The organism is Haloarcula amylolytica (assembly GCF_049705545.1).
Classification (GTDB): Archaea; Halobacteriota; Halobacteria; order Halobacteriales; family Haloarculaceae; genus Haloarcula; species Haloarcula amylolytica_B.
This window is the reverse complement of the sequence record NZ_JBNAMU010000001.1, coordinates 2,870,248-2,923,928: the sequence shown is the minus strand read 5'-3', so window position 1 is coordinate 2,923,928 and position 53,681 is coordinate 2,870,248. Positions and strand designations below refer to the sequence as shown.

The following is a 53,681-nucleotide window of genomic DNA, read 5'->3' as shown; positions in this document are numbered from 1 at the left end:
CGAGGAAGGTCCGGAAGTCGCTGTAGGTCCCGCTCTCGCCGTATTCGCGCTCGAACCGCGGGAGCAGTGTGTTCACCAGCGCGCCGTACTGGTTGTCGTTCAGGCTGGAGCCGGCGATGAGCCAGGGGTTGTCGTGGACCAGCGAGAACGGGATGGTGAACTCCACCTGCTCGGCGCGGTGGTGGCTGGCGTTGTAGTCGGCCCCGGCCACTTTCGGGACGAAGGCGATGGTGTCGTCGTGGCCGCCGTGGGCGACGCCCTCACGCTCGCAGCGGCGCTCGAACTCGTCGGTCATCGCGGGGTTGTCGTCGTGCATCTGGGCGTACTCGTCCTGGGGGTCGAACTGGACGACGGCGAGTTCGGGCGTGCGGCCGTCGCCCATCTCGTAGGTCCGGCCGAGATACTGCCGCAGGACGTTCTTCGAACTGTGGGTCTTCCCGGAGCCGGTCCCGCCGGCGACGAGGGTGTGCCGGAATACGAGCGGGTCGCCGGCGTCGTAGTCGTCTTTCAGCCGGTAGTCGATGGTCGGCGGCTCGGCGGCCGTCCGGACCTTTTCGCCGCCGACGGCGAGATGGCCCAGGAAGACGCCGTCCTCGGGAATCTTCAGGCCGGTCTTGATCTCGGATTTGTCGGTGGCCTCCCGGACGACGGTTTCGGGCTTAGGCACCCGGTCGGTCATCCGCCGCTTGAGTTCGCCGTCGTCTGAGTATAGCACGGCCACAGGTTCCAGTTCTGCGATAAACTTGAAATCCCGCTCGTCGATGCCCCGCTCGCGCATCGCCCGCCGGGCGTGGATTTCGGTCGCGTCGTCGGCGTGGAACTCCTGTGCGTACTCCAGGGCCTTGATGCGACAGAACAGGCGCTCACCTCCAGGATATGGGACGAGCAGATAGGTCCCGATGCGCAGGCGCGAGCGGTTCCGCGCGGTGACGTACGCCCGGAGGGCCGTTTCGTCCGCTTCCTCGCTGATTCGGAGGCCGTTCGCCGCCGAGAGGACACCGAGGCCGGTGTCTGTGCCGGCCGGTGTCACGTCCATATCTTCGAAGTCGTCGTCTGTCGGGTCGGTGCTCCCCGACGCGTCGACAGACCGGTCGCTGTCGTCGGTCGTCTCGGCCGACTGCGCGGCCTCGTCGTCGGCCGCCGCGTCGTCGCCGTCGAAATCAGTGAAATCCCCGAGGTCGGACATACCCCAGTCCAGGGTAGCCGGGGATTAACACCTTTCCCCAGCAGCCTGAATGTGAAACCTTACCCGGGTGGCTGTCAACGAACGCGTATGAAGCCGACGCGGCTAATGTCTTTTAATGTGCGGTACGACACCGCCGGGGATGGGGTAGACGGATGGCCCCACAGGCGGCGACTGGTGGCGGGGATAATCCAGTATCACAACCCCGATATTATCGGGGTCCAGGAAGCGATGGCCCACCAGCTCCGGGAGCTAGAGGTGTTGCTGGACGGCTACGAGTGGGTCGGTGATCCCCGCGACTCAGTCGACGCCGGCGGGGAACACACGGCCATCGGCTACCGGGCCGAGCGCTTCGACTGCGCGGCCACCAACACGTTCTGGCTCTCCGAACAGCCCGCCGAGCCGAGCAGCGTCGGCTGGGACGCCGCCTACCCCCGCGTGGCGACCTGGGCTCGCCTCCGTGACCGCGACACCGACGACGACCTGTTGTGTCTGAACACGCATCTGGACCACCAGGGGGCCGATGCGCGGGTCGAGGGCATCGAACTGGTGCTTGACCACCTCGATTCTATCGCCCGGGATGCTCCTGCAGTACTGATGGGTGACTTCAACTGTGTGGTCGGCGAGCCGGCCTACGAGCGGGCCGAGGGTCACGAACTCCCGGACGGCCGCAGGCTCGTCGACGCCCGCGACATAGCGACAGTCTCCCACGGTCCGACGACGAGCCGGACCGACTTCCACGACCTGCTCCCCGGGATGGGCATCGACCACGTGTTCGTCACCGAGGACGTGGCCGTCGACACCAGGGCCGTCATCGCCGACCGCGACGACGCCCACTACGGCTCCGACCACCTGCCCGTCGTGGTCGACTGTGAGTCCTGACCCGGGGGAGAATCTTTTGCCCTTGTGGCCCCTACGTCAAGCTATGTTGCTTATTCGGGGGACGGCAGGCGGGACGACGCTGACCGGGACGCTGTACGAACCAGGCGAGGAGCCGCCCGAGTTCAACGGCGCGCCGGACGAGGGGACGCCCTACGTCTGGGTCTGTGACGCCTTCTACGAGGTCGAGAGCGGTGGCCAGGTCCAGTCTATTGGCGACCGCGAGATCCGCATCGCCTTCGAGTCCCCGATGCCCCGCGGCTTCGAGACGCGCGACGCGGCAATCGATGCGGCCAAGGAACACGTCAGAACGCAGTTCGCCCGGCTCGGCGTGGCCGGCGAGACGGTCGACGTGACGGTTCAGCAGGCCGAGACGGCGTAGCCGCCACCGCCGCGGCTCGTCGGCGTCAGAACGATTCCTCGACGGCGCCCCACCGGATGTCGTTGTACTCCCGCTCCCGGTCGGTCTCGAACGTCCGCTCGATGCGGCGAGTGAGTTCCTCGCTGCCCTGCCGGTCGATTTTGGCGAGCTCGTCGGCCTTCCCGATAGCCAGCGGCGGCCCCTGTTCTCGGGCCACGTCGTGGAGTATCTGCCGGGTGAGCTTGGCCCGGCACTCCGGGTCCTTGGTGAAGGCATAGGGGGCCTCGACGCGGAACACGAGGTCCGAGCGCGGGTCGTAGAGAACGAAAAACGTCACCTCGTAGGCCTCGGGGTCGAGCGACCGCTCGATGCCCAGCGCGTCACCGTCGGCGGCCATGATGCCGTCGGTGCCGCCCCGCGAGCGGAACCAGTTCGTCGCGGTGAGACAGTCGGTCTGCCGCTCACCATCGTCGTCGCGACGCTCCAGGATTCGGCGGAAGAAGGCGGTGTCGTTCACCCACGGCGCGTTGGTCTTGCGCCGGAGCGCCCGCGTGAGCGCCTTCGTCGAGGAGTTCTTGATGAACCCGACCAGCGGCACGTCCCGCTCGACGAACCGTTCGACGAGGTCGACGTAGTTGTTCACCACCGTCTTGGGCCGGTCGTCCTCCGCGAGCAGGTCGGCCAGTTCGGTGTCGCGGTCGGCCCAGCGGAGCACGCCGGTCGGGTAGATCGGCCCGTCGAGGATGAACAGGTCCTCGACCACGTCGGCGTTGGTCAGCGCGTGCTGGCTCTCGGCGAGGTACAGCGCCAGCGCGTGGACGACCCGCTGCTCGTAGCGGTCGACCTGTGGCACGTCGAGGACGCGTCGCTTGGCGTAGCCGCGGTCCCCGCCCTGCCACTCGCCGTCGAACCCAAGCGTCGCGTCGTTCGAGTGGACGGCCATGATAATCGTTCGGCCGCGGTGGAGTTCGACGTCCGAGGGGACGCTGCCCATCGCTGCTTGGGCCACGTCCAGAACCAGTCCGTTCTTGAACGTCGTCGGATTGATCGTGCCCGAATCCAGGCCGTGCTGGGTCGGAAACGGCGGGTCCGCCAGCGCGATGTCCTCGATGGGGACCTTCCGGCGGCGCTGCTCGCCCAGCGGCTCCAGAATCTCCGTCCCGTCCTGCCACAGCGGGTCGAGGAAACTCTCCCACACCTCCTCGGCGGCCGCCTCCTGGTCGCTCGTCTCGACGGTCTCGCGCACCTGCCCGGCGAGCTTGGCGATCCCGTCGACGTGGACCGGGTCCAGCGTCATGCCCGTGCGTTCGCGGGCACGGGCATAACCCTTTGGTCACCCGCCGATTCGACGCTCACTCCTTACCGGACTCCTCGCGGAGGAGGCGCTCGATAGCCTCGGCGATTTCCTCGTAGGACTGCATCGTCAGGCCGTCCGTGGTGATGAGCACGCCCTGGCGTTCGGTCGTCGCCCGGAGGAGGTAGCCGTTTGAGAACGCGCGGACGGTGAAACGGTAGTCCCCCAGTTCGGACTCCTGGTAGGCGTTTTTCGTCTGTTTGTACCCCTGCCACTCGTGGCCGACGAAGTCGTTGAGGTCGGCGTCCTGTTCGAGATCCTCCCGCAGGTAGAGTTGCTCGAAGTTCGCACGTGTGAAATACGTCACTGACCGGAGCGAGTCGCCCGTCGCCGTCCGGGCTGTCGTGACGATTGCGTCGGCCAGATCGTCCGAGAGAATGTTCCGAGTCATGCCCGACCGAAGGCGGGCCACCCTCTTAATTTCGGGGTTCTCAGTATCGGCACCGATAGCGGGGTAGCGACATGGAGTACCAACACCAGAACCGCCGGATTCCGCATTATCGACCGTGGCGTTCGGGTCTGACCGACAGTGTATTAGGCCGGTCGCGTGACTCTCCGGACATGAACGTCGGACTCATCATTTTGGACGGGTGGGGCCTGAACCCGGACGACGATGTCCGGGATGCCGTCGCCGCCGCCGACACGCCGAACTTCGACCGGTACTGGGACGCGGGCGCGACGTCGACGCTTGCCACCCACGGCCGCCGGGTCGGCCTCCCGGAGGGCCAGATGGGCAACTCCGAGGTCGGCCACCTCAACATCGGGGCCGGCCGCGTCGTCAAGCAGGACTCCGCCCGCGTCAGCGACAGTATCGCGCGCTCCCGGGGCGAGTCGCCGCCCGACGACGCCGCACAGGACCCGCCCTTCTTCGAGAACGAGACGGTTCTGTCGGCCTTCGAGCACGCCGAGGAACACGGCGGCCGGGTCCACTTCATGGGTCTCGTTTCGGACGGCGGCGTCCACTCCTATCAGGACCACCTCCACGCGCTCATCGAACTCGCCGGCGAGCGCGGGACCGACGCCGTCTCGCACGCTTTCACCGACGGCCGAGACACCTCGCCGACCGGCGGCGAGGACTACCTCGCGGACCTACAAGCCCACGCCGAGGAACACGGAACCGGGCACGTCGCCACTGTCTGCGGTCGGTACTACGCGATGGACCGCGACCAGAACTGGGAGCGGACCCGCCGGGCCTACGACGCCATTGTGCACCGCGAGGGCGACCACCACGCGGATGACGCTGTCACGGCGGCCACCGAGTCCTACGCCCGCGACACCACGGACGAGTTCATTGAGCCGACGACCGTCGGCGACCACGCCGGTCTCGAAGACGGCGACGCGGTCATCTTCTTCAACTTCCGCTCGGACCGCGCCCGGCAACTCACCCGGATGCTCGGCGATATCCGCCCGGACGACTGGGCGGCCGACACCGAACCGCCGGACATCCGACTGGTGACGATGACGCAGTACGACGAGACGTTCGACCTGCCGGTCGCCTTCCCGCCGAACCAGCCCGAGGACGTGCTCGGCGAGGTGCTTTCTGAAGCCGGGAAGACCCAGATCCGGCTGGCCGAGACGGAGAAGTACCCCCACGTGACGTACTTCCTGAACGGCGGCCGCGAGGTGGCCTTCGAGGGCGAGAGCCGCGAGATCGTCGACAGCCCCGACGTGGCGACCTACGACCTGCAACCGGAGATGAGCGCGCCGGAACTGGCCGACACCGCTATCGAGTTCGTCGAGACCGAGGACCCCGACGCGCTGGTCCTGAACTTCGCCAATCCCGATATGGTCGGCCACACCGGCGACTTTGAGGCGGCGGTGACCGCCGTCGAAGCCGTCGACGAACAGCTCGGCCGGCTGGTCGCGGCGATTGGGGCCGCCGGCGGCCACGCGCTCATCTGTGCCGACCACGGCAACGCCGACGACATGGGCACCGAAGACGATCCGCACACGGCCCACACGACCAACCCCGTCCCGTTCATCTACCTCTCAGCCGACGGGACCGCCAGTGGCCGGACCGCCCGCGACGGCGGGACGCTGGCCGACCTCGCGCCGACGATGCTCATGCTCATGGGCATCGACCAGCCGGAGGCGATGACCGGCACGCCGTTGGTCGAATAGCGGGCGACGCGATCACGTTATTCTTCCAGTAACGAGAGATACGCCGGCGGCACGCGGTCAGTCGTGTACGTCTCGCTCCCGCGTTTGACGATTCGGTGGTCGTCGGCCTGCATCGCCGTGGCGTCGACGACGAACACGACGGGCTCGGTGGCGTGTCGACGCCCCACCTCGCGGGCCGCCGCGACAGATTCTGAAAGGTGGACCATCTGGCGGCCCATTGGTTTCAGTCCCGTTTCGCGTATCGACGCGACGTTTCGCGGTGCAGTTCCGTGATACAGCGTCGCCGGGACGGGGTCGTCGGTCGCATCCATGGTTACGTCGACAGAGTGCCCGTAGGCCGCCCGAACGCGGCCGCCAGCGGCTACCGTGCTTGACTCGTCGCCGACTCCAGTCCGCTCGAACCGCCCCTTCGGGTCCGTGGCGATGACGCCCGCCAGCGCCTCGCCGTCGGCCCAGTCGTACTTCCGCTCGACTGTGGAGCGGAGGGAATCGAACGCCGTCCACCCCGCTTCGTCTAATTCGATGCCTGCGTCTTCGGGGAAGTGCCTGAGCGCCCCGGAGACGAACTTCGAGAGCTGTTGCCGCCGTGCCCCGTCGAGAACATGGGCCCCCTCTCGGTCACAGATCGGACACGTGTCGCCCTCGAAAAAGCCGTCCTCGGGACAGCGACGGACCGCGTCTGGCATGGTCGGGGATGCGCCGCGACCATACAAAAACGTCACGTGGACGTGACGACGGCCCGCGTATTGACACGTATCCCAGACGCTCTCAACGGCGGCCACGGCATTGCTACCGGCGAAGACGGCCTGAACTCTCCGGCCCGCTGCCAGGATATCTTCAAGTAGATACAGTCATCAGTGAGCCATAGCGAAATGCCGTCCCCAACAGACCTCGAACTCGGCGGTGACCGGGCCGACGTGTATCGGTACGTGGAGCGGAACGGCCCCGTCGCGCCCGCCGAGGTGGCAGAGACCATCGGCGTCGACCCCGAGCGGTTCCAGCACCACGTCTCCATCCTCAAACGCGACGACCTCATCGAGACCACCGAGGACGGGAAGCTGACCGTGGCGCTCCACCACGGTGAGACGGCCGAACACTACGAGGCCGGCGTCAGCTACGAGATACGGCCTTCCCGGCCGTCGGACCTCTCCGGCGTCGTCGGCACGATACGCGACGTGACCAGCGAGGCACCGTACATCATCGCGGCCGGTGTCGCCGAGCAACTGGCCTACGAGGACACGCTCGTCCGCTGGGGCCCAAACCGCTGTCGCGTCGTGTTCGTCGCCACCGTCGACGACGATGTCGTCGGCTGGGTTCACGTCGCTATGTCCGAGGTGGACGAACTCGCGTCCACAGCTGAACTCACACTTGGAGTGATGCAGACGTACCGCCGCCACGGTATCGGGAGCCACTTGCTCCACCGCGGGGTCGAATGGGCCGCGAGCCGTGGCTGCCGGAAAGTGTACAACAGCCTGCCGGCCACGAACGAGCGGGCCATCGACTTCCTGAAGGAGACCGGCTGGACGGTCGAGGCTGTCCGCGATGGACACTACGAGATCGACGGCGAACTGGTCGACGAGGTGATGATGGCGCGCCGGCTGGACTGAGACGGACTGACGGCAAGGGCCACCCTTGTGAGCGGAGAACCCGGAGATAGCGCCCTATGGATTTATGATTATCTACCGACAAGTGACGACATGACAGTTACCGAACTGGAAGACTACGGAATGCTCCAGATGGACGTCGAGGACATCGAAAAGACCCTCGAACGGAAGAGCATTGGCGTGCTTGGCGTCCCGACCGATTCCGCGCCGCTACTTCGCCCGCTTGGTTTCTGGTACGACGGCGAGTCCGCGCTCTACTTCGTCTACGTTCTCGGTGCCGACAGCCGGAAAGTGACGGTGAGCGACCACGCGGACGTTGCCCGGTTTCTCATCTACGACGTCGAAACGACGTTCAACTGGCGCAGCGTCCTGCTGACGGGGACCATCGAACGAGTCCCTGACGACGAACGCAGGGCAATCGAAGAACAGATAGACACCTCCTGGACGCCCGACGTGTTCGAACGGGCGGCCGAGACGGAAGCCACAGCGCTGTATCGGTTCCGGATCGACGACCGGGTTGGTATCAAGCAACTCGAACTCCCGCCGGAACTCAGAACCGAATCCTCGACGAGCGGGCCGGATTGACCGGTACCTAGCCCGTTCGGAAAGAGAAATCCAGCGTCGGCGCGGAGTGGGTCAGCGACCCCATCGAGATGATGTCCACGCCTGTTTCGGCATAAGCTGGCACGTCCTCGACCGTGATACCGCCGCTGGCCTCGGTGAGCGCGTCGGAAGTGGACGCTGCCACCCTGTCGACGGCCCGCTCAGTTTCCGCGGGGGACATGTTGTCGAGCAGGACGATGTCCGCGCCGGCCTCGGCGGCCCGCGGGGCGTCCTCCGGAGCTTCGACCTCGACGTCGAGTTTCGTCGCGAAGGAGGCCCGCTCGCGGAAGTGGTCGATGGCGTCGAGGAGCCCCATCTCGGCGATGTGGTTGTCCTTGACCATCACCATGTGCGAGAGGTCCAGTCGGTGGGTGTCACCGCCGCCGGCGGCCACCGCCCGTTTCTCGATGCCGCGCAGACCAGGGGTGGTCTTGCGCGTGCCGGCAATGCGGGGCGTGGAATCCGTCGCAGCCGATCCCGCCGCATCGACGGCGGCCCGGGTCTTCGTCGCGACGCCCGAGGTGTGGCCGGTGATGTTCACGGCGACGCGCTCGCCGCGGAGCACCGACTGCGCGGGGCCGTCGACGCGAAGCACCACGTCGCCGGCATCGATGGAGGCCCCGGACTCGACCGGTGTCTCAACAGCACAGTCCAGATACTCGAACACCGCGGTGGCGGCGTCGAGGCCGGCGACGACGCCGGATTCTTTGGCCACCAGTCGGCCCTCGGTCGTTCCGGGCACGTCGTTGGTCACGTCGCGGTGGCCCACGTCCTCGCGGAGCCACCGCTCGATGTCGCTGTCGGCGAGCATCAGTCAGCCGTGGACTCCGGCGGTTCCTCGCTCGCGTCCACGAGGTTGTGCGTGCCGACGCTCTCCTCGTTCTCGGCGGCGTGGCGAGCGATCAACAGGGCGGTGACGCTGGCGTGGCGGAGTTCGTACAGCGAGCGGCTGGTCCGCGTGCGGACGTAGGCGTCGACTTCGCCCTTGAGCCGGCGGAGGACGGCCATCGCGCGCTGGAGGTCCGCGGGGTCGCGCTCGACGCCGACGTTCTCGGCCATCACGCGAGTTAGCCGCTGGAACTTGTCGCGGGCGAACCGCTCGGGCAGGTCCGGGTCGCGTTCGAGCAGTTCCGGCGCTTCGATTGGTTCGGGTTCGGCCCCGGCGGCGTCTTCGCCGGCGCGCAGACCCCAGACCAGCCCTTCGAGCAGGGAGGTGCTGGCGAGGCGGTTCGCGCCGTGGACGCCGGTCCGGGAGCACTCGCCGACGGCGTACAGTCGGTCCAGCGTCGTCCGGCCGCGGTCGTCGACGCTGACGCCGCCACAGAGGAAGTGCTCGGCGGGCGCGACCGGGATGCCCTCGGTCCAGTCGACGCCGTGCTCTTTACAGCGGTCTGCGAGGTTCGGGAACTCGTCGGCGAAATCCAGCGGTGACACGTCCAGCGTCACCTCACCGGTCGCCTCTCGCTCTGCTTTGACTGCCCGGGCCACCACGTCGCGAGGCGCGAGTTCGGCGTCCGCGTGGTAGTCGGGCATGAACCGCTCGCCCTTGCCGTTGCGCAGCAGGCCGCCCTCGCCGCGGACGGCTTCGCTGACGAGGAAGGCCACATCACCATCGAGAGTACAGGCAGTCGGGTGGAACTGCACGTACTCCATATCTTCCACTTCGGCCCCGGCGAGTGCGGCCATCCCGATGCCGTCCCCGGTCGTGTTGTCGGGGTTCGTCGTCCGCGGGTAGAGGTCGCCGATGCCGCCGGTCGCCAGCACGACGCTGCCGGCGAAGTATGGAGTTACCTCGCCGTCGGATTCGAGCATCGCGCCGTGGACACGGCCCTCGTGACGGATGAGTTCGAGCGCGGCGGTGTCGTCCAGAATCTCCACGCCGTCGTGGTCGTCGATGTAGTTCAGGAACGGGACGTGGATGTGCCTGCCCGTCGAGGCGTCCACGTGGAGGATGCGGTCCTCGCTGTGGGCGGCCTCGCGGGTGAAGTCGTGGCCGGACCCGTTCTGGTCGAAGTCAATGTCGAGCGTGTCGAGCAACACGTCCTCGACGGTCTCGTTGGCGTTCTCGACCAGCACGTCGACAGCCTCGGGGTCGGCGGTACCGTCCGAAGCGGCCATGATGTCCTCTTTGAACTCTTCGGGGGTGTCCCGGGAGACGGCGATACCGCCCTGGGCCCACCAGGACGAGGAGCCTTCCGGACGGGTCGCCTTCGTGGCGAGCGTCACGTCGTCGCCTTCGCGGGCCGCGGCGAGCGCCGCCGCCAGCCCGGCGATACCGGAGCCGATGACCAGCACGTCCGTCGTAATCGGGTCGTCCGTCATGGTTAGATCTCCAGCATCCGGTCCATCGCGACCTGGGCCAGTTCCTTCTCCTCGGGCGCGACCTCGATGACGTTGCGCTCGCGGCCCTCGACCAGTTCCTCCAGCACCCACGCGAGGTAGTTCGGGTCGATCTGGCGCATCGCGTTGCAGTCCATGCAGGCGTCGCCACACAGCGGCACGACGTTCACCTCGGGGTGCCACCGCTGGAGGTGGTGCGTGAGGTGAATCTCGGTGCCGATAGCCCACGTTTCGCCGGGATCAGCCTCGGCGACGGACTCACAGATGGTCGACGTAGAGCCGGCCACGTCGGCGGCTTCGACGACCTCGCGGCGACACTCGGGGTGAACGATGACGTTCGCGTCGGGGTACTCCTCGCGGACGGATTCGATGTGGTGCTCGCGGAACCGCTCGTGAACCTGGCAGTACCCCTCCCAGAGGATGATGTCGTTTTTCACGGCGTCGGCGGCGTCGGTCCCTTCGGCGTCCCAGGGGTCCCACTCCACCGTTTCGTCGGCCATGCCGAGCCGGTGGGCCGTGTTCTCGCCGAGGTGCTTGTCGGGCAGGAACAGCACCTTGTCGCCCTTCTCGAAGGCGTACTCGAAGGCCTTGTGAGCGTTCGAGGAGGTACAGACCAGGCCGCCCTGCTCGGCGCAGAAGGCTTTGAGGTCGGCGTAGCTGTTCATGTACGTGATCGGGATGATCTCCTCGTCGTCGTCGAGCGCCGCGGTCAGCTCCGCCCACGCGGCGTCGACCTGCAGCGCCTCGGCCATGCCGGCCATCGGGCAGGAGGCCTCCATCGACGGGAGAATCACGGACTGGTCGTCGTCCGTGATGATGTCCGCGGACTCGGCCATGAACGTCACGCCGCCGAAAATCACGTAGTCGGCGTCGGACTCGGCGGCTTCCTTCGAGAGCTGGTAGGAGTCGCCGATGAAGTCGGCGTGCTCGACGATCTCCCGGCGCTGGTAGTTATGGCCGAGGATGACCACGTCGTCGCCGAGCGTATCGAGCGCACTCTCGATGCGCTCGGTCCGTTCGTCCGCCCCGAGATCCCGGTACGCCGGCGGGAGCTGCTCGAGGTTGTCGTACTTGAAGAGGCTGAGGTCCGTCTCGAACGCGGCGGTTTCCATTTCGGGCACGATGTATCCACCTGTGGATGTTCACGCTTCGGAACTCCTCCGTGAAAAGATTTTATCTTCAAAGGTGTGGGTTGGTGGTGTGGAAAATTGTATACCTGATATCGGTGGCTTATCTGGTTCTGTTTTCGGGTTTGGTGGCATAACAGATTTTATACCCGGTTTTGGCGGCCTCTCTAATTCTGTATCCCGCATTGTTGAATACTGATATATGTTACCGATTAGCAGAAGACGGAATGCTTCGATACGGCCGTCCGTCAGCCTCAGTCTCCGGAATCGAACACTACCTCGCCGTCACTGACGGTCAGCGAGACAGTTATGTCCGAGATGTCGCCATCCGGTACGTCCCACGGAGAGGCCGATAGCACAGCGAAATCCGCGACCGACCCCGGCGTAACTGTACCCATCCGGTCCTCGTCGAAGCCCGCGTACGCGCCGCCGTGGGTGTACGCCCTGAGCGCCTCGTCGACTGTCAGGCGCTGGCTCGGTTCCGGCGCAGTCACGGCCTGCTGGACGCCGTACAGCGGGGAAAGCGGCATGCAGTCACTTCCAAAGGCCAACTGTGCGCCGGCATCCGCGAGGTCGCGGAACCGGTTCGTCAGCGCGCGGCGCTCGCCGAGTCGTTCGTCGTACAGGCCGCCCGGCGCTGCCCAGCGGTGGAAGTTCGGCTGCGCTGAGACGACCAGTGGCGACGCCGCCAGTCGCTCCACCAGGTCGCCGGTGAGGATTTCGGCGTGCTCGACACGGTGGCGCTCGTCCGCGGCGTCGACGGACTCGATAGTCGAAAGCAGTGCGTCGATGGCCGCGTCGCCGATGGCGTGGGCGGCGAACTGGAGTCCCGCGTCGTCGACCGCTGCTACTAGCTCTTGAAGGGCATCGGGATCCGTCCGCCACTCGCCGACGCTGTCGCTGTCGGCGTAGGGGTCCCGGAGCCGCGCGGTTCCGGCCCCGAGCGACCCGTCGATGTACGTCTTAATAGCACCCGTCTGGACCCGGTCGCTCCCGTGGTTCGTCACCAGCCCGAGCTCCCGGACTGCATCGAGGTGGTCCGCCCAGTAGTTGAGCCGTACCCGCAAAGAGAGAGCGTCCTTGCTGTCCAAATCGCGGTACACCCGCGGGGCGTGAGACTGCCGCACCATGTCGTGCACGGCGGTAATTCCTTCCGAGAGCGCCACCTCCTGTGCAGCCAGCAGGTACTCCCGGGTTTGCGTGTAGTCGGGCGCGATAGCGTCGAAGACGGCCTCGGCGGCTTCCTCGACGAGTACGCCGGTCGGCGCTCCGTCCTCAGTCCGGACGCCGTTGTCGGGCAGGTCCAGCACGTCCAGCGCGGCGTGGTTCACCGACACCGTGTGCAAGTCCTCGCGCGCAGCCGCGACCGGTCGCTCGGTGCTCGCCCGGTCCAGCGTCGCCGCTTGGAGTCGGTCGCCGTCCCAGTCGCTCTCGTCGTAGCCAAAGCCCAGTAGCCAACCCTCGCCGTCGTCGGCCGCCAGCAGTCGGTCGATACAGTCGTCCGGGCCGTCTGCCCCCGCGAGGTCCGCTTCGACTGCACGGCGGCCGACGATTTCCAGATGCGTGTGTGCGTCGATAAAACCGGGTAACAGGACGCCGTCACGGCAATCGACGGTCTCGGCACCCGCGGTCGAGAGTTCGTCCGGGTCGCCGACCGCCGTAATTGTTCCGTCCGTTACCGCGACAGCCGACGCGGGGTCCTCGTCCGAGAGCGGCCGTACCTCGCAGTTTGTGAAGACGCGGTCGACCATACGGAGATCGGGAGCGGCGGCCGCAAAACGGTTCGCCCACCAAGAGCAACTGTTAGGGGTCCCGAACTCACACCGGTCAGTATGACCGACTCCGACGCCGCCGCGCTCGCTGAGCGCGTCCGCGAGGGCGAGTTGCGGCTCTACGAACTGGAAGACCACGCCGACGCCGACACCGCGGCGGCGGCCCGCAGACACCTGCTGGCCGAGGAGACCGGCACGGACCTCTCGGCTGTCGGCGACTACACCTTCGACGCTGCCGACGCCGAGAGCAACATCGAGAACATGATCGGCGCGGCACAGGTTCCGATGGGTGTGGTCGGCCCCCTCCCGGTCGACGGCGGGGCCGCCGAGGGCGACCACCACCTCCCGCTGGCGACGAGCGAGGGCGCGCTGCTGGCTTCCGTCAACCGCGGCGTCTCGACGATCCGCAACGCCGGCGGCGCGACCGCTCGTGTGCTCAAGTCCGGGATGACCCGCGCGCCGGTGTTCCGCGTCGAGGACGTGGCCGAGGCGGGCGAGGTATCGGCCTGGGTTCGCGAACACGCCGACACCCTCGCCGACGCCGCGGAGTCGACGACGAGCCACGGGGAACTCCAGGGCGTAACCCCCTACGTCGTCGGCGACAGCGTCTTCCTCCGGTTCTCCTACGACACCAAGGACGCGATGGGAATGAACATGGCGACCATCGCCACGGAGGCGGCCTGCGAGGTCGTCGAATCCGAGACGCCGGCGGACCTCGTCGCGCTGTCGGGCAACCTCTGCTCCGATAAGAAGCCCGCCGCTATCAACGCTGTCGAGGGACGCGGCCGGACCGTCGCCGCGGACGTGCTCATCCCCCACGAGCAGGTCGAGGAACGGCTGGACACCACTTCCGACGCTATCGTCGAGGCAAACACCCGCAAGAACCTCGTCGGGTCGGCGAAGGCCGGCGCGCTGGGGTTCAACGCCCACGCCGCCAACGTCGTCGCCGCCGCCTTCCTCGCGCTCGGCCAGGACATGGCCCAGGTGGTCGAAGGGAGCAACGCTATCACGACGGTCGACGCCCGCGAGGACGGCCTGTACGCCTCTGTCACCATCGCATCGCTGGAGGTCGGCACCGTCGGCGGCGGGACGGGCCTGCCGACTCAGTCCGAGGCGCTGGACGTGCTGGGCTACGGTGGCGGCGGCGACCCCGCCGGGACCAACGCCGACGCGCTCGCGGAAGTCATCGCTGCCGGCGCGCTGGCCGGCGAACTCTCTTTGCTTGCGGCACTGTCCTCGCGCCACCTCTCTTCGGCGCACGCCGATCTCGGGCGGTAGACAGCCGCGGCGTGTGACTACCGCTGCCGGCTCTGGCTTACCAGAAACCCCGCTCCGGCCACCAGCACGACGACGCCGGCGAGTAGGAGCGCTTCCTCCCCGAGCAACGGGCCGAGCACCAGCAGTGCCCACGCGACCGCGAAGACGCCGTGGGCGATGGCGAACAGCCGCCGGCCGCGACGGGCGAACACGACTGTACCCAGCGTGAACCCGAGCGTGAGGACGACCGCCGAGAGGGCGACCGTGCTCACCCGCAACGAACCCATGGCGACCGGCTCGACGACCGGCGTGAGCAGAAACAGCAGCCCCGCAAGGCCGACAAGAATCCCGACCGCGACCGGTCCGGGCTCGAAATCCAGCGTCGTGGTCATAGAAGCCGGTACTGCCCGCGGTTTTCTGATGCCTTGCCAGCACGGACCAGTTTCTCCAGCGCCTTCTTCGTGTACGACGCTGGGACGCCGCGTTCCTCGGCGTAGGCCACGATATCGCCCTCGGTCGGCTGGTCAAGGTTCCGCAACGCACTCAGGACGGTCTCCTTGCGGCTCGCCCCGCCCGTCGCACCCTGTTCGGCCCGGTCGGCAGCCGCCGATACGGCCTCGGTGTCCACCCCCGACTCGTCGAGATATGTTTCCTCGTCCACGCCCGCGTCGTCGACCTGGCGCTCCATCTCGGCGTAAGAATCCAGTTCCGCGAAGGCGTCGCCCTCCCCCTGTCGGTTCGCCAGCATCGACGCCCGGATCTCGCGGGCGTGGGTCTCGTCGTCCGTCTCGACGAACTTCCGGCGCTTGGCGTGCTTGCGACGCGTGCCACACCGCGGGCACTGGGTTGTCTCCGGTCGCCCCTCGGTGACCCACAGCGCGCTGCACTCGCTACACCCCACTACCGCGTACATGCCTCTCAGTCAGGGCCGGACGGTACTGAATCCACCGACAGGGAACTCTGGAATGAGTGTAGTACCGGGCAGTAGCGAGAATCAGAAAGCTCCACTCGTGACAGCTAGCCAACCAGTTACCGGGTGGGGCTCTCTGGCCGTCAGGAATGATACCCAAGGCATCAACAACTGCTCTTAGTGGACGAACGCTTAGGTGGGCCGGGCGCGACACCACGGCGCATGGAGGAAGTACCACAGGCGGCCTGTGAGACGGTCGAAGCAGTCGACGGCGTCCACCTGACACAGATGGCTGTCGGTGAACGGATGAGTGTCCAGCAGTTCCATATCGAACCCGGCGCGGCCGTCCCGGAGCACAGCCACCACCACGAGCAGGTCGGTTACGTCGCGAAGGGGACGTTTACTTTCCATGTCAACGGCGAGGAGTACGTCATCGGCCCCGGCGACTCGTATGTCATCCCGGGCGGCGAACCACACGAAGCGCGCAACGACGCCGAGGAGCCGGTCAGCGGCATCGACGTATTCAGCCCGCCCAGACCGGACCCGGACTGGCAGGACGGCGGTGTTTAGTTAAGGATGAAAAGTGAGGCGAGTGTGATTTCTGCTGTCCATGGCCGAAATCACACGCCTCAACGGTAGTAGCGAGTGGATTGATTTGGATTTTGTGGAGCGTGAGCGGACACCCGAGCGAGCGATGAAGCTCGGTATTCAGATGCACGTTGCGGGACTATCACTTTCGAATACAATATCTGTTCTTGATAAGTTGGGTGTCCAGCGCTCTCGAAAGGCCGTCCACGATTGGGTACAGAAAGCTGATTTACAGCCAGATAGCGGTGAAGCTCCGAATCAGGTTGCGCTTGACGAGAGCGTGATTCGCATCAACGATCAGCAGTACTGGCTGTACGCCGCCGTCGATCCTGACACGAACAGATTTCTCCATATCCGGCTCTTTACCACGTACACTACAGCGCTGACCGAAATCTTTCTCGGAGAACTCCGCGAGAAACACAGCGTCGACGACGCCGTGTTTCTCGTCGATGATGCGGACTGGCTCAAAACAGCACTGCAACGACACGGCCTCGATTTCAGATACGAACTCCACGGAAATCGGAATAGTATCGAACGTGTGTTTCGAGAGGTAAAACGACGAACGTCTTCTTTTTCAAACTGTTTTAGCCACGTCGAACCAGAAACAGCTGAAACATGGTTACGAACCTTTGCCGTCTGGCACAATGCTGCTAACTAAACACGACCGGCAGGACTAACCACAACTGTTTGGAGCCTGCGACCGTATGGCAACCAATGACGCGGGCAGTGGCTGCCGTCGTGACGCTCGCGCTGGTACTCGCCGGATGTTCGGGATTCGTCCAGCAGGACAGCCCCGAGACAGTCACGCCGGCAGCGGTGCCGACTGACGGGGCCGGCTATCCCCCGGGCGTGAGCGACGGCGCAGTGGTTCCGTCAACGCTGGCCAGTACCCACGCGCGGACGCTCGCGACGACGAACTATACGCTGGTCACCCGCCAGCGAGTCACCGACCGCAACGGCACGGTACTCCGGCGGTCAAACCACACCCGCTACGTCGCGGCAAACAACGGGACGTACGCCGGGCACTTCCGACAGAACGGCACCGAACTGAACGTCTTCACCACCCGAATTGACTACTGGACCAACGGCTCCATCGTCGCGGCCCAGTACGACGAACGGGCGGGCCGGCCCCACCGGGTCAAGTGGACCGTCCGCAACGACGGCCCCGTCTCGGATCTCTCGGAGCGCCGGACAATTCTTGGCATCGGGGAAGCCGTCGATCTCTCCGTTGCCGACCGGGTCGACGGCGGCGTCGTCCTCGTCGGGACTCGCTTCACGAATCCTGACAGACTCGTTACCCCGCTGTTCGTCAGTGACCCTCGCAACGTCTCCGTCCGGCTCCGTGTCAGCCACGATGGGACTGTCGAGGCGCTTCGGCTGGCCTTCGACGCAGAACGGAGTGACCAGCGGGTCCGTGTCAGGCAAGACATCAGGGTAACAGACGTCGGGTCTACGACAGTGGTAAAGCCGGAGTGGGTCGCAAACACGACCCAGCGGTCGCTTCGTCAGTAAATGGCCGGCCGCGAAACACCGCTAGAGACGAGTTTCAGGCGCTACCGAGCGCGGGCAGGACCCGCCGAGTGCCGAGCGTGTAACCGGCATACAGGAGGACAAGTCCAATGTAAACCTCCCAGATAGCGAGCGCTGAGATGCCGCCGGACAGGTCGGCCAGGGCGGCCTGTTCGGTGAGTGCTCCCCCGACGGTTAGTCCGGCGGCGAGAAGCGTCGAGAGGAGGAGTTCGAGTAGCTCCGGGATCGATTCTGAGACCATGTGTGCGCAGATATCAGTGTGAACGCGCTTGTAGCTTTTTCGATCCGAGAGAGCTTAGTAGGCCCACGAGAACGGACCTGTATGAGCCAAAGCTGGAACGCGGATTACGCGACACTCGCTAAGCGCGGGTTCATGCTCGGGGCCGGGCTGTTCCTGCTCGGTATCGCGGGAGAAATCGCTGGAAGCGCCGTTCTCGGGACGCTCCCCGCCTGGGGCAACACGCTGCTGGTCGATATGGAACTGCTCGGGATTCTCGTCGGCCTCCTCTCGCCGCTCGTGTTCGGCGTCGTCCTCCCGCTGACGGAGTAGCGGCTCTCGGGCGGGTACTCAGTAGAAAGACTCCCGAGCGACGGGTCCGTTTTCCCGACGGCATGACCGCTCGTCTCGCCAGTCTCGGGCTGTGACGCGCAAAAAATAGACTTCCGGTAGGCGACTCGACTCTCTATGAGAGCTTCTCTATATTCTCGACGACCTTGTCGGCGAACTCGCTGGTGGCGAGCTTGTTGCCGCCCTCGATCTGGCGCTCCAGGTCGTAGGTGACGTCGCCCGAGGAGATGGTCTCCTCGACGGCGTCGCGGACGAGCTGGCCGGCGTCCTTCCAGCCCATGTATTCGAGCATGAGGCGGCCGGAGAGAATCATCGCGGTCGGGTTGACCTTGTCCTCGCCGGCGTACTTCGGCGCGGAGCCGTGGACCGGTTCGGCGAGACAGCGGGCCGAGCCGAAGTTCGCACCGGGGGCGATGCCGAGCCCGCCGATCTGTGCGCCGGCGGCGTCGGACATGTAGTCCCCGTTGAGGTTCATCGTCGCGATGACGTCGTACTCGTCGGTACGGGTCAGGAGCTGCTGGAGCATGTTGTCGGCGATGCGGTCGTTGACGACCAGCGCGTCCTCGGGCGCTTCGCCGTCGTACTCGTCCCACAGCTCGTCCTCGGTGATGACGTTCTCGCCGTACTCCTCTTCGGCGACCTCGTAGCCCCAGTCGCGGAAGGCACCCTCGGTGAACTTCATTATGTTGCCCTTGTGGACCAGCGTGACGGAGTCGCGGTCCTCTTCGAGGGCGTAGTCGATGGCCTCGCGGACGAGGCGCTTGGTCCCGAACTCGGTGATCGGCTTGACGCCGATGCCGACCGGGCCGTCGTGGATGGTCTCGTCGAAGTCCATCTCGTCCTCGACGAACTCCTTGACTTCCTCGACTTCGTCGGTGCCGGCCTCCCACTCGATGCCGGCGTAGACGTCCTCGGTGTTCTCCCGGAAGGTGACCATGTCCATCTCCTCGGGGTCCTTGACCGGTGACGGGACGCCCTCGATATGGTAGGTCGGGCGGACGTTCGCGTAGAGGTCGAGCGTCTTCCGGAGCGCGACGTTCAGCGAGCGGAAGCCGGCGCCGACCGGCGTCGTCAGCGGCCCCTTGATAGCGACGTTGAACTCCTTGATCGCCTCGACGGTGTCGTCGGGGAGGTTCTCGTCGTACTTGTCCCGGGCGGACTGACCGGCGTAGACGCGCATCCAGGAGATGTCACGACCGGTGGCGTTCGCGGCGGCTTCGAGCACCTTCTGTGCGGCCGGACCGACGTCCGTTCCGATACCGTCCCCGTGGATGATGGGGATGATCGGGTTCTCCGGAACGTCGAGTTCGTCGTCCTCCGTGACCTGAATCTGCTGTCCCTCGTCGGGAACTTCCACCTTGTCGTAATCGTAGCCCATATTCCGCCAATTGACAGTCGCCCCTAAAGGCGTGCCGCTTTGCCTCAGACGTGGTAACACAGTGCGTAAAGAAAGGTCACAACCGCATGCCGGCACGTCACTATCGCTATAGCCGGAGGTGATATGCCTTTCGTGTGTCAACAGGTCTGCATGCACGTCATCGTCCACGGCGGCGCGGGCAGTCCCTCGGAGTCACCTACCGACCGGCAGGAAACGCTCACCGACGCCGCTGAACAGGCAACTGAGTCGGAGCGCCCGATGGACGCAGTGCTGGCCGCGCTTCGGCCGCTCGAATCCGACCCGGCGTTCAATGCCGGCGTCGGTGGGGCCGTCCAGAGCGACGGCGGGGTTCGAACCGATGCCGGACTGATGACTGATGACGGGCAGGTCGGTGCGGTGTGTGCAATGTCTGGCGTTGTACACGCTGCGGACGTGGCCCATGCTGTGGGAACCGAGACGCCACACGTCCTCCTCGCCGGCGACGAGGCCGTCGATTTCGCGGCAGGCATGGGTGTCGAAACCGGTCGCGACCTCACGACTGCGGAGACACGACAGCGATACGAGGCCGCTGACCCTCCCGATGGCGGACCCGCAGACCATCTTGAATGGGTCCGTGAGCATTTCAGCGGCACTGACACCGTCGGCGCGGTCGCGACCGACGGGGACCGGCTCGCGGCGGCGACATCGACCGCCGGGCGCTGGTTCGCGCTGGCCGGTCGGGTCGGCGACGTACCGCAGATCGGCGCTGGCTTCTACGCGGACGAACGGGGCGGTGCGAGCGCGACCGGTGAGGGGGAGGCCATCGCCCGGTTCGGGCTGGCCCGCCGCGCCGTCGAACGCCTGGACACGTACGGCCCGCGACAGGCCGCCGAGGAAGCAATCGCGGCGTTCGAGGACGCTACTGGCGGGCGCGCCGGCGTAATCGTCCTCGACCACGCCGGCCACACCGGAGCCGAACGCAACACCGCCGCGATGCAGACCGCGACGAGATAGCCAGAGGGAAACCCCTTTGGCCGCCACCGACTAACCGGCGTGCATGACTGACGTGGACTTCGATTCCGAGCAGTACGAGAAATGCCGCGAAGCGGGCGAGATTTTAGCACAAGTGCGCGACGAGGCGGCCGAGCGCGTCGAGGTGGGCGTCTCCCATCTCGAAATCGCCCAGTGGGCTGAGGACAAGATCCGAGAGTTGGGCGGCAAGCCGGCGTTTCCGGTGAACATCTCTATCGACGAGGAGGCGGCCCACGCCACCCCCGAGCGCGGCGACGACGCGACGTTCGGCGAGGAGATGATCAACCTCGACATCGGCGTCCACGTCGACGGATGGCTCGCCGACACCGCCGTAACGGTCGACCTCTCCGGGCAGGACGAGCTCGCCGAAGCGCCCGCCGAAGCCTTGGACGCTGCGCTGGACGTTGCCGGCCCCGGTGTCGATGTAGGCCAGATCGGCGCGGCCGTCGAGGAGGTCATCGAGGGGTACGGCTACAACCCCGTCGTGAACCTCACCGGCCACGGACTCGGTCACTGGGAGCAGCACACGTCGCCGAACATCCCGAACCGCGAAGTCGCACAGGGCGCGACGCTCGACGTGGGCGACGTAGTCGCTATCGAGCCATTCGCCACCGACGGCCGCGGCAAGGTGCAGGAAGGGGCCGACGAGGAGATCTTCGCCCTCGAACGGGAGGGGTCGGTCCGGAACCGGCAGGCCCGGCAGGTCCTCGAACAGATCACCGAGGAGTACCGCACGCTCCCATTCGCCGCCCGCTGGCTCGATTCGCCCCGCGCGGAGATGGCCCTCCGCCGGCTGAAACAGCAGGACATCGTCCACGGTTATCCGGTTCTTAAGGAGCAGGACGGGGCCTACGTCAGTCAGAAGGAACACACCGTCATCATCACCGAGGACGGCTGTGAAGTGACGACCCGTTCGCGGTAACGCCCCTCGTTTTCGAACGCGGTGAGTACCGGCCGACAGCTATGGCGCTTCCACTGACGGCTGTGAGCGGCACCGCTTTCTGGCTCGTCTGAAAGGCGTGATGGAATAGGGGTGTGTGGCCACGCAGTCAGAGACCGCGTGGCGTATGGAAACGGTGGGGTGGGGGGTGTGTGGCCACGCAGTCAGAGACCGCGTGGCGCATGGAAACGGTGGGGTGGGGGGTGTGTGGCCACGCAGTCAGAGACCGCGTGGCGTATGGAAACGGTGGGGTGGGGGTGGGGATGGTCAGGCGTTGTTCATCCGCGTGGACGTGGTTGTGCCACAGATCTGACACTCGCTGACCCGGTACGGCTCACGGGAAAACGCCGCGTTTTCGCGTTTATCGGACTCTGTCTGTATCTGGACACGTACGGCGTGGGGGGTCTCACGGTCACACGTCGAACAGTGTTCAGCCATGTCAACGCCGTCGTTTATCGCTGCCATCCCGTCTGAAACAAGCCGGGTAGACAGTATAAAAACAGCCCTCCGTTCTGGTCCGTTCAGCACTGTTTATCGCCAGACGGTGGTCGGTTTTTGCTGAATACGGCCTCAGGTCAGTCGAGAATGTTTAAAATCGACCCTAAGGCTATAGAATCCGGTTTGTGGCCGTGAACGGCCAACAGTATTATATACCACTTCTTCAGCATCAGTCCTGTCGTTTTTGCTGGTGGGTCGACAACCGGCGGTATGGACAAGGTGTTCGCGCCGTGGCGCATCGAATGGGTCGAACGCGAGGAGACGAACCCGGACGTCGACTGCGTGTTCTGTGCGTTTCAGGCGCAGGACGACGACCGGGCGAACAACCTCGTGGCGCGAAGCGACCACGCCTTCGTCCTCCTGAACAACTACCCGTACAATCCCGGACACGTGATGGTCATTCCCCACACGCACACCGGCGAGTACGGCGACCTCGACGACGAGACCCTGCTCGATCACGCCCGACTGAAACAGCGGACGTTCGACGCCCTCGAAACCGCGCTGTCCCCGGACGCGTTCAACGCCGGGCTGAACCTCGGCGGCTCCGCGGCCGGCGGCTCGATTGACGACCATCTCCATACCCACGTCGTTCCGCGGTGGAACGGCGACACGAACTTCATGCCGGTCATCAGCGACACGAAGGTCATCGTCGAGGCTGTGGAAGACACGTACGACCGACTCTACGCCGCATTCGCATCGCAGGACGGGACGACCGTTCCCGACGACGGGGCTATTCGCATTAGCTGAGGCGGTCGGTTCCGTTGGTGGTGGGGAGATCCCGTGGCGAGCTGCGCCAGTGTCGAAGCGGCTTTGACGGCGGCCCGACAACGAGGGAGCAATGTCACGCCGCGCGGCGCTCAGGCGGGTCGGCCTGCTCGTTCTCGGCGTCAATCTCCTCCTGGTTCTGCTGAAAGCCGGCGTCTGGCTCACCACCGGGAGCTTCGCCGTCCAGTCCGAAGCGGTCAACAGCGCCGCCGACACCGCCTACTCGCTGGTTATCGTCGCCGGGCTGTACCTGACGACGCGCCCGCCTGACTTCGAACACCCCCACGGCCACGAGCGCATCGAGCCGTTCGTCTCGCTTTTCGTCGCCGCCGGTATCTTCGCTGCCGGCGGGTTCGTCCTCTGGAACGCTGGCACTGCCCTGTTGACCGGGAACATCTCGGTGACACAGGGGCCAGCCGCCGTGCTCGTGCTCGCGTTCTCGGCTAGCGCGAAGTACGGCCTCTACCGCTACTGTCTCAGCGCGGGCACGGACCGCAACTCTCCGGCGCTCGTCGCGACGGCGAAGGACAACCGGAACGACATCCTCACCGCGGGGGCGGCGCTGGTCGGCGTCGCCGGCGCGATGGCCGGCTATCCAATTGCCGACCCGCTGGCCGCACTCGTCGTCGCCATCGGTATCATATACACCGGTATCGAGGTCGTACAGGACAACGTCACCTATCTCGTCGGTGGCGCACCACCGGAGGACCTCCGGCGCGAAATCCTCCAGCGCGCGCTCGACCACCCGCAGGTCCGGGGCGCACACGACGTCATTGCCCACTACGTCGGCCCCGAAATCGACGTGAGCCTCCACATCGAGGTGGAGGGCGACCTGACGCTGTTCGAGGCCCACGACATCGAGACGGCGGTCATCAAGTCCATTGAGGAACTCCCCGAGGTCGACGACGCGTTCATCCACGTCGACCCGAAGGAACTCGGCGAGTGGAAAGACGACGAAGAAGTGGAACGGCTTGCTGACCTGGAGTGACGTTTTATTAGCTGCCGTGCCATGTAATAGCATATGAGTGACGACTCATCACGGTTCACGCTCGGACGGCTGCTGTTCGGCCTCGGTGTGGCCCTCCAGGCCGCTGAGGATTTCCGTGATATGGAGGATGCTATCGAGTACGCTGATTCTGCGGGTGTCCCCGCGCCGGACCTGCTGGCCCCGCTGGCCTCGGGGATGATGCTGGTCGGCGGGCTGGGGACGGCATTCTGGCGGTTCCCCCGGGTTTCGACCGGTGCCGTCGCCACGTTCCTTGCCGTCGTGACCCCGACGATGCACGACTTCTGGAACGCCGACCCAGACGACCAGAGCGGCGAGCGCCTGGCCTTCTTCGGCAACCTCGCGATGTTCGGCGCGGCGGTAGCGTTCCTCCGCGAGGCCTACAGCGGCGACTGACGGCTCGGTCGATCCCGACTGAAAATTCGGGCTGACGGCCCGCTTAGTCCGCGATCTGCGCCCGCTCGATCGGCTCGCCGAAGGCGTAGACGGTGTTGTGGCTCGTGATCTCCACCTCGACCGTGTCGCCGATTTCGAGACCGCGCTCCTGTGCGTCGGCGATGACGACCTGCCGGTAGGCCTCGTCGTAGCCCACCAGCGACTCGTCGGTGCCGTCCTCGACGAGGAGGACTGAGGACGTGTGACCGACCATCTCCTCGTAGGCCTCGGCCATGAGCTCCATCTTCGCCTCGCTCATCTCCTTCGAGCGGTCCTTCTTGATCTGGCCGCCGAGCCCCTTCATATCGGCGGCGTCGGTCCCGGGCCGCTTCGAGAAGCGCGTGACGTTGATCTTTTCGGGCCGGGTCTCGCGAAGCAGCGCCATCGACTCCTCGTGGTCGGCCGGCTCCTCGGTCGGGAAGCCGACGATGAAGTCCGTCGACAGCGTCCAGTAGTCCAGGTGGTCGTCCAGCGTCTCGACGACCTCCAGATACTCCGAGACGGCGTGCTGGCGGCGCATATCGGCCAGCACGTCGTCACTGCCGGACTGGACCGGCGCGTGGATGAAGTTGTACAGTTCGTCGTGCCTGGCGAACACCCGGGCCAGTTCCTCGCGGACGCCGTGGAGGCCCTTCGGGTTCGCCATGCCGACGCGTACCCGGAAGTCACCGTCGATGTCGGAGCAGATGCGGTCGAGTAGCTCCGGCAGCAGGCTCGTCCCCTTGTTCGTGTCCCAGCCGTAGACGCCGGTGTCCTGGCCCGTGATGCGGATTTCCTTCGCGCCGGCGTGAACGAGTGCGCGGGCCTTCTCGACGTTCTCCTCGACCGACGGCGACTCGATTCGCCCGGTCGCCTGCTTGGTGATGCAGTACGAGCAGTCGGACATACAGCCCCGGGCGATGGGGAGGATGCCGACGACGCCGTTGAGCACCGTTTCAGTGTCCGGCGTGATTGTCGGACACTCGCCGTTGAGGACGTACTGGGGGACGTCGTCCCAGTGAAGCACCTCGGCGTCGATGTCGGCGCTCTGGAACTCCTCGCCCTGCGCGAGCGCCATACAGCCCGTGATGACGAGGTCTGCCGGCGTTTCTTTGTCGAGTTCTTTGGCCCGTGCGAGCATGTTGCGTTCGGTCTTCTCAAGCACCGTGCAGGTGTTGAGGATCGCCACGTCGGCGGACTCCGGCCCGTCGGCGGGGTGGTGCCCGCCCTCCCGGAGCGCCTGCTCGATCTGCTGGGTCTCACCTCTGTTCGAGGTGCACCCGTACGTCTCGATGTGATACCGGGCCATTCATCCAGACACTATCGCCAGGACGGCAAAAGGGCGACGGATTGGACCGGTCAGTAGCCGTCAGTTGTGTCCGCGTCGTCCCGGTCTGTCTGCGGTTCGGTCGGGGTTTCGCCCTCCGTTTCGGCCTGCCACTCCCGAACGATTGTATCGCCGCTAGAGGCACCGATACGCTCGGCTCCGGCCTCGAACATCGCCTCGGCGTCGGCCCACGACCCGACGCCGCCGCTGGCCTTCACCGGGAGGTACTTGCTGAGTATCTCCACGTCGTGGACCGTCGCGCCGCCCTCGCTGAACCCCGTCGCGGTCTTGAGGTACGCGGCGTCAGCATCTGCGACAAGCTGTCCGACCCGTTCGAGCTCGTCGTCGGAAAGCAGCGGCGCTTCGACGATGACCTTCACTGGCACCGGGACGCTAGCGACGACTTCCGTGATGTGGTCGCGGACGGCGTCGTCCTCGCCGGCCTTGAGTAGGCCGATGTTACACACCATATCCAGTTCGTCGGCCCCGGCGTCCCAGGCGAGTTTGGCCGCCTCGCAGACGCCGTCGGTCTGGCCCTGTCCGTGGGGGAAGTCGATGACGGCCGTGAGCGGGACGTTCGCGTACTCCGTCGCCAGTGGGAGCGCCCACGGCGGAATGCACGCCCGCATCCCGTACTGCAGCGCTTCGTCGAGGCAGGTCCGTACCTCGTCCGGCGTCGTCGTCGGTCCGAGGACCGTATGCTCGATGCGGTCTGGTACGTCGTCCATACCGCGAGGTGAGGCGTGGTGTCCACGTAAAGACGGCGGGCGGCAGCCGCGATGGTCGCTGCGGGCTTCTCGGTTCAGTTGCCTTCGAGACGGCTGCGAAAGGACCGTTGCTGTCGTCGATAATACCAATACCAGTCGCGTTCGGAAGTTTTTCCCTCGTCGGGGTCGGCGTGGGGGACATGGTACTGCCTTCGGGGTTAGCGCTCCCGCCGCTTGAGTACACCGTGGCGCTGCTTGCGGGTACGCTCGTGGTGACAGCGCTGTTGTACGCCCTCGAACCACCGGTCGACCAGCGGACCGTGGTCGCCCTGACGCCGTGGATGGCACTCGGCGGCGCGCTCCACGCGTTCCACCAGCCGCCGATAGAAGCCTACAGGCCCGTGGTCGCACCGCTGTTCGGCGCGCCGGCGGTGTACCTCACGACGCTGGTCACGCTGGGCGTCGTCTGGATCACGCTGACGCTGTTCAGTGTCCGACGCGGCCACAGCGAGACGATTTCGCGCAATCTGGGCCTCATCGGAACCGGACTCCTGACGGTGTTGCTCGTCATCGCCGTCGTAATGGCACTGGAGTCCGACCTGCTGGGACTCATCTGGCCGACCGTCGCCGTCGTCGTCGCAATCGTCGTCACCGCCGTGACGGTGCTCGCGGTCGCGCTGTGGCGTACGCCGGTGGTCGTTCGGATGCGCTATGCAGCCCCGACGGTCGTGTTCGCCCACATGCTCGACGGCGTCTCGACGGCGGTCGGTGCTGACATCATCGGCATCACGGAGCGAACCCCGATACCGGCCCGCATCATGGAGTTCGCCGGCACGCTCCCGACGGCCCCGTATCTCGGCAAGGGCTGGCTGTTCGTGTTCGTCAAACTCCTCGTGGCGATTGGGGTCGTCTTCCTGCTGGACGACTACCTCGAAGAGGAACCTGTCGAGGCAAGTCTCATGCTGGCGCTCGTGACTGCTGTCGGGATCGGCCCGGCCACCAACAACATCGTCCTGTTCCTCTTTATTCCGGTCTGAACGTAGCGATCTTTAGAGCGGAACGGCTCGGCCAGCGGTCTGTCTTGTTTTCACACGGTCAGAGCCGGAACCTGTCGTGCCGTTGACTATCTGACCACGCGACACAACGCTCATTGGTACCGCGAGCGAGGGGCGAAACGTGCTCGACTACCCCCTCTCGCAGTGGGCGTTCGTCTGTGTCGTCGCCGGCACAGTCGTCGGCCTGTTGTTGAACATCCCGATGGTGACACAGGACGAGGGGTACCTGCCCGCGTACGTCGCCGCGGCCGGACTCACCCGTGCCGACCCGGCCGCAGTGAGCCGTCCCCTCGCCGTCGGTGTCCATCACGGCACCGCCCTGGTCGCGGCGCTGCTGTACGGCGCGGTCGTCGCTGTCCTCTCGCTCGTGTTTCCGACAGCGATCTCGCTCAACGGCGTTCCGCTGATCCCACACGTCGTCGGTGCCGCGGGCGTCACCGCGTTCATTTACTACTTCTTCGCCCGCGTGGCCATGCCCCGCTTCGGCGGCAGTTTCCGAGATGATACTGACGAGATCGTCCAGCAGTGGGCGCTCACGGCGTTCATCTTCGGTACGGCGCTCGCGCTGTTCGTCCCGGTGCTCGTCACCTGGATGTGAGCTACGTGTTCCCGATCCGCTTCGAGAGGTTTCTGTAGGCTCCGAGATACAGGAACACGGTCGCAAGCAGCGCGAACGGGGCGACGAGAGTCCACGAGGGGCCGTCCGGCGTTCCCGCGTCGACGGTGTAGCCGGTTAGCAGTCCGAGGACGACCCCCGCAGCGACGGCGATACCCGCCGGCCCTCGCATCCGCCTGTCGAACAGCGAGATATCGTCTGCCATACGTCCTCTCTATCGGGCGTCCCACCTCACTGTTGCGACCGGCGAAAATCCACTGACTACTAAATAGTTCCGCCCGACGGACCTGTATGGCGAAACAACCCCATTTACTCGTCGAACCGGGAGACCTGACAGACATCGCGCTCGTGCCGGGCGACCCCGGACGCGTCGACCGCATCGCGGGCCTCTGTGACGACCACGAGGTCGTCGCGGAGAACCGCGAGTACAAGGTCGTCAACGCTACCTACGAGGGCCGCGAACTGACGATCTGTTCGACCGGCATCGGCTCGCCGTCGACGGCCATCGCCGTCGAGGAACTGGAGGCGGTCGGCGTCGAGACGCTCATCCGCGTCGGGACGACCGGGGCGCTCCAGAAAGGCATCGAGATCGGCGATATGGTCGTCGCCAACGGCGCTGCCAAGGACGAAGGGACGACCGGGCGCTACGAGTCCGACACCGTCCCGGCCGTCCCGGACTACGACGTGCTCTCGTCGCTGGTCGACGCCGCCGAGGCGAACGACGAGGACGTTCACGTCGGTCCGATCGCCACGGACGACGCCTTCTACGCGGAGACGGACGAGTACATCAACGACTGGGAGGCCGCCGGCCTGCTCGCCGTCGAGATGGAGGCCGCCGCGCTGTTCTCGCTGTGTCGTCGCAAAGGCCTGCGCTCGGGCGCTATCTGTACCGTCGACGGGAACCTCGTCGAGGGGACACAGAAGGGCGAAACCGAGGACGAGGAACTCCCCGAGAAAGCCAAGAACAACGTCGAGCGCGCCATCGAGATCAGTCTGACGGCGGCCACGTCGCTGTAGGCGTCGGAACTGTCGGACTTGTGAGAGCGTCCGTCGGGCTGTGCCGCGTGAGCGACCGGTCGCGCCGTTTCGCGGCGGAGGGCTTAACAGACCTTCTCCCCTGCAAAACTGTATGCTCGACCAGTTCCGGAAGCGACTCCGCGCGGCGGCCAGACGACTCCGGCGGGTCGAGCGCCGCGAACTACAGGACTTCAGGCGGTGGGCCGAGGTGACCGAAAACCTCGTCCATCTCTCCATGCTCGTGTTCGTCCCGCTGGCTATCGTGCTGGTGACGACGCTAGCGAACGCCGTCCCGCAACTGAGCTTTCTGCTGTTCCCCCCGCTTGCAGCGGGGTCGTACACGCTGTTCGTGGACCCGACGAGCAAGTACTCCGACCCGAAGCGGTTCGTCGCGGGACTCACCATCGGTGCTGTCTGTGGGCTGGGCGCACTCGCCGTCTCGAACAGCTACCTCACGGCCCCGGGCGGCCAGTTCGGCGTCAGCGCCCTCGGTGCCGGCCTCGCCGTCTTCGCGACTGGCGTGGTTACCTGGCCCCTCGACATCGAGGAGCCGTCGTCGTACTCCACCGCGCTGCTGGCGCTGCTGGTCGAACCGAGCCAGCGGGCGACGTTCGTCGCCAGCATCTTCGTCGCCAGTTCGCTCGTGGCGGCCCTCTTCGTCGTCTGGCGCGAGGAGTTCTACGAGCAGCGGGCGACGTACCTGTACGAGTCGATGTCCGGCGACGATCACGTCCTGGTCCCGATGCGCGGCGACTCAGCGGGGCAGACAGCGATGCTGGGCGCACGGCTCGCGGCTGCCCACGAAGCCGGTAAAGTCGTCCTGCTCGACATGGTTTCGGATGGCGACACCGCCACGACCCAGCAATCCCTCATGCGGGACACGATACAGCTAGACATCCGGTCGGAGAACGGGTCGGACTCGTCATCAGCACAGACTCGTCCTGTCGCTGACGGCGGTGACCCAGCCAACGCGTCGGTGTCACCCGACCGGACTGACCTCGAAGCGGAGGTCGACTGGCTGGAGACCCACGCCGACCGAATCGAGACGCGAACGGGCGTCTCCTGCCAGGTCGTCGTCGCGAGCGCCGACGGGTCGCCGGCGAAGACGACGCTGCAGACCGCGGCCGAAACCAACTGCGACCTCATCGTCGCGCCCTACGAGAGCCGACACGGGGCGCTGACGCCGTACTTACAGCGGCTGTTCCGGAGCAAGAGCGACATCGTCGTCCATCGGTCCCGGAGCGACCGGACCCGCTGGAAGCAGGTCCTCGTCCCAGTGCGGTCTGTCAGCGATGTGGCCCACAACATGGTCGATTTCGCCACGCGTCTGGCCGGTCGGAGCGGGCGGGTCGCCGTCGCGACCTGTATCGGCTCTCGCGGGGACCGCCGCCGGGCCGAAGAGATGCTCGCGGACCTCATCGAACCGTACGAAGGCGCGTTCGAGACGCGGGTCCCGCGGACGGACATCCAGACGTTCCTGTCCGATACCGCCCCGCAGTACGATCTGGTCATGATCGGGGCGAGCCGTGACCGGAGCAAGGCGTCGCGGTTCATCTCGCCGCCGACCTTCGAGCGGCTGGAGGACGTTGAGACGGACGTCGCTATCGTCGACCGCGGGCGGGCCTAGATATCTGCGTCGTCCTCGTCGCGCACGTCCAGCAGGTGGTCCGCGATGTTCTCCATCCCTTCCCGGCCCAGCGCGGACTGGACGATGAGATGGCCGCCCAGCACCGCCGGGCTGATGACCGTGTCCGCGCCCGCCCGGCGGAGCTTCTCGATGTTCTCGCGGTCGGTCGCCGCGGCGACGATGTTGACCTCGGGGTTGAGCGTCTTCGCCGTCAGTATCGCCAGCGCGTCCTGAGCGTCGTTGTTCGTCGCCGCGACGACGGCGGCGGCGTCTTCGATACCGGCCCGTTGCATCGGCTCTTCGTCGCTCGGATCCGCGGTCAGGACGGAGATGTCCCGTTGCTGGAGCCGCGTGGCCGTCTCAGTGTCCGGCGTAATGACAACGAACTCTATCGCGCCGGTCAGTTCCTCGATGATCGGTTCCGTCAGGTCGCCGTGGCCGAGCACCAGTACGTGGTTCTCGAGCAGGTCCAGTTGTGCGTCAGTCATGTTTCCGAGTGCCTCCGAAAGCCGCTTCTCGATTGCCGGGCCCAGCAGCGACCCCAGCGCGATGGCGAAACTGGCCGTCCCGAGGACGACCACCGACATGCCGAACAGTTTCGCCTGCTGGCTCTGTGGGGTCACGTCACCGTACCCGACAGTACTGGCCGTGACCAGCGTGTAATAGAACGCGTCGGTCGCCGTCGAAAGGTTGGCGAACTCGTCACGGAGCGCATACGAGCCGGCGGTCCCGTACATGAGCGAGCCCAGCAGTGCAGCGCCCGCGGCCAGTTGCGCTGTCGAGAGGTCGATCGGCCGGTCGAACCGCCGCCGGTTCAGCAGCATCGTCGGGAGCGAGAGCAGCGAGAGCACGACGAGCGGGATCGACACCGCCGAACTCGGCACGGGCCCGATAAACGGAAGCGACACCGCCGAGCTCTGCACCAGGCCCTGGATCGCCGCCACGGGAAGTAAGACAACGGTCGCGTACCACGCGATTCGCAGGCGGCGGCGGAGCCCGACGACACTAACGAGTAGGGAGAACCCCGTGAGCGCACCGGTGAAGCCGGCGGTCCGCTGGATGCTTCGCGGAATGAGGTCCCCGAGCGGCCCGCTGATCGACACGGCGCTGATGTTGACGACACCGGTGACAAACGACAGTACTGCCACCAGCACCGGCAACAGGATGGTCGCACGTGCCCCGAGCCAGTCCCGCGGTCTGTCCATACCCATCCAGATTACAGCGGTCGGTGTAAATGTACTGTCCGCGGGCCGGAAGCGATTTACTACCGGCCACGCAGGATGTGGACATGGCTTCGCTCCCGATTGAGGTGTTGATGGGGATCTATCTGGGGCTGTTGGTGGGAGTGATACCGGCGCTCGTGTCGTGGGCGCTGGGATTCAGTTTCAAGTATTTTACCGGCATTACCGTGCCGGGATTCGGTGTTGTCGTGCTGGCAATCGCACTGGCCGGCGTCAGCGGGGGCCTCATGTCACTGGCGGATAAGTCGATCACGCAGGCTCCCAACGCCGAGCGAATCATTACTGCGATCATCCTCGTCGGGATGGTGTCGTTGTATGCTCACAGCAAGGGCGACCAACTCGGGGCGAACTTCCCGAAACGGCTCTCCTTACAGGGGCTACGAGAGAAGAAACTCTCCGCGGACGTGGTCGAATTCGTCGGCGGCCGCGACGAGGTCCGCATCCGCGTTATCGGCGATGTGGCCGATATGGAGGGGTATCCCCCGCTCTCGGAGCCGCTCCGGGCCGAAATCCGCAACGAGGAGTGGCGGTTCCCGGCGGACCTCCGCATCGGCGAACTCGAACGCCGGATGGAGGAGCGCCTGAAATCGGAGTTCGACCTCGGCGACGCCTCCGTCTCAATCGACGAGCAGGGGCGAGCGACGGTCGTCGCCGCGCCGCCGTTTTCCGGCCTGTCGAAGCGCGTGGGCGACAACCGCCACGCCGTCTCGGTCGATGCGCTGTTGCCGACCGGGCTGGCCCGCAACGACGAGGTAACGGTGCTGACCGAGGACGCGCAGGTCCGGGGGACCGTCGTGAGTGCCCGGTCGGCTCCGTCGGCCGACGAGACGCCCGCGGAGACGCCGACGGAACCGGAGATAGCCGACGTCGAGGCACCCCCGATCCCTGTTCAGGCACCGACGACCGACGGCGGCGAGGGCCGGCTCACGGTCGCTGTGACCCGGACGGACGTGCAACCGCTCTTGCGGTCGGCCCAGCCGAAGGTCGTGGTCGAACCCCGCGGGACACACCGGGAGTACGAACTCGTCTCGCTGCTCCGCCGGGCCGGAAGCCGGTTCCGACGGCTCACGGTTCGCGCCGACGGCCCGCTGGACGGGACGACGCTCAGGGACGCTCACGTCCGCGAGGCCTACGACGTTGCCATCGTCGCCATCCGAACGCCGGACGGCTGGCAGGTCGCGCCACGCGGCGACGCGGCCGCCGAAGCCGGCGACGAACTGTACGCGATTGGCCGCCGCACCGACCTCGATGCCTTCGTGGAGGCGGTCGCATGACGCCGCTCGGTCCGGCACTGCTCGCACAGGTCGGTGCGAACCTGCAACTGGGGTCGGTATCACAGGCGCTGATAGAGGGCGTGGTGTGGCTGCTCGCTATCGCGGTCCTCGCCGCGACGCCGGCGGGCGCTATCGCCGTCTTCTACCGCTGGTACGTCCGCGAACGGATTCAGACCGGGCTGGCGCTCCTGTTCGGCCTGACTGCGGTCGTCCTCATCATCGGCGCGACGACCGCGCTCAGCGAGGTCATCCTCGGCGACGAGGAGGTGCTGGCGGCCGGCGCGGTCCTGTTGAATCTCGCCGCGTTCCTCGCCGGCGGCGTCGGGGCCTACGGCGGGATGCGCATCGGGGACCGACTGGGCGTCGACCTCTTCGCCGCGACTGGCGGCCGGAACATCGACGCCGACGTGAGCGAAATCGTCCAGACCGTCGGTCGCGTCACGTCCGTTCGCCTTCCCGAGGATATCGACGACATCATCGGCTACGACCCGATGCCAGACGAGACCAAAGAGACGCTCGCGGACCGGCGGTTCCTCTTCCCACGCCGGCTGACCAAAGACGAACTCAGGGACCGGCTGGTCGTCCGGCTCAAGACCGACTACGGCGTCGGCCACGTGGACGTCGAACTGGCCGACGACGGCACCGTCGACTACCTCGCCGTCGGTTCACGGGCGGCCGGTATCGGCCCGACGCTGCCGCCTTCGACGAACGCCGTCGCCATCCAGGCTGACCCGGCCCACGCCGCGAGCGCCGGCGATCTGGTTCAGGTCTGGGAGCAAGCGCCGGCGAGGCGCGTACTCACCGGCGAGCTCCGGGGCGTTGCCGACGACGTGGTGACAGTCGCTATCGACGCCTCCGACACGCCGAAACTCGACCCGCAAACCCAGTACAAGCTCGTCACGCTCCCGGTGCAGGACCGCTCCGACCGGGAGTTCGCCTCGTTGCTTCGTGCGGCCGACGAGACGATGGGCACCGCCACCGTCGAACCGGGGAGCACGCTCGACGGTGCGGCGGTCGGCAGTCTGGCAGTCACTGTGGTCGCGATTACCCGCGACGACCAGCAACCGGAGACGATTCCGTCCCGCGGCCGTGTCCTGGCGGCCGGCGACACTATCTACGCAATCGCCACGCCGGACGCGTTGCGGCGGCTGGAGCAAGCCACGGAAGGGACCATGACAGCGACTGTGACGGACGAGTCGGAAGACGATACTGATGACGAGGACGGCCAGTCAGGCGCGTCTGACCCGGCTGTTGGAACTGGGCAGACTGACGGGACGGCTGAACCAGCGGCCGACACGACTGATGCCGATGCCCACGACAGCGCGGGGGATGTCGACGCGGCCGAGACCGATGCCGAGGATACGACCGACACCGACGCTGACATAAACAGAGCTGACACCGACACTGCCGGTGAACCGGCTGACACCGCCGCTGAGGATGGGGCGGCTGATACTGCTGCTGACGCTGGCCTGGCTGATATCGGCGCTGAAAACAGGACAACCGAGCCTGGCGATGAGTCCCCGGACGACGATCCGTTGGCGGCGCTTCGGAACGCCGATGTGGAGGACGCGGTCGACGAGCTGACTGCGGACGAGGCGTTTGACGACCTGCCGGAGGACGCCGGCGACGACACCGTCGAGGTGTGGGACCCGGAAGAACGGATCGACGAGGCGGACGGCGAGCCTGCTACTGAGGAGGCCGGTGACAGCGATCCGGCGGACTCCGAAGCGTCGGCCGAGGGCGGAGACGGCATGGACGACGAATCGACCGCTGGTGACGACTCGGAGAAGTCAAACTGAGAGGCGGGCCTCCCTATTGCTGGATGCACGCCGTCGCCGGCCGCCCTTCTCCTGACCGCCCGAACGGACCGGACACACCGCGGTCCGGAACCCTCTTTTGCCGGACGCCCGGAGTACGGCTATGGAGTGGAAACTGTTCGCACACCTCCGGGACGCGGCCGACGGCCAGTCGGTCAGCGTCGATATCGAGGGCGAGGCCACGGTCGAAACGGCGCTCGATGCGCTGCTCGCGGCGCGACCGGCGCTCGCCGAGGAGGTACTCGACGAAGACGAGGAGTTGGCCGACCACATCCGCGTGCTCGTCGACGGCGAAGACCCGTTCGCCGCCGCCGATGGGCTGGCGACGGCAATCGATGAGGAGACCGAACTGGCGCTGTTCCCGCCGGTCAGCGGCGGTTGATACGGATTGTCGGAGCAGTATTCCGGTACGTGTCGACTCTGGAGTCGGCACTATCCCGAAATAATTTGCGACAACCAAGTGATGAGGCCTGTCGGCCGGATCAGTTTTCCAGCGCGCCCGCCACCGTCACGTTCGAGATGACGATTCGGACGCCGTCTTGATACTCAGTATCGAGGGTTACGTCCCAGCCGTGGGTCCGGGCGAGCATCCGCAGGTTCGGGAGTGTCATCCCGGCTTCGGCGTCCGGCATCGCGCCGCCGTACTCGAAAAAGGCCTCCGCCGCTGTCTCGCCCGCCGGGGTCCCGTCTTCGGTGATGACGATCTCGTCGGCCTCCCGCTCGACGGTGACCGTCGACGCGTCGTTGTGGGCCGCGAACGTGAACCCGCTCTCGAAGAGGTCCCGAAGGCGGGTCGGGTCGGCGATTATCTGTCCCTCCACGTCGGCCGCCATTGTGAGACCGTTCGTGTCGGCACGGTCCCAGGCTCCGTCGATGACCGTCTGGAGGTCGACAGCCGTCGTTTCGTCGATTGTCTGCCCGTGTCGGGCCAGCGTCGCGAGTCCGTCCACGATTTCGGACATCCGCTCGGCCGTCTCAGACGTCGACTGGAGGGATTCTTTGGCCAGATCGACCTTGCCGCGGTTCAGCGCGTCACCGGCGACCGAGACGCGGCCGGTGATTATCTGCAGCGTGTTCAGAAGTTCGTGCCTGATCGCGGTGGCGAACCCCTCCAACTGCTCGTTTTGCCGATCAAGTTCCCGGCGGCGTCGCTCGCTTTCGGTCACGTCGGTGAACACGAGCATCCGGCCGATATCGACCTGTCCCAGCGAGAACGAGGTGTCGCTGACGAGGTAGTACTCAGTCCCGCCGTCCCGGTTCCGCTCGAGAATCTGCTCGTCCGTTTGCAGGATCTCTGAAACGGCCGGCAACACCGTATCAAGCTGCTGCCCGCGGCTCCCGGCCAGTGCCGGGAAGAGCCGTTGCGCCTCACCGTTGGACTCCTTGATGCGGTGCCCATCGTCGAGATACACGACAGCCTCGTCGACGCCGTCGGTCAACTGCACGGCGAGGAACGCCTCGTCGTACACGTAGAGGACGCCGAACGCGAACAGCGCGACGCCGAGCGGCTCGTGGTTGATGTCGAGCAGGATATCGCTGACGTACCCGACGATATCAAGCACCGCCGGAATCGCCGTGATGCCGACGAGAACGCCGAGCGGACGGGTGTCGTAGTCCGCTTCGAGGAACAGTTCGAGCAGCATGAAGAAGCCGACGGTGACGAGCGCGTAGGAGAGTCCCGTCACCACCCAGTGAAACACACCGTGTGTGATCGCCAGATGCGGGAACGGGTCGGCAACGAACTGTGTGGCGAAGTAGAGCCCGTGCAGCGGATTGGTCAGTTTTACCGTGACGACAGCGAGGTACACGCTCACGGCGACCACGCGGTACGGTCGGTTCCGGTGGAAGGCCCGGCCGGTGTACGCCGAACAGAAGTACAGCCACGCGCCGACCGTCGCGAGGCCGACGACGAGGCTGCCGAGGTAGAACGCGTAGCCCAGCGTCCCCGGCGTGAGCAGGAAGCCCAGTTCCAGCGCCGCCCAGCCGCCGCTACAGAGGAGGAGCCCGACCATCCCACGGCGGGTATCGGGGTCCTCGATACGGGTCGCTCTGCGAAGCCCGACACCGCACCCGACTGCCGCGAGGGCAAACGCCGCGATGTACGAGAGAAATGCCGGCGAACTCCCAACCAGATCCATCTACGAATGGTTCGGCTGATCGGTCAATGAGTGTTATGTCCGTGTTCTCGATTCTGATAACTCTTCGAGGCCGTCGATCTCGAACACGAAGTCCGGGCGGTCGTCGATGTTCCCGCCGGCGTACGCGGCCTGGGCCACGTGGCGTGGTGATTCGGGGATGAGGACGCGCGTCGCATCGACACCGAGGGTCGCAGCGTCGGTAGCTATCGCAGCGAATAACGCCCGCGCGGCGTCGACGTCGCTCCACACCCCGACCGCGTACTCCGCGAGCCGGTCGCCGTCAGCTTCGGTCGTCCGGACGCGACAGGCCATCCCCCGTGGCTCGTCGTCGCCGACGGTCAGGACCGCCTGCTCAGTCGCCAGTTGGTCGAGCGCCTCCCGCGTCAGCGCCGAGAGCGCCCAGCTCTCACCGCTGTCGAGTGCGAGCCCGGACAGCACGTCCCGGCCGTCGCTTTCCTGCCAGTAGCCCCACGCCGCCGCAGGTTCGCGCCCGACGTCCATCTCGGACGTCTCGTCCCGTGGCTCGGGGTGTACCCAGCGGAACGACGTGACCGGTTCGAAGCCGGCGGCGAGCGACTGTCCGAGTCCGGCCTCGTTCCAGGAAAACACCATGTTCCGGCCGACTGACGCGCCGGCGTCGGCCGCCCACTCGATGAGGCGCTCGGTCAGCATCGTCCCGAACCCCTTCCCCCGGTGGGCCGGGTCGACGCGCATGCCCTGGAACCATGCCTCGGTATCGGTGAGCATGACGGCCTGACAGAGGGCAACGGCGTGGCCGTCAACGTCGACGACGAGGGTCTTCCGGCCCGGGCCGTCGGCGTCGACCCAGTCGTGGAACACGTCCGGGATGTAGTCGGCCATCGCGCGGTCGGGCCAGACGTCGCTGGTCAGCTCGACAACGTCGTCGTAGTCGTCGTGACGGGCCGTCCGGACAGTCGGCGACATGTGGGCAGCCTCTCCCGCGACGGTGAAAAAGGGTCGCGTCGGTGCGCCAGTCGGGGATACCACACCCCCTCGCAGGCTACCGCATCAGGCTCGGTGCTACAGCCACGGCGTCGAGCGCTGCTGAATCTCGCCGGCCAGCGGCTCCTGTATGGTGGCGGCCACGTCGTCGCTGTTTGCCAGCGCCCACATGAGCTTGACCTTCGCCGTGCCGGGGAGCATGTCCTCGCCCTCGATGACGCCGGCGTCGAGCAGGTCCCGGCCGGTGTCGTACACGCGGTCACAGACCCGTCCTTCGAGACACTGGCTGGTCATGACCACCGGGATGTCCAGGTTCTCGATAGTCCCGATCCAGTCGGTGTTGACGTGGCCCAGCCCGGTCCCTTCGATGACGATGCCCTCGCTGCCCTCGGCGGCCGCTTCGAGCAGTGCAGTGTCCATGCCCGGCGAGAACTTCACGAGTTCCACGTCGGTCTCGATGTCGTCGTGAAGCGCCAGGTCGACGCTGCCTCGTTCGGCGTACTCCCGGCGGAACGTCACCGTGCTCTCGCCGTCGATGTCGTAGTTGACCTCGCCCAGCGGCTTCGCGCCGACTGTCTCGAAGGCGTCCCGGCGCGAGGTGTGGTTCTTCCGGACGCGAGTGCCCCGGTGGAGCGCACAGCGGTCGTCGGATTCGTCGGCGTGCATGCAGACCAGCACCTCCGCGCAGTCGCTCGTGGCGGCTTCGACCGCGGAGACGGCGTTCATGACGTTGTCCGAGGACGGACGGTCGGCCGACCGTTGGCTGCCGGTAAAGACGATGGGGACCGGCGTGTCGAGCATGAACGACAGCGCCGACGCGGAGTACTGCATCGTGTCGGTGCCGTGCATGACGACGATGCCGTCCGCGCCGGCCTCGATCTCCTCGTGGACCGCCTGCGCGAGGTCCTGCCAGACCGCCGGGGTCATGTTCTCAGAGAGGATGTTGGCGACGACGCGGCCGCGGTAGTTCGCCATCCCAGCCAGGTCCGGCACCGCCCGCAGCACGTCTTCGGCGTCGAACTGGGCCGTCACCGCGCCGGTGCGGTAGTCGACCGTCGAGGCGATGGTTCCGCCGGTCGAGATGAGCGAGACCGTCGGCAGGTCGTCGTCGAACTCGATTTCGGACGTCCCCTGTTCGTCCTGTGCGCTCTCGACGTCGTACACGTCCGACTCCAGCACGTCGACGGATGCGTCATCGCGGTCGATACCGACGTTGTACCCGCCGTCGAGTTTGACCACGAGGTGGTCGGGCGTACTCGACGGGAGCAACACGCCCTCGTAGGTCTGGGCCGCGCGCTCGACGCGGACCCGGTCGCCTGCGTTCATGCGCGGCACTTTCCGCCGGTGGGACTTGAACCCACTCGTTTCGGCGAGCGCTCTCAGCCACGCGCCGGACCTGGCGACCGGCCGGCGGTTGGGGCGCTCGCCGCGGCTCTGGTCCGGGATATCTACGTCCGTTACTGCGAGTTACAAACGCTATCAGACCACAATGTTATCCCACTAGACATTCTCCTAACAAGTATGGCAGACAACAAAAACGGCCGTGAAGCCCAGGCCCAAAACGAGGAGCGCCGCCAGCGGGAGCGCGCTATCGCTGAGGAGCTTGAGCGCGCGGACGAACCCGAGCCGCCGGTCGACCCGGCGGAACTCGCGTACTTCGAGACGGAACTCGAAACGCTCGAATTCCCGGCGACAGCGGCTGACGTGGTCGCTGCGGTCGGCGATCGGGAAATCGAGTCCACCGAAGGGACGTACACCGTTGCGGACCTCCTGCCCGATGCGGAGGTCGAGTCCTTCGAATCGCCGGCCGAGGTCCGGACGCGGGTCCAGCGGCCGACGGTCGCCGGGGCGATGAAACGCGTCGTCGAGGCCGCCGACGAACACCAGAGCGCGTCGTTCGGGGCCTCACAGCGCGACGGCTACGAGCGGACGTTCCGGGAACTGAAAGCCATCGACGCGGATGACGACGACGAGGGTATCCGGGTCATCGCCGACTGGATTATCGAGCGCATCCACGAAAAAGAGAAGCTCCCGGGGTCCCGCGAGGTCCGCCGGGAAGCGGCGAAGTTCTGCCGGTCGAACGGTTACTCGGTCCGCAACGACGAGTGGCTCGGTATCTGAGCGACACGCCGCCATACCCCTGATTGCTGGCGGACCCCACAAGGACCATACTACTCGCGGTCCCACACTCCGTATGGCCGAACGAACCGAGGAACGGACCCGCGACGCGGACGCGCAGTCGGGCAGTGACCTCGGCGTCGATGTCGGCGTGACGGAGTCGGCGGAGACGGACGTCGCTGTCGGGGAATCGCGCGGAGCGGAGTCTTCTGTCACCGACTCCACCACCAAAGACAGTGGGAGCTACTTTTCGCTCCGAGCGCTGTTGTTCGCCTTCGGTGCGGTCGTCGGCGGGATGGTGCTCGGCGGGCTGATACCGATCATTCCTGCCACCGAACTGCTTGGCACCCTGCTGGGTGGGTTCGTCTACGGGCTACTCGCCAGCGAACGCCGGTATCTCGAAACGGGGCTCGCAGGTGGCATCAGCGGCGGTGCGATGGCCTTTCTATCACTTGTCCCACAAATAGCCGCAGGGCTGAACGGCACCAGACTGTTCGCTATCGCCGGCGGTGTCAGCCTCGTACTCGCGCTCGTCGGACACTACTTCGGTCGTGACCTGCGGAGCGGGCTGACGAAAGACATAGAGTGAGCTAGCTGCCACCGCTCTAACAGCAGTCACTTGTCGCGTTAGACGATTTCCCAGCCGTCGTCGGTCCGTTCGACCACGTCGTCCTCTGCAAGCCGAGTGAGCGCTTCCTCGACGATTTCCGGCGGGGCCTCGATCTCTCGGGCCAGTGCCGGGACGGTGTCGATACCGTTCGCGAGTCCGCTGACCAGTTCTGCGTACAGCCGTCCGTCGCCGTTCTCGAAGCCGGAGTCGATGCGGTCCCGAACGTCGGTTATACGGGCCTGGACCCATCGCTGGGCCAGCGACAGTTCGTTCTCTAGCTGCTGGAGATGCTCCAGTTCCTGCGCTAAGTCGTGAAAGTCCCCGTCGGACGCGGCCCCCACGTCTATCGAGAGGTGGCGGCAGGAGGGCATCTCGAACTCGGGGTTTGCCGGATAGGCGCTCTTGGTACCGAACTCGTAGGGGGAGACACGGACCTCCAGGCGGAGATTCCGGGCGATCGAGAAGTACTTCCGGCGTTGGTCGTCCGTCCGGGAATCGATGAGTCCGGCGTCTTCGAGCTTCTGGAGGTGGTCGATGACCGCTTTCGGGCTGACGCCGATGTATTCGCTGATTTCCGTGACGTAGCAGGGTTTGTGTGCGAGTAGTTTGAGAATCCGCCGGCGGTTGGCGTTTCCAAGGAGATTGAGTAACTCGGCGGAGTCCATCGATACGTAGGTAGCGGGTCACGGTTCAAAAGCATGACTCTCGTCGGGCGGTTTGCTGGTGCGTCGCTCGGCTACGCTACCTGGTCCATCCACGACGTGTTCTGTGAGCCGCTGTTCCCGTTCCCTTGGCCACTTCCGCCATCACCGCCCTGTCCGCCACTGTCTCCCTGCCCGTTATCGTTTCCCTGGTTGCCTCCATCATTCGCGTTATCGCTGTCACCGTCGGAAGCGCCGCCAGAATCATCCGTATCGTCACTATCGGAGGTGTCATCAGAGCCATCAGAACCATCACTGCCAGAACTGTCGTCCGAATCCGAGGTATCTGCTGAATCATTCGCCCCATCACTGTCAGAAGCGCCCTCTGAATCGGTGCTGCCTCCCGCGGAATCGTCACCGCTGTCGCTTCCATTCCCGTCGCTGTTGCCCCTGTCGCTGCCTTGTTCAGGCCCGTTTCCCGCTCCCTGCGTTGTGTCGTCGGACTCCCCGGTTTCGTTTTCGCTGTCGTCAGGCCCGTCGTCCGGTGGTCCTTGGTCGCTCTCGGTCCCCTGTCCGGGGGCATCAGGCGGTCCCTGTTGGCTTTCGTTCGCACCCTGCTCGGACGTATTGGCTGGTGGGCCTCGTTCGCTCTGATTGACCCCAACGTCGTCGGGCGGCCCTTGCTCACTTCGGTTGACTCCGGCGTCGTCCGGTGGTCCCTGCTCACCCGGGGCGGCGATATCTGGTGGCCCGGCGATGCCGCGAGCAATCGACGAGACCTGCTGGCCGGAGAGCTTGCTGGCGTTCTGTTTCAGACGCTCCAGCGCGCTGTCGTTCACGCCGGCCTCCTCGGCGGCCGTGCCGGTGTCGTTAATCGCGGTCTGCAGGCCCGCTATCTCTGCGGTGAGCCGGCTCTGCTGGGCCACGTAGGCCTGCTCCGAGAGCGAACCGTTCTCGTATCGCTGTTCGAGCGTCGCGTTACGCTCCTGGAGCCGTTCGAGTCGCCGTTCGAGCGACTCGGTCCGGTCCGTGACTAGCTCGGCCCGTTCGGTTCCGTTCGATTGGTTGTATGCCGACCGCCACATCCCGTTCTCGACGGTGTCGTTCGCGGCAGCGGAGTTCGACTGCAGGAACGCTGTGAGTTGCGTCCCCATCCCGCTAGTAGAGTCGTTCTGCGTGGCCACTGTCTCCGTCGCGGTCTCCTGCGCTGTCACGGCCGGGAGGCCGACAGCGACAGTCCCGACGATGACCAGCACTGTGAGGAGCGTGGCCTGGCGTGGGCTCATTCGTACCACTACCTCTGCCCTCCCACGTCAAAAAGAAACGCCTTCGTTCGTGTCGTTCACAGGCCCATGAAACAACTGCAGACAGTCCAAGAGTGTTTAAAATACTCTTTAAATCGGTTTCTTCGACGGAAGCAGCCGCCAGGCGATCACAACCGACAACACCGAGAGTGCGACAGTGGCAACCGGTAACACGAGGCCTGGGTCGTACCGCAACGGCGGATGATAGCCGAACCCGTAATCGAGCACGTCGTTGCCGAGTGCCAACACCAGTGCGGTCACGAGCGCGCCCTTCGTCGTCCTGGCGTAGTGAGGCACTAACAGCCCCTCTGCAACGAACCCGAGGTGGGTGACGATGATGCCGAAATACGCCCACGGGGCGGGGAAGTAGGCGTCGAAGCCGATATTTAACGCCACGACGGTCCACAGCCCCATCTTGATCAGCCAGACCAGCGCAATAGTGTGGAGGTACGCGAGCGGCACCGTCAGCGGCACCTCGTCGAGTGACTCGCCGAGGAACGGCAGGAGAGTCGCAACCGATAGCGTCATCAGGAACAGCGCGGCCGGCGAATCGGCGTACAGCGGCCAGAGAAACGTCGACACCTCGGGCATCGTCTCGACGTAGTACCGGATGCCGACGAGCATCGCGACGGCGTTGACAACCAGCAGCCACACGAGACTCGGCGTCTGTTCCAGGTAGTACCGCGCGTACCGACGTGGCAACGGCCCCCGCTGCTCGCTCATGGGTCGACTCGGGACCGCTCGCGGCATAGCCCTGTCGGACGGGACCCGGAACCCAATCCGCGCTGTTTGCACGACGGCAAAAGCGTGCCGGCGAACACTTATGTATGTCAATGACACACATTCGGGTGTACCGATGTTCGAACAGTTTTCGCGCGGATACTACCTCGGCCGCCTCTACGTCGAACCGAGAGACGACGCGGCGGCCGCGATGTGTCGCGAGCAGCACGAACGAGTGAACGAACAGTTGTACGCCTCCGGCGAGGGGGTCGAGCGCACAGACTATCCGCTGGTAATGAAACTCGGCTCCCAGCACTTCGCCGTCCACGGGGACGAACAGGTCCCGGCGGACACACTCGTCGTTCCCGAAACGATGCTTGCGGACGCTAACGTTCGGAACCCACCCAGCCTCGAAGAAGTGTTCCTGGCGAAAGCGGACCACGCCGCACAACTGCTCTCTATCTCGGAGGGGACGCCGACACTTCCCGATACCGCGGTCTGACGGCGTAGCATCTCCGCTCCGGCGTCGGTCTCCGCATCGAGGCCGAGGCCGTCACTTCCACCGAGCGCGCAGGAACCGATACGATCTTTGTAGGCCGGTATAAGTAGGTTATACGCTTAAGCTACAGAGCAATGCGGTCTGGGGGCTTCTATACGCCTGTATGTCACAGCGGAACCATGCAGACGATCAGGACAGAGCTACCGAAGCCAAATTTTACCTCCCCGCCGGAGCCACCCCGTCGTCCGAAGCCGGCTGGTTCGAACGTATCTGGGCCGTGCTGTTCGATCATCGCGTCTGAAATATCGATATCGATTTGTCAGGATGTGTCGAACAGCGGGGTGATTTCCGGGTCTCTCAGGCTGCCCGGCTCGTATCGACGGCAAAACCTGATAGATCTTCGTATGCAGAAATCACGACCAACCGACCCAGTTAAGCTACCGCATGGCTACTGTTACAACCCCGATAGCAAGAATTACAATCCAGGTTTTCACCCGGCGTCTCGAACAAACTTTTACTTGTACGTCTTAGCACACTAAACCACTACCTTACAGAACAATGACCGATATCAAGGCGGTCGTCCGAGCCGAGCACCCCGACATAGTGCTCACGGAGACCGTTACTCACGACCGAAGTTCGAAAGTCAGGTCGGTGTCAGAGGCCGGAACAGACCCGACGTCGGGAAAATTCTTCTATCACATCGAATCGTCTGATTTCCAACAGTTCGAAGACGGATTACGGAACGACAGTACCATTGGCGAATTCGAACGAGTCATCGAAACTCGAGACGATGAGGCCATCTACAGCTTCGAGTATACAGACGAAGCGAAGATCCTCTCTCCTGTAATTTCCTCCGCGAACGGTGTCATTCTCGACATGGAGAACGACGGGAGCGCCTGGATTCTAACGGTGTGGATGCCCGACCGAACGGATCTAGTTCATCTCTGGGACTACGCACAACAGAACGAGATTGATATCGATTTACTGCGCGTGAACGAATACGCCAGTTTGGGGAATACCGACGCTGGGCTGACCGACAGCCAACGAGAAGCGCTCCTCGTCGCATTCGAAACGGGGTATTTCGAAGAACCGCGGAACGCGACCCTCAGCGATGTCGCCGCCGATCTGGATATCTCTCAGCCGGCAGCCAGCGGTCTCCTCCGACGTGGGATCAAGCGACTCATCATCTCGTCCCTGCGGGATGACAGCGAAACGCCAGATTGACCGCCGGCTCCTCGGTGCAGTGGCGGTCCGGGAAGTCACTTTTAAGCCCGTCCCCGTCCGCCATCCAGTCGATGCTTGACCGGTTGCTGGGACGAGCGTCGCTGAAAGAGCGGGTGGCCGAACTCGAGGAGGAGAACCACCACCTCGAACGACAGCTCGACGCCGAGAAGGAGCGCCGCGCCGACGCAGCGACCGAGCGCCAGCAGGCAGAGGCCGAGGTCAACCGGCTGGAGGACCGCGTGGCTGAACTCGAAGACCGCGTCGAGCGCCTGCAGGACGAGGAGGGCGAATCGACGTTCCGGGCCGAGGAGACGCTCAGCCGAGCGCGGCTGGGTGAAGTCCTCGACCGGCTGGAGTCCTTCGAGACGGAGCCGGAAGGAGTCTTTACGGCCTACGTCGACGCTGAGCGCTCCCTGCCTGGCCCGGTCCGCGAGGCCTTCGGCGACCGCGCGTCGCTGGTCGCCAGCGCCGCGCCGTGCCTGGCTGTTACGGATGACGCCGGCCTCCTGTCGGCGTGTCTGTCCGTCCCCGCGCCGCCGTCGTCGTTCACCGAGTGGGCCGATACCGTCAAACTGGAGCGGTCGTGGTTCGAACCGACCGGCAAGCACGTCGTCGCGCTGGTTCGCTCCGACCTGTTCGCCATGGGCGAGTACGACGGCCGCGAACGGACCGCGTTCCACGGGTTCGACTCGGAGCTGAAAAGCCAGCACTCGAAGGGCGGCTTCTCACAGAGCCGGTTCGAGCGGCTCCGGGACCAGCAGATCGACTCCCATCTCGACCGCTGCCGAGCAGCTATCGAGGAGGTGTCGCCCGACCGGCTGTACGTCGTTGGCGAGGGATCGGTCATCCACGAGTTCGAAGACCTCGCGACGGCGACGAAGCCGGTCGACGCGACTGGGGAGCCGGCCGAGGCGCTCGACGATGCCGTCCGGTCACTGTGGACTGTTCGGTTGCGCGTGCCGTAGTTCGGAACCCGTTCACCCCAGTTCCGTCGGTGCCGGTTCCGTAGCTTTTTCGCGGGGCGGCGATTCTATCCGGCTATGGCCGTAGCCATTTTAACACACGACGCCTTCCCCGACCGGGCCAAGACGGCCGTCGGGTTGTTGCGGTACGGTGACCGAACGGTGCGAGCACTCGTCGACCGCGAGCGGGCCGGCCAGCGCGTCCACGACTCGCTGCCGGACGTCCAGGACGCCCCGATCGTCGCGTCGATGGCCGACGCACCCGACGTCGACGCGCTCGTCATCGGCATCTCGCCCATCGGCGGCGAGTTCGACGAGTCCTGGCGCGCTGACGTGCGAACGGCGCTCGAACGCGGCTGTGACGTGTACTCGGGCCTGCACGACTTCCTGGCCGACGACGAGGAGTTCGCCCGCCTCGCCGCGGAACACGACGCCGAACTACACGACCTCCGCAAGCCGCCCGAAGACCTGACTGTGGCAGCGGGGACCGCCGGTGACGTGGACGCGACGGTCGTCACGACTGTCGGGACCGACTGCTCGACGGGGAAGATGACCGCCTCGTTCGAGATCCGTGACGCGGCGCGGGAGCGCGGCCTCGACGCCGCCGTCGTCCCGACCGGACAGACCGGCATCGCCATCTCTGATCGGGGCATCGTCATCGACCGCGTCATCGCCGACTACGCCGCCGGCGCGGTGGAACGGCTGGTCAAAGCGGCACAGGCGGCGGACCTCCTCGTGGTCGAGGGTCAGGGCGCGCTCGCCCATCCGGCCTATTCGGGCGTGACGACGAGCATCCTCCACGGATCGGCCCCGGACGCGCTCGTCATGTGTCACGAGGCCGGCCGCGAGGCCATCCACGGCTACGAGTCGTTCGACATTCCGCCACTCCCCGAGTACGTCGACATCTACGAGCGTCTGGCCGCGCCCATCTCGGACGCGTCAGTCGCCGCAGGGATGCTGAACACGCGCCATCTCGACGACGACGCGGCCGCGGATGCTGTCGCGGGGTACAGCGACGCTCTGGACGCACCGGCGACCGACCCGGTCCGTCACGGCGTCCCCGACGAGGTGCTGGACGCCATTCTATGAACTGGAGCGTCGACCGCTACGACCTGCCGCTGTCGAACCCGTTCGGCATCTCGCGGGAGACCAGTGAGACCAGCGAGACCGTCGTGGTCGAACTCACCCACGAGGGAACCACCGGCACCGGGGCTGTCACGCCGTCGGCGTACTACGACGAGAGCGCGCAGTCAGTGGCCGAAACGCTGCCATCGCTCTGTGAGGCCGTCGACCGCATCGGCGACCCGCACGCCCAGCAGCGTATTGAACGAGAACTCGGCGAGCAAGCGCCGAATCAGCCTGCTGCCCGGATGGCACTCTCCATCGCCGTCCACGACCTCGCCGCTCGGAGACTGGACCTGCCGCTGTACCGCCAGTGGGGACTCGACCCTGACGCTGTCCCGCCGACGACCTATACGGTCGGCATCGACTCGCCCGAGCGGATGGCCGAGAAGGCCAGGAAAGCGGCGGGCAACGGCTTCGGCCACCTGAAGGTCAAACTCGGAACCGACGACGACCGGGCGCGACTGGACGCGGTCCGGGATGCAGCCCCCGACGCCGAGGTACGCGTCGACGCCAACGCCGCTTGGACGCCCGAGGATGCTATCGACAAGGCGGACTGGCTCGCCGACGCCGGCGTCACGATGCTGGAACAGCCGGTCGAAGCCGACGACATCGACGGTCTCCGCCGTGTGACTGACGCGACCGAGATTCCCGTAGCCGCTGACGAGTCCTGTGTGACCGCGTCGGACGTGTCGCGGGTCGCTGACGCCTGTGACATCGTCAACGCCAAACTGGTCAAGTGCGGCGGCCTCCGGCCCGCAATGAGACTCCTTCACGCCGCCGACGCCCACGGCCTCGACTCGATGCTCGGATGCATGGTCGAGTCAAACGCCAGCATCGCCGCGGCGGTCCACCTCGCGCCGCTCGTTGACTACGTCGATCTCGACGGAGCGCTCCTGTTGGCATCGGACCCCTACGTCGGCGTGCCGCTCGACGGTGACGTGTTCGACCTCGCTGCGGTGTCGGCCGGCACCGGCGTTCGGCGGACGCGAGACGCGTAGCTCCGGGGCAGTACAACAAAAAACCAGGTTTCGGGTATACCCCGTTTACGCCGACTCGACGGCGTCCAGCAGCTCGTCGTAGTCCGGCTCGTTGGTCGGGTCGTCGGCGACCCAGCTATAGGAGACTTCGCCGTCGTCGTCAACGACGAACACGGCGCGGTTCGCGACGCCGAGCAGCCCGAGGTCTTCGATGTCGATTTCGAGGTCGTAGTCCTGAATCGCCGACCGGCCCATGTCGCTGACCAGATCGAACTCCAGACCGTGCTCGTCGCGGAAGGAGTTCAGCGAGAACGCCGAGTCGGCGCTGAGGCCGAGCACCGTCGCGCCGGCGTCGTGGAAGTCCCCGAGGTGCTCCTGCAGGGCCACCATCTCGTTGGAGCACGGCGGCGTGAACGCGCCCGGGAAGAAGGCGAGCACGACCGGCCCGTCGCCCAGGTGGTCGCTCAGTTCGAAGTCCTCTACCTCACCGTTCGCGATTGTCGCCGAGATGTCCGGCGCTGTGTCGCCTGTGGATACCATCACCCAAATATAACGGCGTCACCCGAATAAATACCTGCCATCCGGCAGGGATACCCCGACTCCACTTCGTCGTGGGACTGGCCGCTCACACCCATTCGTCGAAGGAGTGGTGCTCGCGGCTCGCCTCGATATACTCCCGCTGCATCGACTGGATGGCCGTCGAGAGGTCGTCGCCGTCGTCGAGGGACTGTCGAACGCGGTCGATCTTCCAGTCGCTCGGGGTCATGCCGGCTTCGTATCGGGCTTCGATAGGTCCGAGGTACTCGTCGATGCGGGCCTCCGGTACGTCCTGCTCGGCCAGCCCAAGACGGGCGTACTGGAAGATCTCGTCGTAGATCGCGTCGTGGTCGGCCGTTCGCTCGCCCTCGGCTGTCACCCACGAGAGGTCGGCGTCAGAGCCATCCTGCGCGGCGCTGTAGAAGCTCCGCCTGGCCTCCTGCCAGGGCAGTTCCGCGGCGGGGTGGTCGGCGACGACCAGCCCGCGGATGAGACCGACCGTCAGCGCCTGCAGTCCGATCATGTCCTTGACGTGGGGCTGGGTCGGGAGCGGGCGGTACTCGATGCGGAGCGACTTTTCAGTGCTTGCCCCGTCGACGGCCGCGCCGCCGACGACACAGCGGAGCCAGCGCCAGTAGGTTCCGCGCTTGTGGTCGAACTCCCAGAACTCGTCTTCGAACGCCGCCCGGTCGTCGTCGTGCAGGAACTCCCGCAGGAACGGGGCAAACAGATCGTCGTCGACGACGCGGCCGACTACGTCCGTGGTGTCGTCCAGGTCCCGCGGGACCCGGACCTTCGGGTTCTCGCTGGTGTTGACCGACTGCTCGAAGGCCGCGATGCGGAGTTCGTGGTGCGTGTTCGCACAGAGCCACTCGCCGTCGGTGTCGTCGTACATGTCCGCGGGGAGGAACGGCGAGTTCACCGACAGCGCGAGCAGCGGCCCGAGCGTCCGTATCGCGGCGTTGTAGTACTCGGGGAACGCCTCGGCGTCCGGAACCTGAAGGTGGGGCTGGATCGAGGTAGCCAGCGACTCGAACAGAATCGTCGGGAACGACCCGCTGTACCCCGGCACGTCGAAGTCGATGCTGCCGCCGGCGCGGTCCAGCGCCTCGTTGTCCAGCGCCACGTATCTGGGGGCCTGCCGCATGTTGTCCGCGAGGACGACCCCGTCGTTCGTTTCATGCGCCGAGAGGTACTGTTCGCTGCCCTCCTCGGGCGGGATGGTCCACATCGCATCGAGGACGAGTTCGCAGTTGTGCTTGCTCGCTTGCTGGCGGGCCTGCTTCGTCTGCATCTCTACCGCCGTCGTCTGGACCTCCATCCCGGTCTGGTCGAAACTGTTCGGTTCGGTGTTGACCTCGGCGTTGTGCAGGCCCAGTTCCTTGTTGGCCTCGCCCTCGAACACCACGTCGGGCAGGCGGGTCAGCCGCCCCTTCCAGTCCCCGGGGTCCATGTACGGCTCGTCATTTTCTTCCGCGACCGACGACTCGACAGCAGGTTCGGCCTCCTCCTCGGGCGTCTCCGGTTCGTCCTCGGCCAGCGGGCTGTCCGGGTCGATGTCGAGCGACGGCCCCTCTCCGGGACCGAAAGAATCCTCGGGTTCGTCAGCGGCTTCGCCAGTGTCTTGATCCAGTGACTCGTCCCCGGCGGGTTCCAGCGGGTCGCCCTCTTCTGGGTCCAGCGACGCCCCGTCGCCATCTGGTTCCAGTGATGCGCCAGCGCCGTCTTCTGGCTCCGCTGGTGCGTCGAGTGAGCTGCTCCAGGCCGCCCCGCTCGACCCGCTCAGGTCGTCGTCGAGGTCCTCTTCGGCGACTGTCTCGTCGTCTCCCTCGTCGTCTGGTTCGGGCGGGTCCGGCTCGGCGTTGATGGCGTACAGTTCGATCTCCAGGCCGACGGAAAAGGCTTCGTTGTCGAACTCCCCGGCCTCGATGGCTCTCCGGAGCCGCATCGCCTGTTCGTCGACCCGCTCAGTGAACTCCGCGGCAGTCTCGTCAGCGAGCGACCGGGTCACCAGGTCGACGATATCGTCCATGCTCGGTACTGTGTGGGTTCTTCCACTATAAGTGACCCGTCGTTCGTCCGACGGGGCGTTACTCGAAGAGGTCCTCGTGGCGGGCCGCGAGATTGGCGTAATCGCCGGAACTGAACGCCTCGAACACCTCGTTGGGGTCGATTGTTGTCTCGGACAGCGGCGTCACGGTGGCCGGGCTCCCACGGACGAAGGACTCCGCAGGCACCTCGTAGCCCGGCGGAACGACCGTCCCCATCGCGACGATGGAGCCCTCGCCGATGGTGGCATCGCTGACCGTCGAATTGAATCCAACGAGCGCCCCGTCGCTCACGTGGGCGTCGTTGAGAACGGCTCCGTGGCCGACCATCACTTTCTCGCCGACGGTCGAAGCGTGGACGATAGCCCCGTCACCGATCGCCGATTCGCGACCCACCTCGACGGGGGCCACGTCGCCGCGCAACACGACGCCGGGCCAGACGTTCGCGTTCGGACCAACAGTGACATCGCCCACCAGCGTCGCCTCGCGGCTGACGTGGGCGTATCCGTGGATGTCCGGTGTGGTACCTTCGAACGCGTACTCTCGGCTGTCCATACTGTCTACAGCGTGTCGGCGGGCCGAAAAGATACCGGTCAGATCAGGGTGGTACTGGCAACGTGTCCTGTTGGTTTTGTCTGCTCTCGGCGGCCACACAGCAGCACTACTCGATGTGGACCACGAGGACGGGGACGGGCGCGCTCTGCACGACGCGCTCGGTGACGCTCCCGAGATTGGCGACCCGGTCCCGTCCGGTCCGGCCGTGGGTCCCCATCACGATGAGGTCGATGTCTTCTTGCTCGGCGTAGTCGGTGATCGTCTTGTGGGGAATCCCCTCCTCCATGGTCGTGACGACCTCGACTCCGGACTCCTCGCCGCCGACGGCGATGTCATCGAGCGCGACTTCCCCCTCTTCCTCCAGCGACTGGCGCACTTCGTCCTGATTGGACTTGTCGGCCGCGAGGTACAGCCGTTTATCCACGACGTACAGGCCGTGAAGGGTCGCGTCGTTGTCGCGCGCAATCGAGGCCGCATGTGCGAGCGTCTCCGTCGTTCCCGAACTGCCGTCTGTGGCTACGAGCACCGAATCGTACATATGCGGCTTCTCATGCGAACTGGGCCCACATAGTACTCCCTATCACACCGACACGGTCCGTGGGTATCCAAGGGGGGATGAAACCGTTTGATTCGGCATCCGTTGTTCAGTGTATAATCGTTCTAACCATTATTTGTCAACAGGAATACTTTTGCCAGTTGCTGTCCATTAATTTCTATACGATGCAGGGGAGCACGCAGCCAGACGACACACGGGCAGAATTGTACGTTCGTTCACTGCTGCCCGACGGGCACACGCAGCAACAGGCTGCGGTAATCGACCGGCTTCAGGGGCTGTCGGAGGCTGACATTCTGTCAGATGTTACCGTTCAGGTTATCGGTCGGCAAATTCCGTCCACGCCAGCGGAGGCGCGAACCGAACTCGGATTATTCGCCCTCAATCGAGTCAGCGTCTTTCAGGAATGGGCGAAACGCAACGACTGTTCACTCGATCCCGCGTTCCAAGTCCGGTCGGTGGACTCGGAAATAACGGGGGAGCAGTACCGGGCGCTCGTGTTTCCAATCCAACTCCTGGCGGAGTACGAGGGGTCGGAACTCACGTGCGTGACGCCACACACGGCCGAGGGCGAGACGGTCACGGTCAGGGACCGGCTCACCATGCTCGAAGGGGAGGAGGAATCGACGTTCTCATCGCTGGAGCGGGCGAGCGCACCGCATCCGTCGGCGCAGTCTGACCTGCCGGCGGTCGACACCGTCGATGAGGATTCGGACCCGCTGTTGCCAGAGTAACGCCAGCGTCGCCTGCGTCTCAATACACTTATCCCCGGCCGCCGTCGTATCATCGGGTATGAGTACGGTCACGGTCACGCTGCCCGACGGGACCCCACTAGAGGTCGAGAGCGGCAGCACGGTCGAGGATGTCGCCTACGAAATCGGGCCAGGGCTGGGTGACGACACGGTCGCCGGCGTTGTTGACGGCGAACTTGTCGACAAGCACGCGCCGCTAACAGCCGACGTCGAACTGGAAATCGTCACCGAGAGCAGCGACGAGTACCTCGACGTGTTGCGTCACTCCGCCGCTCATGTTTTCGCGCAGGCGCTGCAGCGCCTCTACCCCGACGCGAAGCTCACAATCGGGCCGTGGACCGACAACGGGTTCTACTACGACATCACCGGCGTCGATATCGACGAGGACGACCTCGAAGCTATCGAGGCCGAAGCCGAGGAAATAATCGAGGCGGACCTCGACATCGAACGCGAACTCGTCGACCGGGAAGACGCCTTCGAGCGCTACGAGGACAACCCGTTCAAACAGGACATCCTCGAAACTGAGGCCGCAGACGACGAGGAGGTTTCTTTCTACACGCAGGGCGAGTTCGAGGACCTCTGTCAGGGCCCCCACGTCGAATCGACCGGCGAAATCGGCGGCTTTGCCCTGCTCGAAATCTCTGCAGCCTTCTGGCGCGGCGAGGAAGACAACGAGACCCTGACCCGCGTGTACGGGACCGCCTTCCCCACGGAGGACGAACTCGACGAGTTCCTCGAACAGCGCCGCAAGGCCGAGGAGCGGGACCACCGCAAGATCGGTCAGGAGATGGACCTGTTCTCCATCGACGAGACGACCGGGCCGGGCCTGCCGCTGTACGAACCCAACGGCAAGAAGATCCTCAACGAACTCTCGGACTACGTCGCCGGCCTCAACCGCGACGCCGGCTACGACGAGGTCGAGACGCCCCACGTCTTCCGGACGGAACTGTGGAAGAAGTCGGGCCACTACGAGAACTACGTCGACGACATGTTCCTGCTCGACGTGAACGACGAGGAGTACGGCCTGAAGCCGATGAACTGCCCGGGCCACGCCACCATCTTCGA

58 protein-coding genes (2 of these 58 only partly in view) are annotated in these 53,681 nt (G+C 65.5%); 31 read left to right on the top strand and 27 right to left on the bottom strand.

Translation table 11 applies throughout. The annotated features are described in order from the left end of the window. Positions 1-1,186, bottom strand: partial view of an ATP-binding protein gene (locus ACOZ4H_RS15340; RefSeq protein ID WP_424330091.1) — the 5' portion only. It extends 653 nt beyond the left edge of the window; 1,186 of the gene's 1,839 nt are visible here — the first part of the coding sequence; the start codon lies at positions 1,184-1,186; its stop codon lies beyond the left edge, outside the window. A gap of 87 nt (positions 1,187-1,273) precedes the next feature. Between ACOZ4H_RS15340 and ACOZ4H_RS15335 the strand changes: the two genes are divergently transcribed. Continuing rightward, entirely contained in the window at positions 1,274-2,065 is a 792-nt protein-coding gene (locus ACOZ4H_RS15335) for an endonuclease/exonuclease/phosphatase family protein (RefSeq protein ID WP_424330090.1), read from the top strand. 43 nt (positions 2,066-2,108) lie between these two features. Next, a complete protein-coding gene (locus ACOZ4H_RS15330; RefSeq protein WP_424330089.1) occupies positions 2,109-2,444 on the top strand; it encodes a DUF7113 family protein in 336 nt (111 codons plus the stop codon). Between the two features lie 25 nt (positions 2,445-2,469). On the opposite strand, the gene ACOZ4H_RS15325 is transcribed toward ACOZ4H_RS15330, so the two are convergent. Continuing rightward, a complete protein-coding gene (locus tag ACOZ4H_RS15325; RefSeq protein ID WP_424330088.1) occupies positions 2,470-3,720 on the bottom strand; it encodes a DNA double-strand break repair nuclease NurA in 1,251 nt (416 codons plus the stop codon). Positions 3,721-3,775: 55 nt separating this feature from the next. After that, the gene (locus ACOZ4H_RS15320; protein WP_004593761.1) at positions 3,776-4,168 is read right to left on the bottom strand and encodes a DUF7522 family protein; all 393 of its coding nucleotides are present in this window, start codon (positions 4,166-4,168) and stop codon (positions 3,776-3,778) included. A 170-nt stretch (positions 4,169-4,338) separates the two neighbouring features. Here ACOZ4H_RS15320 and gpmI point away from each other — a divergent pair, with 170 nt between their 5' ends. Next, complete coding sequence (gene gpmI, locus ACOZ4H_RS15315; RefSeq protein WP_424330087.1) at positions 4,339-5,898, top strand: 2,3-bisphosphoglycerate-independent phosphoglycerate mutase; 1,560 nt, start codon at positions 4,339-4,341, stop codon at positions 5,896-5,898. A 17-nt stretch (positions 5,899-5,915) separates the two neighbouring features. On the opposite strand, the gene ACOZ4H_RS15310 is transcribed toward gpmI, so the two are convergent. Continuing rightward, on the bottom strand, positions 5,916-6,584 hold the full coding sequence (locus ACOZ4H_RS15310; protein WP_424330086.1) for an RNA 2'-phosphotransferase: 669 nt from the start codon (positions 6,582-6,584) through the stop codon (positions 5,916-5,918). A 186-nt stretch (positions 6,585-6,770) separates the two neighbouring features. Between ACOZ4H_RS15310 and ACOZ4H_RS15305 the strand changes: the two genes are divergently transcribed. Next, on the top strand, positions 6,771-7,505 hold the full coding sequence (locus ACOZ4H_RS15305; RefSeq protein WP_424330085.1) for a GNAT family N-acetyltransferase: 735 nt from the start codon (positions 6,771-6,773) through the stop codon (positions 7,503-7,505). A gap of 90 nt (positions 7,506-7,595) precedes the next feature. Further along, on the top strand, positions 7,596-8,087 hold the full coding sequence (locus tag ACOZ4H_RS15300) for a pyridoxamine 5'-phosphate oxidase family protein (protein WP_424330084.1): 492 nt from the start codon (positions 7,596-7,598) through the stop codon (positions 8,085-8,087). 7 nt (positions 8,088-8,094) lie between these two features. On the opposite strand, the gene nadC is transcribed toward ACOZ4H_RS15300, so the two are convergent. The 4 genes from nadC to ACOZ4H_RS15280 form a co-directional block, all read right to left on the bottom strand. Next, the gene (gene nadC, locus ACOZ4H_RS15295; RefSeq protein ID WP_424330083.1) at positions 8,095-8,916 is read right to left on the bottom strand and encodes a carboxylating nicotinate-nucleotide diphosphorylase; all 822 of its coding nucleotides are present in this window, start codon (positions 8,914-8,916) and stop codon (positions 8,095-8,097) included. After that, a complete protein-coding gene (locus ACOZ4H_RS15290; protein WP_424330082.1) occupies positions 8,916-10,427 on the bottom strand; it encodes an L-aspartate oxidase in 1,512 nt (503 codons plus the stop codon). Before ACOZ4H_RS15290 ends, nadC begins: the two co-directional genes overlap by 1 nt. A gap of 2 nt (positions 10,428-10,429) precedes the next feature. Further along, entirely contained in the window at positions 10,430-11,557 is a 1,128-nt protein-coding gene (gene nadA / locus ACOZ4H_RS15285; protein ID WP_424330379.1) for a quinolinate synthase NadA, read from the bottom strand. Positions 11,558-11,826: 269 nt separating this feature from the next. Continuing rightward, on the bottom strand, positions 11,827-13,323 hold the full coding sequence (locus ACOZ4H_RS15280; RefSeq protein ID WP_424330081.1) for an amidohydrolase: 1,497 nt from the start codon (positions 13,321-13,323) through the stop codon (positions 11,827-11,829). 81 nt (positions 13,324-13,404) lie between these two features. On the opposite strand from ACOZ4H_RS15280, the gene hmgA reads away from it, so the two are divergent. Then, on the top strand, positions 13,405-14,622 hold the full coding sequence (gene hmgA / locus ACOZ4H_RS15275) for a hydroxymethylglutaryl-CoA reductase (NADPH) (RefSeq protein WP_424330080.1): 1,218 nt from the start codon (positions 13,405-13,407) through the stop codon (positions 14,620-14,622). Positions 14,623-14,639: 17 nt separating this feature from the next. Here hmgA and ACOZ4H_RS15270 read toward each other — a convergent pair whose 3' ends face one another. Continuing rightward, positions 14,640-14,993 (bottom strand): hypothetical protein, encoded by a 354-nt coding sequence (locus ACOZ4H_RS15270; protein ID WP_424330079.1) that lies wholly within the window; start codon positions 14,991-14,993, stop codon positions 14,640-14,642. Further along, positions 14,990-15,514: a DUF5817 domain-containing protein gene (locus ACOZ4H_RS15265; protein WP_424330078.1), complete on the bottom strand. Its 525-nt coding sequence runs from the start codon at positions 15,512-15,514 to the stop codon at positions 14,990-14,992. Before ACOZ4H_RS15265 ends, ACOZ4H_RS15270 begins: the two co-directional genes overlap by 4 nt. Positions 15,515-15,733: 219 nt before the next feature. Between ACOZ4H_RS15265 and ACOZ4H_RS15260 the strand changes: the two genes are divergently transcribed. Genes ACOZ4H_RS15260 through ACOZ4H_RS15250 form a run of 3 tightly spaced genes read left to right on the top strand, consistent with a single transcriptional unit; the run spans position 15,734 to position 17,611 of the window. After that, positions 15,734-16,081: a cupin domain-containing protein gene (locus ACOZ4H_RS15260; protein WP_424330077.1), complete on the top strand. Its 348-nt coding sequence runs from the start codon at positions 15,734-15,736 to the stop codon at positions 16,079-16,081. Between the two features lie 40 nt (positions 16,082-16,121). Then, entirely contained in the window at positions 16,122-16,757 is a 636-nt protein-coding gene (locus ACOZ4H_RS15255) for an IS6 family transposase (RefSeq protein ID WP_424328496.1), read from the top strand. Positions 16,758-16,813: 56 nt separating this feature from the next. Next, on the top strand, positions 16,814-17,611 hold the full coding sequence (locus ACOZ4H_RS15250) for a hypothetical protein (protein ID WP_424330076.1): 798 nt from the start codon (positions 16,814-16,816) through the stop codon (positions 17,609-17,611). A gap of 34 nt (positions 17,612-17,645) precedes the next feature. Here the strand turns inward: ACOZ4H_RS15250 and ACOZ4H_RS15245 are convergent, their stop codons facing one another. Then, positions 17,646-17,870 (bottom strand): hypothetical protein, encoded by a 225-nt coding sequence (locus ACOZ4H_RS15245; protein ID WP_424330075.1) that lies wholly within the window; start codon positions 17,868-17,870, stop codon positions 17,646-17,648. Between the two features lie 81 nt (positions 17,871-17,951). On the opposite strand from ACOZ4H_RS15245, the gene ACOZ4H_RS15240 reads away from it, so the two are divergent. After that, positions 17,952-18,179, top strand: coding sequence for a hypothetical protein (locus ACOZ4H_RS15240; protein ID WP_424330074.1), 228 nt, complete (start codon positions 17,952-17,954; stop codon positions 18,177-18,179). A gap of 133 nt (positions 18,180-18,312) precedes the next feature. On the opposite strand, the gene icd is transcribed toward ACOZ4H_RS15240, so the two are convergent. Then, positions 18,313-19,575, bottom strand: coding sequence for an isocitrate dehydrogenase (NADP(+)) (icd, locus tag ACOZ4H_RS15235; RefSeq protein ID WP_424330073.1), 1,263 nt, complete (start codon positions 19,573-19,575; stop codon positions 18,313-18,315). A 150-nt stretch (positions 19,576-19,725) separates the two neighbouring features. Here icd and ACOZ4H_RS15230 point away from each other — a divergent pair, with 150 nt between their 5' ends. Both ACOZ4H_RS15230 and map read left to right on the top strand, forming a co-directional pair. Then, positions 19,726-20,568 (top strand): isoaspartyl peptidase/L-asparaginase, encoded by an 843-nt coding sequence (locus tag ACOZ4H_RS15230; RefSeq protein ID WP_424330378.1) that lies wholly within the window; start codon positions 19,726-19,728, stop codon positions 20,566-20,568. A 43-nt stretch (positions 20,569-20,611) separates the two neighbouring features. Then, positions 20,612-21,508, top strand: a complete 897-nt coding sequence (gene map / locus ACOZ4H_RS15225) for a type II methionyl aminopeptidase (RefSeq protein ID WP_424330072.1) — start codon at positions 20,612-20,614, stop codon at positions 21,506-21,508. A 285-nt stretch (positions 21,509-21,793) separates the two neighbouring features. Here the strand turns inward: map and ACOZ4H_RS15220 are convergent, their stop codons facing one another. Next, positions 21,794-21,991 (bottom strand): hypothetical protein, encoded by a 198-nt coding sequence (locus ACOZ4H_RS15220; RefSeq protein WP_004518623.1) that lies wholly within the window; start codon positions 21,989-21,991, stop codon positions 21,794-21,796. Between the two features lie 243 nt (positions 21,992-22,234). Here ACOZ4H_RS15220 and ACOZ4H_RS15215 point away from each other — a divergent pair, with 243 nt between their 5' ends. The 3 genes from ACOZ4H_RS15215 (at position 22,235) to ACOZ4H_RS15205 (ending at position 24,191) form a co-directional block, all read left to right on the top strand. Then, the gene (locus tag ACOZ4H_RS15215; protein ID WP_424330071.1) at positions 22,235-22,771 is read left to right on the top strand and encodes an HIT family protein; all 537 of its coding nucleotides are present in this window, start codon (positions 22,235-22,237) and stop codon (positions 22,769-22,771) included. Between the two features lie 91 nt (positions 22,772-22,862). Beyond that, positions 22,863-23,777, top strand: a complete 915-nt coding sequence (locus ACOZ4H_RS15210; protein ID WP_424330070.1) for a cation diffusion facilitator family transporter — start codon at positions 22,863-22,865, stop codon at positions 23,775-23,777. A 33-nt stretch (positions 23,778-23,810) separates the two neighbouring features. Then, the gene (locus tag ACOZ4H_RS15205; RefSeq protein ID WP_424330069.1) at positions 23,811-24,191 is read left to right on the top strand and encodes a DoxX family protein; all 381 of its coding nucleotides are present in this window, start codon (positions 23,811-23,813) and stop codon (positions 24,189-24,191) included. 43 nt (positions 24,192-24,234) lie between these two features. Here the strand turns inward: ACOZ4H_RS15205 and ACOZ4H_RS15200 are convergent, their stop codons facing one another. Both ACOZ4H_RS15200 and deoC read right to left on the bottom strand, forming a co-directional pair. After that, positions 24,235-25,518, bottom strand: a complete 1,284-nt coding sequence (locus ACOZ4H_RS15200) for a tRNA (N(6)-L-threonylcarbamoyladenosine(37)-C(2))-methylthiotransferase (protein WP_424330068.1) — start codon at positions 25,516-25,518, stop codon at positions 24,235-24,237. A 50-nt stretch (positions 25,519-25,568) separates the two neighbouring features. Beyond that, positions 25,569-26,264 carry a deoxyribose-phosphate aldolase gene (gene deoC / locus ACOZ4H_RS15195; protein ID WP_424330067.1) on the bottom strand — a complete coding sequence of 232 codons (696 nt, stop codon included), beginning with the start codon at positions 26,262-26,264 and terminating at the stop codon, positions 25,569-25,571. A gap of 179 nt (positions 26,265-26,443) precedes the next feature. On the opposite strand from deoC, the gene ACOZ4H_RS15190 reads away from it, so the two are divergent. Beyond that, complete coding sequence (locus ACOZ4H_RS15190) at positions 26,444-27,280, top strand: DUF63 family protein (RefSeq protein ID WP_424330066.1); 837 nt, start codon at positions 26,444-26,446, stop codon at positions 27,278-27,280. Positions 27,281-27,419: 139 nt separating this feature from the next. Next, positions 27,420-27,896 (top strand): hypothetical protein, encoded by a 477-nt coding sequence (locus ACOZ4H_RS15185; RefSeq protein WP_424330065.1) that lies wholly within the window; start codon positions 27,420-27,422, stop codon positions 27,894-27,896. 1 nt (position 27,897) lies between these two features. Here the strand turns inward: ACOZ4H_RS15185 and ACOZ4H_RS15180 are convergent, their stop codons facing one another. After that, on the bottom strand, positions 27,898-28,119 hold the full coding sequence (locus ACOZ4H_RS15180) for a hypothetical protein (RefSeq protein WP_424330064.1): 222 nt from the start codon (positions 28,117-28,119) through the stop codon (positions 27,898-27,900). A gap of 86 nt (positions 28,120-28,205) precedes the next feature. Here ACOZ4H_RS15180 and ACOZ4H_RS15175 point away from each other — a divergent pair, with 86 nt between their 5' ends. Further along, entirely contained in the window at positions 28,206-28,931 is a 726-nt protein-coding gene (locus ACOZ4H_RS15175; protein ID WP_424330063.1) for a nucleoside phosphorylase, read from the top strand. A gap of 112 nt (positions 28,932-29,043) precedes the next feature. Continuing rightward, on the top strand, positions 29,044-30,558 hold the full coding sequence (locus ACOZ4H_RS15170) for an HPP family protein (RefSeq protein ID WP_424330062.1): 1,515 nt from the start codon (positions 29,044-29,046) through the stop codon (positions 30,556-30,558). Here ACOZ4H_RS15170 and ACOZ4H_RS15165 read toward each other — a convergent pair. After that, positions 30,555-31,763, bottom strand: a complete 1,209-nt coding sequence (locus ACOZ4H_RS15165; protein ID WP_424330061.1) for an NAD-binding protein — start codon at positions 31,761-31,763, stop codon at positions 30,555-30,557. The two genes, ACOZ4H_RS15170 and ACOZ4H_RS15165, sit on opposite strands and share 4 nt — an antisense overlap. 29 nt (positions 31,764-31,792) lie before the next feature. Between ACOZ4H_RS15165 and ACOZ4H_RS15160 the strand changes: the two genes are divergently transcribed. From ACOZ4H_RS15160 to ACOZ4H_RS15150, 3 genes are all read left to right on the top strand, one after another. Further along, positions 31,793-33,073 carry a potassium channel family protein gene (locus tag ACOZ4H_RS15160; protein ID WP_424330060.1) on the top strand — a complete coding sequence of 427 codons (1,281 nt, stop codon included), beginning with the start codon at positions 31,793-31,795 and terminating at the stop codon, positions 33,071-33,073. Next, positions 33,070-34,872: a TrkA C-terminal domain-containing protein gene (locus tag ACOZ4H_RS15155; RefSeq protein ID WP_424330059.1), complete on the top strand. Its 1,803-nt coding sequence runs from the start codon at positions 33,070-33,072 to the stop codon at positions 34,870-34,872. Before ACOZ4H_RS15160 ends, ACOZ4H_RS15155 begins: the two co-directional genes overlap by 4 nt. A 121-nt stretch (positions 34,873-34,993) precedes the next feature. Then, positions 34,994-35,272: a ubiquitin-like small modifier protein 1 gene (locus ACOZ4H_RS15150; RefSeq protein ID WP_424330058.1), complete on the top strand. Its 279-nt coding sequence runs from the start codon at positions 34,994-34,996 to the stop codon at positions 35,270-35,272. 100 nt (positions 35,273-35,372) lie between these two features. Here ACOZ4H_RS15150 and ACOZ4H_RS15145 read toward each other — a convergent pair whose 3' ends face one another. From ACOZ4H_RS15145 to gatD, 3 genes are all read right to left on the bottom strand, one after another. Then, the gene (locus tag ACOZ4H_RS15145) at positions 35,373-37,028 is read right to left on the bottom strand and encodes a histidine kinase N-terminal 7TM domain-containing protein (protein ID WP_424330057.1); all 1,656 of its coding nucleotides are present in this window, start codon (positions 37,026-37,028) and stop codon (positions 35,373-35,375) included. A 33-nt stretch (positions 37,029-37,061) separates the two neighbouring features. Further along, positions 37,062-37,973: an N-acetyltransferase family protein gene (locus tag ACOZ4H_RS15140; protein ID WP_424330377.1), complete on the bottom strand. Its 912-nt coding sequence runs from the start codon at positions 37,971-37,973 to the stop codon at positions 37,062-37,064. A 96-nt stretch (positions 37,974-38,069) separates the two neighbouring features. After that, positions 38,070-39,317, bottom strand: a complete 1,248-nt coding sequence (gene gatD / locus ACOZ4H_RS15135; protein ID WP_424330056.1) for a Glu-tRNA(Gln) amidotransferase subunit GatD — start codon at positions 39,315-39,317, stop codon at positions 38,070-38,072. Positions 39,318-39,512: 195 nt separating this feature from the next. Between gatD and ACOZ4H_RS15130 the strand changes: the two genes are divergently transcribed. Beyond that, positions 39,513-40,112 (top strand): DUF5789 family protein, encoded by a 600-nt coding sequence (locus tag ACOZ4H_RS15130; protein WP_424330055.1) that lies wholly within the window; start codon positions 39,513-39,515, stop codon positions 40,110-40,112. A 73-nt stretch (positions 40,113-40,185) separates the two neighbouring features. Further along, the gene (locus tag ACOZ4H_RS15125) at positions 40,186-40,698 is read left to right on the top strand and encodes a hypothetical protein (RefSeq protein WP_424330054.1); all 513 of its coding nucleotides are present in this window, start codon (positions 40,186-40,188) and stop codon (positions 40,696-40,698) included. A 38-nt stretch (positions 40,699-40,736) separates the two neighbouring features. Here the strand turns inward: ACOZ4H_RS15125 and ACOZ4H_RS15120 are convergent, their stop codons facing one another. The 3 genes from ACOZ4H_RS15120 to ACOZ4H_RS15110 form a co-directional block, all read right to left on the bottom strand. Further along, positions 40,737-41,384, bottom strand: a complete 648-nt coding sequence (locus ACOZ4H_RS15120; protein ID WP_424330053.1) for an ArsR/SmtB family transcription factor — start codon at positions 41,382-41,384, stop codon at positions 40,737-40,739. A 71-nt stretch (positions 41,385-41,455) separates the two neighbouring features. Continuing rightward, positions 41,456-42,646, bottom strand: a complete 1,191-nt coding sequence (locus ACOZ4H_RS15115) for a hypothetical protein (RefSeq protein ID WP_424330052.1) — start codon at positions 42,644-42,646, stop codon at positions 41,456-41,458. A 108-nt stretch (positions 42,647-42,754) separates the two neighbouring features. Next, positions 42,755-43,387 (bottom strand): DUF1405 domain-containing protein, encoded by a 633-nt coding sequence (locus ACOZ4H_RS15110; protein ID WP_424330051.1) that lies wholly within the window; start codon positions 43,385-43,387, stop codon positions 42,755-42,757. Between the two features lie 133 nt (positions 43,388-43,520). Between ACOZ4H_RS15110 and ACOZ4H_RS15105 the strand changes: the two genes are divergently transcribed. The 5 genes from ACOZ4H_RS15105 (at position 43,521) to ACOZ4H_RS15085 (ending at position 48,192) form a co-directional block, all read left to right on the top strand. Continuing rightward, positions 43,521-43,886 carry a DUF5802 family protein gene (locus ACOZ4H_RS15105; protein ID WP_008310655.1) on the top strand — a complete coding sequence of 122 codons (366 nt, stop codon included), beginning with the start codon at positions 43,521-43,523 and terminating at the stop codon, positions 43,884-43,886. A 555-nt stretch (positions 43,887-44,441) separates the two neighbouring features. Next, the gene (locus ACOZ4H_RS15100) at positions 44,442-45,107 is read left to right on the top strand and encodes a helix-turn-helix domain-containing protein (protein ID WP_424330050.1); all 666 of its coding nucleotides are present in this window, start codon (positions 44,442-44,444) and stop codon (positions 45,105-45,107) included. 71 nt (positions 45,108-45,178) lie between these two features. Continuing rightward, positions 45,179-46,072, top strand: a complete 894-nt coding sequence (locus tag ACOZ4H_RS15095) for a Vms1/Ankzf1 family peptidyl-tRNA hydrolase (protein ID WP_424330049.1) — start codon at positions 45,179-45,181, stop codon at positions 46,070-46,072. A 75-nt stretch (positions 46,073-46,147) separates the two neighbouring features. Continuing rightward, positions 46,148-47,158: a DUF1611 domain-containing protein gene (locus ACOZ4H_RS15090; RefSeq protein WP_424330048.1), complete on the top strand. Its 1,011-nt coding sequence runs from the start codon at positions 46,148-46,150 to the stop codon at positions 47,156-47,158. Next, positions 47,155-48,192, top strand: coding sequence for a dipeptide epimerase (locus ACOZ4H_RS15085; protein WP_424330047.1), 1,038 nt, complete (start codon positions 47,155-47,157; stop codon positions 48,190-48,192). Before ACOZ4H_RS15090 ends, ACOZ4H_RS15085 begins: the two co-directional genes overlap by 4 nt. Before the next feature lie 45 nt (positions 48,193-48,237). On the opposite strand, the gene ACOZ4H_RS15080 is transcribed toward ACOZ4H_RS15085, so the two are convergent. The 4 genes from ACOZ4H_RS15080 to ACOZ4H_RS15065 form a co-directional block, all read right to left on the bottom strand. Then, positions 48,238-48,711, bottom strand: a complete 474-nt coding sequence (locus ACOZ4H_RS15080) for a peroxiredoxin (protein ID WP_424330046.1) — start codon at positions 48,709-48,711, stop codon at positions 48,238-48,240. A gap of 85 nt (positions 48,712-48,796) precedes the next feature. Beyond that, complete coding sequence (locus ACOZ4H_RS15075; RefSeq protein ID WP_424330045.1) at positions 48,797-50,740, bottom strand: hypothetical protein; 1,944 nt, start codon at positions 50,738-50,740, stop codon at positions 48,797-48,799. Between the two features lie 58 nt (positions 50,741-50,798). Further along, positions 50,799-51,311: a gamma carbonic anhydrase family protein gene (locus ACOZ4H_RS15070; protein ID WP_424330044.1), complete on the bottom strand. Its 513-nt coding sequence runs from the start codon at positions 51,309-51,311 to the stop codon at positions 50,799-50,801. Between the two features lie 106 nt (positions 51,312-51,417). Then, positions 51,418-51,849: a universal stress protein gene (locus ACOZ4H_RS15065; protein ID WP_424330043.1), complete on the bottom strand. Its 432-nt coding sequence runs from the start codon at positions 51,847-51,849 to the stop codon at positions 51,418-51,420. A 182-nt stretch (positions 51,850-52,031) separates the two neighbouring features. Here ACOZ4H_RS15065 and ACOZ4H_RS15060 point away from each other — a divergent pair, with 182 nt between their 5' ends. Together ACOZ4H_RS15060 and thrS are read left to right on the top strand one after the other, a co-directional pair. Beyond that, on the top strand, positions 52,032-52,598 hold the full coding sequence (locus ACOZ4H_RS15060; RefSeq protein ID WP_424330042.1) for an HTH domain-containing protein: 567 nt from the start codon (positions 52,032-52,034) through the stop codon (positions 52,596-52,598). Positions 52,599-52,656: 58 nt separating this feature from the next. Then, on the top strand, positions 52,657-53,681 hold the 5' portion of the coding sequence (gene thrS / locus ACOZ4H_RS15055) for a threonine--tRNA ligase (protein WP_424330041.1). It continues 904 nt past the right edge of the window; 1,025 of the gene's 1,929 nt are visible here — the first part of the coding sequence; its start codon is at positions 52,657-52,659; the stop codon falls past the right edge of the window.

What these genes read in the sequence shown, in the direction of transcription:
- ACOZ4H_RS15335 (WP_424330090.1), top strand. Translation starts at nt 1,274, where the DNA reads ATGAAGCCGACGCGGCTAATGTCTTTTAATGTGCGGTACGACACCGCC.
- ACOZ4H_RS15330 (WP_424330089.1), top strand. Translation starts at nt 2,109, where the DNA reads ATGTTGCTTATTCGGGGGACGGCAGGCGGGACGACGCTGACCGGGACG.
- ACOZ4H_RS15325 (WP_424330088.1), bottom strand. Translation starts at nt 3,720, where the DNA reads ATGACGCTGGACCCGGTCCACGTCGACGGGATCGCCAAGCTCGCCGGG.
- ACOZ4H_RS15320 (WP_004593761.1), bottom strand. Translation starts at nt 4,168, where the DNA reads ATGACTCGGAACATTCTCTCGGACGATCTGGCCGACGCAATCGTCACG.
- gpmI (WP_424330087.1), top strand. Translation starts at nt 4,339, where the DNA reads ATGAACGTCGGACTCATCATTTTGGACGGGTGGGGCCTGAACCCGGAC.
- ACOZ4H_RS15310 (WP_424330086.1), bottom strand. Translation starts at nt 6,584, where the DNA reads ATGCCAGACGCGGTCCGTCGCTGTCCCGAGGACGGCTTTTTCGAGGGC.
- ACOZ4H_RS15305 (WP_424330085.1), top strand. Translation starts at nt 6,771, where the DNA reads ATGCCGTCCCCAACAGACCTCGAACTCGGCGGTGACCGGGCCGACGTG.
- ACOZ4H_RS15300 (WP_424330084.1), top strand. Translation starts at nt 7,596, where the DNA reads ATGACAGTTACCGAACTGGAAGACTACGGAATGCTCCAGATGGACGTC.
- nadC (WP_424330083.1), bottom strand. Translation starts at nt 8,916, where the DNA reads ATGCTCGCCGACAGCGACATCGAGCGGTGGCTCCGCGAGGACGTGGGC.
- ACOZ4H_RS15290 (WP_424330082.1), bottom strand. Translation starts at nt 10,427, where the DNA reads ATGACGGACGACCCGATTACGACGGACGTGCTGGTCATCGGCTCCGGT.
- nadA (WP_424330379.1), bottom strand. Translation starts at nt 11,557, where the DNA reads ATGGAAACCGCCGCGTTCGAGACGGACCTCAGCCTCTTCAAGTACGAC.
- ACOZ4H_RS15280 (WP_424330081.1), bottom strand. Translation starts at nt 13,323, where the DNA reads ATGGTCGACCGCGTCTTCACAAACTGCGAGGTACGGCCGCTCTCGGAC.
- hmgA (WP_424330080.1), top strand. Translation starts at nt 13,405, where the DNA reads ATGACCGACTCCGACGCCGCCGCGCTCGCTGAGCGCGTCCGCGAGGGC.
- ACOZ4H_RS15270 (WP_424330079.1), bottom strand. Translation starts at nt 14,993, where the DNA reads ATGACCACGACGCTGGATTTCGAGCCCGGACCGGTCGCGGTCGGGATT.
- ACOZ4H_RS15265 (WP_424330078.1), bottom strand. Translation starts at nt 15,514, where the DNA reads ATGTACGCGGTAGTGGGGTGTAGCGAGTGCAGCGCGCTGTGGGTCACC.
- ACOZ4H_RS15260 (WP_424330077.1), top strand. Translation starts at nt 15,734, where the DNA reads ATGGAGGAAGTACCACAGGCGGCCTGTGAGACGGTCGAAGCAGTCGAC.
- ACOZ4H_RS15255 (WP_424328496.1), top strand. Translation starts at nt 16,122, where the DNA reads ATGGCCGAAATCACACGCCTCAACGGTAGTAGCGAGTGGATTGATTTG.
- ACOZ4H_RS15250 (WP_424330076.1), top strand. Translation starts at nt 16,814, where the DNA reads ATGACGCGGGCAGTGGCTGCCGTCGTGACGCTCGCGCTGGTACTCGCC.
- ACOZ4H_RS15245 (WP_424330075.1), bottom strand. Translation starts at nt 17,870, where the DNA reads ATGGTCTCAGAATCGATCCCGGAGCTACTCGAACTCCTCCTCTCGACG.
- ACOZ4H_RS15240 (WP_424330074.1), top strand. Translation starts at nt 17,952, where the DNA reads ATGAGCCAAAGCTGGAACGCGGATTACGCGACACTCGCTAAGCGCGGG.
- icd (WP_424330073.1), bottom strand. Translation starts at nt 19,575, where the DNA reads ATGGGCTACGATTACGACAAGGTGGAAGTTCCCGACGAGGGACAGCAG.
- ACOZ4H_RS15230 (WP_424330378.1), top strand. Translation starts at nt 19,726, where the DNA reads ATGCACGTCATCGTCCACGGCGGCGCGGGCAGTCCCTCGGAGTCACCT.
- map (WP_424330072.1), top strand. Translation starts at nt 20,612, where the DNA reads ATGACTGACGTGGACTTCGATTCCGAGCAGTACGAGAAATGCCGCGAA.
- ACOZ4H_RS15220 (WP_004518623.1), bottom strand. Translation starts at nt 21,991, where the DNA reads ATGGCAGCGATAAACGACGGCGTTGACATGGCTGAACACTGTTCGACG.
- ACOZ4H_RS15215 (WP_424330071.1), top strand. Translation starts at nt 22,235, where the DNA reads ATGGACAAGGTGTTCGCGCCGTGGCGCATCGAATGGGTCGAACGCGAG.
- ACOZ4H_RS15210 (WP_424330070.1), top strand. Translation starts at nt 22,863, where the DNA reads ATGTCACGCCGCGCGGCGCTCAGGCGGGTCGGCCTGCTCGTTCTCGGC.
- ACOZ4H_RS15205 (WP_424330069.1), top strand. Translation starts at nt 23,811, where the DNA reads ATGAGTGACGACTCATCACGGTTCACGCTCGGACGGCTGCTGTTCGGC.
- ACOZ4H_RS15200 (WP_424330068.1), bottom strand. Translation starts at nt 25,518, where the DNA reads ATGGCCCGGTATCACATCGAGACGTACGGGTGCACCTCGAACAGAGGT.
- deoC (WP_424330067.1), bottom strand. Translation starts at nt 26,264, where the DNA reads ATGGACGACGTACCAGACCGCATCGAGCATACGGTCCTCGGACCGACG.
- ACOZ4H_RS15190 (WP_424330066.1), top strand. Translation starts at nt 26,444, where the DNA reads ATGGTACTGCCTTCGGGGTTAGCGCTCCCGCCGCTTGAGTACACCGTG.
- ACOZ4H_RS15180 (WP_424330064.1), bottom strand. Translation starts at nt 28,119, where the DNA reads ATGGCAGACGATATCTCGCTGTTCGACAGGCGGATGCGAGGGCCGGCG.
- ACOZ4H_RS15175 (WP_424330063.1), top strand. Translation starts at nt 28,206, where the DNA reads ATGGCGAAACAACCCCATTTACTCGTCGAACCGGGAGACCTGACAGAC.
- ACOZ4H_RS15170 (WP_424330062.1), top strand. Translation starts at nt 29,044, where the DNA reads ATGCTCGACCAGTTCCGGAAGCGACTCCGCGCGGCGGCCAGACGACTC.
- ACOZ4H_RS15165 (WP_424330061.1), bottom strand. Translation starts at nt 31,763, where the DNA reads ATGGACAGACCGCGGGACTGGCTCGGGGCACGTGCGACCATCCTGTTG.
- ACOZ4H_RS15160 (WP_424330060.1), top strand. Translation starts at nt 31,793, where the DNA reads ATGTACTGTCCGCGGGCCGGAAGCGATTTACTACCGGCCACGCAGGAT.
- ACOZ4H_RS15155 (WP_424330059.1), top strand. Translation starts at nt 33,070, where the DNA reads ATGACGCCGCTCGGTCCGGCACTGCTCGCACAGGTCGGTGCGAACCTG.
- ACOZ4H_RS15150 (WP_424330058.1), top strand. Translation starts at nt 34,994, where the DNA reads ATGGAGTGGAAACTGTTCGCACACCTCCGGGACGCGGCCGACGGCCAG.
- ACOZ4H_RS15145 (WP_424330057.1), bottom strand. Translation starts at nt 37,028, where the DNA reads ATGGATCTGGTTGGGAGTTCGCCGGCATTTCTCTCGTACATCGCGGCG.
- ACOZ4H_RS15140 (WP_424330377.1), bottom strand. Translation starts at nt 37,973, where the DNA reads ATGTCGCCGACTGTCCGGACGGCCCGTCACGACGACTACGACGACGTT.
- gatD (WP_424330056.1), bottom strand. Translation starts at nt 39,317, where the DNA reads ATGAACGCAGGCGACCGGGTCCGCGTCGAGCGCGCGGCCCAGACCTAC.
- ACOZ4H_RS15130 (WP_424330055.1), top strand. Translation starts at nt 39,513, where the DNA reads ATGGCAGACAACAAAAACGGCCGTGAAGCCCAGGCCCAAAACGAGGAG.
- ACOZ4H_RS15125 (WP_424330054.1), top strand. Translation starts at nt 40,186, where the DNA reads ATGGCCGAACGAACCGAGGAACGGACCCGCGACGCGGACGCGCAGTCG.
- ACOZ4H_RS15120 (WP_424330053.1), bottom strand. Translation starts at nt 41,384, where the DNA reads ATGGACTCCGCCGAGTTACTCAATCTCCTTGGAAACGCCAACCGCCGG.
- ACOZ4H_RS15115 (WP_424330052.1), bottom strand. Translation starts at nt 42,646, where the DNA reads ATGAGCCCACGCCAGGCCACGCTCCTCACAGTGCTGGTCATCGTCGGG.
- ACOZ4H_RS15110 (WP_424330051.1), bottom strand. Translation starts at nt 43,387, where the DNA reads ATGAGCGAGCAGCGGGGGCCGTTGCCACGTCGGTACGCGCGGTACTAC.
- ACOZ4H_RS15105 (WP_008310655.1), top strand. Translation starts at nt 43,521, where the DNA reads ATGTTCGAACAGTTTTCGCGCGGATACTACCTCGGCCGCCTCTACGTC.
- ACOZ4H_RS15100 (WP_424330050.1), top strand. Translation starts at nt 44,442, where the DNA reads ATGACCGATATCAAGGCGGTCGTCCGAGCCGAGCACCCCGACATAGTG.
- ACOZ4H_RS15095 (WP_424330049.1), top strand. Translation starts at nt 45,179, where the DNA reads ATGCTTGACCGGTTGCTGGGACGAGCGTCGCTGAAAGAGCGGGTGGCC.
- ACOZ4H_RS15090 (WP_424330048.1), top strand. Translation starts at nt 46,148, where the DNA reads ATGGCCGTAGCCATTTTAACACACGACGCCTTCCCCGACCGGGCCAAG.
- ACOZ4H_RS15085 (WP_424330047.1), top strand. Translation starts at nt 47,155, where the DNA reads ATGAACTGGAGCGTCGACCGCTACGACCTGCCGCTGTCGAACCCGTTC.
- ACOZ4H_RS15080 (WP_424330046.1), bottom strand. Translation starts at nt 48,711, where the DNA reads ATGGTATCCACAGGCGACACAGCGCCGGACATCTCGGCGACAATCGCG.
- ACOZ4H_RS15075 (WP_424330045.1), bottom strand. Translation starts at nt 50,740, where the DNA reads ATGGACGATATCGTCGACCTGGTGACCCGGTCGCTCGCTGACGAGACT.
- ACOZ4H_RS15070 (WP_424330044.1), bottom strand. Translation starts at nt 51,311, where the DNA reads ATGGACAGCCGAGAGTACGCGTTCGAAGGTACCACACCGGACATCCAC.
- ACOZ4H_RS15065 (WP_424330043.1), bottom strand. Translation starts at nt 51,849, where the DNA reads ATGTACGATTCGGTGCTCGTAGCCACAGACGGCAGTTCGGGAACGACG.
- ACOZ4H_RS15060 (WP_424330042.1), top strand. Translation starts at nt 52,032, where the DNA reads ATGCAGGGGAGCACGCAGCCAGACGACACACGGGCAGAATTGTACGTT.